This is a genomic window from Kitasatospora sp. NPDC057738, from assembly GCF_042798815.1.
GTDB lineage: Bacteria > Actinomycetota > Actinomycetes > Streptomycetales > Streptomycetaceae > Kitasatospora > Kitasatospora lactacystinica.
In genome coordinates this window covers 63,416-106,480 of record NZ_JBHVJT010000010.1, presented here as the reverse complement: position 1 = coordinate 106,480, position 43,065 = coordinate 63,416, and the positions used below count along the sequence as shown (strand labels likewise).

Genomic DNA, 43,065 nt, shown 5'->3' with positions numbered 1-43,065 from the left:
ACGGGCACCCCCAAGGGCGTCGTCGTCACCCACCGCGGGCTCGCGGCCTTCGCCGCCGCCGAGGCCGCGCACTACCGGGCCGCCCCGGGGGACCGGGTGCTCGCCTTCGCCACCCCCAGCTTCGACGCCTCGGTGCTCGAACTGTGCCTGGCCCTGCCGCACGGCGCCCGGCTGGTGGTGCCCGAGCCCGGCCCCCTGCTCGGCGACCGGCTGGCCGGGCTGCTGCGGGCGGAGCGGATCACCCACACCCTGCTGCCGCCCGCCGCCCTGGCCACCCTGCCGGCCGACACCCCCGGCAGCCTGCCCGACCTCAGGACGCTGATCGTCGGGGCCGAGGCCTGCGGCGCCGACCTGGTCGCCCGCTGGGCCCCGCACCACCGGATGGTCAACTCCTACGGCCCCACCGAGGCCACCGTGGTCGCCACCTGGTCCGCGCCGCTGACCGCGGACGGCGCCGCCCCGCCGATCGGCCGCCCGCTGCCCGCCACCGGCGCGTACGTCCTGGACGCCCGGCTGCGACCGGTGCCCGACGGCGTCCCCGGCGAACTGTGGCTCAGCGGACCGGCCCTCGCCCGCGGCTACCTCGGCCGCCCCGGCCTGACCGCCGCCCGCTTCACCGCCGACCCGTACGGCCCGCCCGGCGGCCGGATGTACCGCACCGGGGACCTGGTGCGCCGCGACCGCCACGGCGAACTGCACTACCTGGGCCGCACCGACCACCAGCTCAAACTGCGCGGCCACCGGATCGAGGCGGGCGAGGTGGAGGCCGTGCTGACGCGCCACCCGGCCGTACTGGACGCCGTGGTGAGCATCCGGGAGGACGAGCCCGGGCTGCCCCGGCTGGTCGCCCACCTGCTGGCCGCCCCCGGCGCCGAACCGCCCACCGGCGCCGAACTGCGCGCCCTGGCCGCCCGCTCGCTGCCCGGCCCCATGGTCCCCACCGCCTTCGCGGTGCTGGAGCGCTTCCCGCTCACCGCGAGCGGCAAGACCGACCGCGCCGCCCTGCCCGCCCCCGGGCCGGAGGAGACCGGCCCGGCCGAGCGGGTCGCACCCCGCACCCCCACCGAGGAGGCGGTGGCGGAGATCTGGGCCGAGACCCTGCACACCGATGTCGGCGCCACCGACGACTTCTTCCAGCTCGGCGGCGACTCCGTGCGCGCCCTGCTGATCGCCTCCCGGGCCAACGACGCCTTCGGCGTCACGCTCACCCCCCGCGACGTGCTGGTCTCCCGCACCGTGGCCGCCCTGGCGGACCTGGTCGAGGACCTGGTGCTCAGCGAACTCGAAGCCGCCGCCCTGGGCGGACCCGACGAAGCCGCCGCCTCCGGCCGCCCCGACGACGACGAACGGTGAGGAGCCGACCATGACGACTTCGAAGCGAGACCGCGCCGCCGCCCTGCCCGCCGACCTGCGCGAGGCCCTGCGCCGGCGGCTGGCCGGCCGGGCCGGCACCGCGCAGGCCGCCGCCGACCGGGCCATCCCGCGCGCCGACCGCAGCCGGCCGCTGCCGCCCTCCTTCGTCCAGCAGCGGCTCTGGTTCCTGGACCGGCTGCGCCCCGGCGACCCGCGCTACAACAGCGCCGTCGCCCTGCGGTTCACCGGCGCGCTGGACCGCGCGGCCCTCGCCGCGGCGCTGACCGCCGTGGTGGCGCGCCACGAGGCGCTGCGCACCACCTTCGCGGAGAGCGACGGCCGGCCGGTGCAGACCGTCCTGCCGGCCGGGCCGGTCGACCTGCCGGTCCGCACACCGGCCGACGGCGAGAGCCTGGACGCCGTCCTGCTCCAGGAGTACTCCCGGCCCTTCGACCTCGCCCGCGGGCCGCTGCTGCGCGCCCTGCTGGTGGCCGAGTCGCCGCACGCCCACGTGCTGCAGCTGACCGCCCACCACATCGTCACCGACGGCTGGTCCATGGGCGTCGTCCTGGACGAACTGTGCACCGCCTACGACGCCCTGGCCCGCGGCGCCGAACCCGGGCTGCCCGAGGTCGCCGCCCAGTACCCCGACTTCGCGGTGTGGCAGCGCGAGCAGCTCTCCGGCGACCGGCTGGAGAAGCAACTCGCCCACTGGAAGGAGAAGCTGGCCGGCGCGGTGCCGCCGGACCTGCCGCTGGACCACCCCCGGCGCGGCGAGGAGGCCGGCCCCGGCGCCCTGCACACCTTCACCGTCCCCGCGCCGCTCACCGCCCGGCTGCGCGAACTCGCCGCCGAACGGCAGGGCACCCTCAACACCGCGCTGGTGGCCGGCACCCAGGCGCTGCTGGCCCGCTGGTCCGGCCAGGAGGACGTCACCGTCGGCTCCCTGATGGCCGGCCGCACCCGCACCGAGCTGGAACGGGCCGTCGGCTGCTTCGTCAACACGGTGGTCCTGCGCACCCGGGTGGCGCCCGACGCCTCCTTCCGCGAGCTGCTCGCGGCCGCCACCGCCACCGGCAACGACGCCCTCGCCCACGGCGACACGCCGTTCGAGCGGATCGTCGAGGCGGTCGGCGCGCCCCGCGAGGCCGGCCGCAACCCGCTGTTCGACGTGCTGGTGCTGCTGCACCCCGCCCCGGCCGCGGCCGGTGACCCGCACGGACTCGCCACCGCCCCGGTCACCGTGCCCCGGCAGGCCGCCACCTTCGACCTCAGCGTCGAGTTCGTCCCCGACGGCGAGGCGCTCACCGGCGTCCTGGAGTACCGGGCCGACCTCTTCGACGCCCCCACCGCCCGCCGGACGGCCGACCAGCTGCTGCGGCTGCTGGAGGGCGCCGCCGCCGAACCGGACCGCCCGCTCGCCACCCTGCCGCTGCTCTCCGCGCGGGAGACCGAGCGGGTCACCCGGGACTGGAACGCCACCGCGCTGCCCGTCGAAGCCGTGAGCCACCCCGAACTGTTCCGCCGCCGGGCCGCCCTCACCCCGCACGCCCTCGCCCTGGTCGCCGGGGAGGAGCGGCTCGACTACGCGACCCTCGACGCCCGCGCCGAACGGCTCGCCCGCCACCTGATCGCCCGCGGCGCCGGCCCCGAACGGCTGGTCGCGCTGCGGCTGCCGCGCACCGCCGACCTGGTGGTGGCCGTCCTCGCGGTCTGGAAGTCCGGCGCCGGCTACCTGCCGCTGGACCCGGCGCTGCCCGAGGAGCGCGTCCAGTACCTGCTTCAGGACGCCCGCCCGGCCCTGCTGCTGGACGAGGAGACCCTGCGCGCCCTGGCGGACACCGACCCCGGTGACCCGGACACCGGCGACGACACCGGCGCCACCGGCCCGCTCGCCCCGCCGGACCTCTCGACCACCGCGTACGTGCTCTACACCTCCGGCTCCACCGGCCGCCCCAAGGGCGTCACCGTCCCGCACCGCGCCCTGGCCCACCTGCTCGCCGCCCACCGGGCCGGCTTCGTCGCCGACGCCGGCGGCGGGCCGCTGAACGTCGCGCTGACCGCCTCCCTCTCCTTCGACACCTCGCTGGAGGGCCTGCTGCTGCTGGCCGACGGCCACCCGCTGCACCTGGTCGACGAGACCACCCGGATGGACCCGGCCGCCCTGGTCGAGTACGTCGTGCGCCACCGGATCGACTTCCTCGACCTCACCCCCTCCTACCTGCGCCAACTGCTGCCCGCCGGGCTGCTCGACGACCCCCGCCACCGCCCCCGGGTACTGATGCTCGGCGGCGAGGCGGTCGCCCCCCGGCTCTGGCGCGAACTCGCCGCCCGCCCCGGGACGGCCGCCTACAACTACTACGGCCCCACCGAGTGCACCGTCGACGCGCTCGCCTGCCGGATCGACGGCGGGGACCGGCCGCTGGTGGGCCGCCCGCTGCCCAACGTCCGCGCCTACGTCCTGGACGGGCGGCTCCGGCCGGTGCCGCCCGGGGTGAGCGGCGAACTCCACCTGGCCGGCGAACAGGTCGCCCGCGGCTACGCCGGCCGCCCCGGCCTGACCGCCGCCCGCTTCACCGCCGACCCGTACGGGCCGCCCGGCAGCCGGATGTACCGCACCGGCGACCTGGCCCGCTGGACCGCCGACGGGCGCCTGGAGTACCTCGGGCGCGCCGACGACCAGGTCAAGGTGCGCGGCCACCGGATCGAACCCGGCGAGATCGAGGCCGCCCTGCTCGACCTGCCGGAGGTCGCCGCGGCCGCCGTGGTCGCCGTCCCCGACGCCCACGGACAGAACCGGCTGGCCGCCTACCTGGTGTTCGCCGACGGCGCCGTCCGCCCCTTCGCCGAACTGCGCGCCGCCCTGCGCCGGGTGCTGCCCGACCACCTGGTGCCGTCCTCCTTCACCGTGCTCGACGCGCTGCCGCTCGGCACCAGCGGCAAGCTCGACCGCCGCGCCCTGCCCGCCCCCGAGACCGAGGCCCGGGAAGGGGAGTTCGTCGCCCCGCGGACCCCGGAGGAGGAGACCCTCGCCGCCATCTGGGCCGAGGTGCTCGGCGTGCCCAGGGTCGGCGTCACCGACAACTTCTTCGAACTCGGCGGCGACTCGATCCTGAGCATCCAGGCCGTCTCCCGGGCCCGCGCCGAAGGCCTGCGGATCGGCTCCCAGGACGTCTTCCGCCACCAGACCGTCGCCGACCTGGCCGCCGCCGCCCGCACCGCCGGCGCCGGGGCCGCCGTCGAGCGGCACCGGGAGGAGGGGCCCGCCCCGCTCACCCCCGTCCAGGAGTGGTTCTTCGCCGCCCACGGTCCGCTGCGCCACTTCACCATGTCGATGCTGCTCGACCTGCCGCACGACCTGGACGAACCGGCCCTGGAACGGGCACTGACCGTCCTGGTGGCCGCCCACCCCGCGCTGCGCACCCGCTTCACCCGCACCGGGGCCGGCTGGCGCCAGGAACCGGTCGCCGACGCCGCGGGACCGCTGACCGCCCTCGACCCGGGCGCGGACCGGACCGCGGCCGCCGAGGCCGCCCGCGCCGAACTGGACCCGGCCACCGGCGCCCTGCTGCGCGCCGTCCTGTTCCGCCCCGCCGACGGGGAGCGGCCCCAGCTCTTCCTGACCGCCCACCACCTCGCCGTGGACAGCGTCTCCTGGCGGGTGCTGCTCGCCGAGCTGCCCGAGGCCTACCGGCGGGCCGCCGCGGGCGCCACCCCCGAGCCCGCGCCCGAGCCCACCGCGTTCACCGACTGGGCCCACCGGCTCGCCGCACTCGTCCGGGCCGGCGGCCTGGACGCCGACCTGCCGTACTGGAGCGCCGAGACCGCCGCCCCCGCCGAGCCGCTGCCCGTCGACCTGCCCGGCACCCCCACGGCCGGCTCGGTGCGCACCCTGCGCAGCCGGCTCGACCGGGCCACCACCGGGGCGCTGCTGCGCAAGGTCCCCGAGGTCTACCGCACCCAGGTCAACGACGTGCTGCTCAGCGCCCTGGGCCGGGCCCTCGCCGACTGGACCGGCACCGGGCGGGTCACCGTCGCCCTGGAGGGCCACGGCCGCGAGGACCTCTTCGACGACCTCGACCTGTCCCGCACCGTCGGCTGGTTCACCACCCAGTACCCCGTCACCCTCGCCCCGGCCGGCCCCGCCGACGCCCCCGACTGGGCCGCCACCCTCAAGCAGGTCAAGGAGCGGCTGCGGGCCGTGCCCCGCCGCGGCCTGGGCTACGAGGCCCTCGCCCGGCTCGGCTCGCCCGCCGAGGGCGCCGGGGCCCTGAGGGACGTCCCGCTGCCGCAGGTCTGCTTCAACTACCACGGCCAGTGGACCGCCCCCGAGGCCGGCGACTTCGCCCCCGCCGGGCCGGCCCCCGGCCCGGACCTCGCCCCGGACGAGCCGCCGGCCCACCTGCTCGACGTCTCCGCCGTGGTCGCCGACGGCGAACTCGAACTCACCTGGCACTACAGCGACGTGGTCCACGAGGCCGACACCGTCCGGCGGCTGGCCGAGGCCGTGACCACCGCCCTGGGCGCCATCGTCGAGCACTGCGCGAGCCCCGGCGCCGGCGGCCGCACCCCCTCCGACTTCCCGCTCGCCGGGCTCGACCAGGAGACGCTGGACCGGCTGGTCGGCGACGGCCGGGACGTGACGGACCTGCTGCCGCTCACCCCGCTCCAGGAGGGCATGCTCTTCCACCGCCTGGTCGGCGGCGAGGACGACGTCTACCTGGACCAGGCCGCCCTGCTGCTGGAGGGCGTCGCCGACCCGCACGCCCTCGCCCTGGCCTGGCAGCGGGTCGCCGACCGCACGCCCGCGCTGCGCACCTCGGTGGTCTGGGAGGGCGTCCCCGCCCCGCTCCAGGTGGTGCGCCGGGGCGTCCGGCTGCCGGTGACCCACCTGGACCTGCGGGCCGCCGACCCGGCCGAGCGCGCCGAACGGCTGGCCCGGCTGCGCGCCGAGGACCTCGCCCTCGGCCTGGACATCGCCACCGCCCCGCTCACCCGGCTCACCCTGGTCCGGCTGCCCGAGGCCCGGGTCCAGCTGCTGTGGACCTCCCACCACCTGATCCTGGACGGCTGGAGCCTCGCCCAGGTGCTCACCGACGTGTTCGCCGAGTACGCGGCGCTCACCACCGGCGCGGCGCCCGCCCCGGCGGTGCGCCGGCCTTTCGCCGACTACGTCCACTGGCTCGCCGGGCAGGACGCCGGGGCCGCCCGCGCCCACTGGCGGTCCGTCCTGGACGGCTTCGCCACCGCCACCCCGCTGCCCGCCGACCGGGTGCGGCACGAGGCCCACCGGGCCCGCTCGGCCGGCAGCCACAGCGCCGCCCTGTCCGAGGAGGTCTCCGAGCGGCTCGCCCGCACCGCCCGCCACGCCGGGCTGACCCTGGGCACCGTGGTCCAGGGCGCCTGGGCGCTGCTGCTCTCCCGCTGCAGCGGCGAACCGGACGTACTGTTCGGCACCACCGTCTCCGGCCGGCCCGAGGAACTGCCCGGCGTCGAGTCGATGATCGGCATGTTCATCAACACCCTGCCCACCCGGGTCCGGGTGGACGGCGCCCGCACCGCCGCCCACTGGCTGCGGGAACTCCAGGACGACCAGGCCGAGGCCCGCCGGCACTCGGCGGTCTCGCTCGCCGAACTCACCGGCTACAGCGACGTCCCGTCCGGCAGCGCGCTGTTCGACAGCATCGTCGCCTTCGAGAACTACCCCTTCGACGACGCCCGGGCCGCCGGCACCGGGGTGCGCCTGGCCGAGGTCTCCTCCCGGGACGCCACCAGCTTCCCGCTGGTGCTGCGCGCCTACCAGGGCGGGCAGGTCGGCTTCGACCTCGCCTACGACCCCGGCCTGTTCGACGCGGCGACCGTGCGCGCCCTCGCCGAGCGGCTCTGCCTGCTGCTCACCGAGCTGGCCGCCGGACTGGACCGCCCGCTGCGCGCGCTGGCCTGGACCACCGCCGAGGAGCGGCGCCGGCTGCTGGTCGACTGGAACGGCACCGCGCAGGGCCGACCCGGGCGCAGCCTGGTCGAGCTCTTCGAGGAGCAGGCCGCCCGCACCCCGGACGCCGAGGCCGTGACCTGCGGCGAGGAGCACCTCGACTACGCCGAACTGGACGCCCGGGCCGACCGGCTCGCCCACCGGCTGGCCGAGTTCGGCGCCGGCCCCGAGCGGTACGTCGCCCTCGCGCTGCCCCGCACCGCCGAGCTGGTGGTGGCCGTCCTCGCCGTCCTCAAGACCGGCGCGGCCTACCTGCCGCTCGACCCGGGCCTGCCCGCCGAACGCAGAGCCGAACTGCTGCGCGACGCCGCCCCGGTGGCCCTGGTGACCATGGAGGCCCCGGAGAGCCCGGAGACGCGGGAGACCCCGGAGACGCTGGAGGCCCCGGACGGGCCGACCGGCGTCGACGTGCCCGTCCTCGCCCTGGCCGACCCCGGAGTGCGCGCCGACCTGGCCCGGCGCCCGGCCGGCCCGCTCGGCCCGCGGGGAGGCTCCGGCCACCGCCCGCTGCCCGACAGCCCCGCCTACGCCATCTACACCTCCGGCTCCACCGGCCGTCCCAAGGGCGTCGTGGTGCCGCACGCCAACGTGGTACGGCTCTTCGAGCGGACCCGGGAGCTGTTCGGCTTCGGCGCCGAGGACGTCTGGACGCTCTTCCACTCCTACACCTTCGACTTCTCGGTCTGGGAGCTGTGGGGCCCGCTGCTGCACGGCGGCCGGCTGGTGGTGGTGCCCGAGGACACCGCCCGCTCCCCGGAGGACTTCCTGCGGCTGCTCGCCGACGAGCGGGTCACCGTCCTCAACCAGACCCCGTCCGCCTTCCACCAGCTGGCCCGCGCCGACGCCCGGCTCCCGGAGGTCTCCGCCCGGCTGGCGCTGCGCACGGTGGTCTTCGGCGGCGAGGCGCTGGACGTCACCCGGCTCGCCGACTGGTACCGGCGCCACCCCGAGGACGCGCCGCGCCTGGTGAACATGTACGGCATCACCGAGACCACCGTGCACGTCACCCACACCGCGCTGGACCTCGCCACCGCCACCGCCGGCGGCCCCGGCCCGATCGGCACCGGCATCGCCGACCTGCGGCTGTACGTGCTCGACGACGACCTGGCCCCGCTGCCCCCGGGCGCGGTCGGCGAACTGTACGTGGCGGGCGAGGGGTTGGCCCGCGGCTACCTCAACCGGCCCGGGCTGACCGCCGGCCGCTTCCTCGCCGACCCGTTCGGCGCCCCCGGCACCCGGATGTACCGCACCGGCGACCGGGCCCGCTGGCAGGCCGACGGCACCCTGCGCTACCTGGGCCGCGCCGACCAGCAGGTCAAGATCCGCGGCTACCGGATCGAACCCGGCGAGATCGAGGCCGCCCTCCAGACCCACCCCGGCGTGGGCCTGGCCACCGTCGGCGTCCACGAGGACGCCGCCGGCACCCGCCGGCTGGTCGCCCACGTCGTCGGCGCGGACCCGCTGCGGCCCCCGGGCGCCGCCGAGCTGCGCGCCCACCTGGAACGGCTGCTGCCCGCCTACCTGGTGCCCGCCGCCTACGTGCCGCTGACCGCCCTGCCGCTCACCCCCAACGGCAAGCTCGACCGGCGCGCCCTGCCGGCGCCCGGACCGGACGGCTACGCCGCCGGCCGCGAGCGCACCGCCCCCCGCACCCCCGCCGAGCGGCTGGTCGCCCGGGCCTGGACGGAGGTCCTGGACGCCGGCCCGATCGGCGCCGAGGACGACTTCTTCGCCCTCGGCGGCGACTCCATCCTCGCCGTGCGGGTCACCGCCCGGCTGCGCGCCGCCTTCGGCTCCGCCGACCTCTCGCCCCGGCTGCTGTTCACCCACCCCGTGCTCGCCGACCTCGCCGGGGCGCTCGGCGAGCCGGGCCCGGGCGCCGCGCGGACCGCCGTCCCGGCCGTCGTTCCCGCCGCCGACCCGGGCAGCGAACTGCCGCTCTCCTACGCCCAGCAGCGGCTCTGGTTCCTCGACCGCTTCGAGCCCGGCAGCACCGAGTACACCTCGCTGTCCGTCCTGCGGCTGCGCGGCGCCCTCGACCGGGCCGCGCTCGGCGGCGCCCTGGACGCCCTGGTCGAGCGGCACGAGGCACTGCGGACCACCTACGCCGAACGGGACGGCCGGGCCCGGCAGGTGGTGCGCCCGCCCCACCCCGTCGAACTGCCCCGCGAGGACGTCCCGCCGGCCGACCTGGACGCCCGCCTGGAGCGGATCGCCGCCACCCCCTTCGACCTCGAAGCCGGCCCGGTGCTGCGCGCCCGCCTGCTGCGCACCGCCGCCGACGAGCACGTCCTCGCCCTGGCGGTGCACCACATCGCCACCGACGGCTGGTCGATGGGCGTGCTCGGCCGCGACCTCGGCGAGCTGTACGCCGCCGCCCTCGAAGGCCGCCGCCCGCGGCTGCCCGAGCCGCCCGTCCGGTACACCGACTACGCGGCCTGGCAGCGCACCCGCACCGCCGCCGCCGAGGCCGACCTCGACCACTGGCGCCGGACCCTGGACGGCCTGGCCCCGCTGGAGCTGCCCACCGACCGGCCGCGCCCGGCGGTGCGCACCCGGGAGGGCGCGCTGGTCACCTTCACCCTGCCCGCCGAGCTGACCGCCCGGCTGCGCGAGCGCGGCCGGGCGGCCGACGGCACCCTCTACACCGTCCTGCTGGCCGCCTGCCAGGTGCTGCTGGCCCGCTGGACCGGGCAGACGGACATCGCCGTCGGCACCGTCACCTCCGGCCGCGAACAGGGCGAACTCCACGACGTGGTCGGCATGTTCGTCAACACCCTGGTGCTGCGCGGCGACATCCGCCCCGAGCTGTCCTTCCACGAGCTGCTGACCGCCGCGCAGGCCACCGTCCTGGACGCCATGGCCCACCAGGAGGTGCCCTTCGAACGGCTGGTGGACGTCCTCCAGCCGGAGCGCGACACCAGCCGCACCCCGCTGTTCCAGGTGATGGTGGCGCTGCACAACCTCGGCGCCGAGGCGCCCCGGCTGCCCGGCCTGACGGTGGAACCCCTCACCCCGCCCGTCCGCAACGCCACCTTCGACCTCTCCTTCGACTTCGCCGAGCACGACGGCGGCCTGACCGGCTACCTGGAGTACAGCACCGGGCTCTTCGACGCCCGCACCGCCCGGCAGCTCGCCGACCGGCTGACCACCCTGCTGGCGGCCGCCGCCGACGCGCCCGACACGGCCGTCGGGGCGCTGCCGCTGATGACCGGGCAGGAGCGGGAGCGGGTCCTGCGGCAGGGGCGCGGCGAGCCGCTGCCCGGGCCCGACACCACCTTCACCGCCCTGTTCGAGGAGCAGGCCGCCCGCACCCCGGACGCCACCGCGCTGGTCGCCCGCGACGCCACCCTGGACTTCGCCGCGCTCAACACCCGGGCCAACCGCCTCGCCCGCCACCTGGCCGCCCTCGGCGCCGGCCCGGAGCAGGTGGTCGCCGTCCGGCTGCCGCGCACCTCCGACCTGCTGGTGGCGCTGTTCGCGGTGCTCAAGGCCGGCGCCGTCCTCCAGTTCGTCGACCCGGACCTGCCCGAGGAGCGGGCCGCCCTGCTGCTCGACGACACCCGGCCGCGCACGGTGCTGACCGAGCACACCCTGCGCGAGGTGCCGTGGGAGGCCCTGCCCGGCCACGACCTCACCGACGCCGAACGGACCGCCCCGCTGCTGCCCGGGCACGCCGCCTACCTGATCCACACCTCCGGCTCCACCGGCCGCCCCAAGGGCGTGGTCGTCGAGCACCGCCAGCTGGTCAACCTCTGCCGCGACCACCGGGAGGGGATGCTCGCCCCGCACACCGCCGACGGCAGCCGGCTGAAGGTCGCCCTCAGCGCCTCCCTCTCCTTCGACACCAGCTGGGAGGGCCCGCTGCTGCTGGTCTCCGGCCAGGAACTCCACCTGATCGACGAGGACGTCCGGCTGGACCCGCAGGCCTTCCTCGCCCGGATCGTCGACCAGCGGCTCGACGTCGTCAACGTCACCCCCTCCCTGCTGCGCGAACTCACCACCGCCGGACTGTTCGCCCCCGCCCCCCACCACCCCCGGCTGCTGCAGCTCGGCGGCGAGGCGATCCCCGCCGCCACCTGGCGGGACCTGTGCGCGGCCCAGGCCGAGTACGGCATCAGCACCTACAACCTGTACGGGCCCACCGAGTGCACCGTCGACGCCGCCTACGCCCGCTGCGCGGACCACCCCGGGCGCCCGGTGATCGGCCGGCCGGGCCGCGGCGTCACCGCCCACGTGCTCGACGGCGCGCTGCGCCCGGTGCCGCCGGGGATGCCCGGGGAGCTGTACCTGGCCGGGGAACAGGTCGCCCGCGGCTACCTGAACCGGCCCGGGCTGACCGCCGGCCGCTTCCTCGCCGACCCGTTCGGCGCCCCCGGCACCCGGATGTACCGCACCGGCGACCTGGCCCGCTGGGACGCCGAAGGACAGCTGGAGTTCCTCGGCCGGGCCGACGAGCAGGTCAAGATCCGCGGCTTCCGGATCGAGCCCGGCGAGGTGGAGGCCGCCCTGCTGACCCACCCCGACCTCGCGGACTGCGCCGTCGCCGCCCGCGAACAGGGCGGCCGGACCCTGCTGGTCGGCTACCCGGTGCCGGCCGGCGACCGGGTGCCGCCCGCCGAGGAACTGCGGGCCTGGCTGCGCCGCACCCTGCCCGACCACCTGGTGCCCACCGCGTTCGTCCCGCTGGCCCGCGTCCCGCGCACCGTCAGCGGCAAGACCGACCGGCGGGCCCTGCCCGCCCCGCCCGCCCAGCCGGACCGCACCACCCCGTACGTCGCCCCGCGCCCCGGCACCGAGCAGCGGCTCGCCGCGATCTGGGCCGAGGTGCTGGGCGTGGAACGGGTCGGCGCCCGGGACAACTTCTTCGCCCTCGGCGGCGACTCCATCCTCAGCATCCAGATCGTCTCCCGGGCCCGCGCCGCCGGCCTCGCCCTCACCACCAAGGACGTCTTCCGCTACCAGAACGTCGCCGAACTCGCCCTGTGCGCCGGTGAGTCGTCGGTACGGGCGGAGGCGGACGAGGCCGAGCCCGCCGAGGCGCCGCTCACCCCGATCCAGCACTGGTACCTCGACGGCCGCCGGGAGGGCGAGGCGCTGCGCTTCACCATGACCCAGCGGCTGGCCCTGGCCCCGGGCACCGACCCGGCCGCCCTGCGGACCGCGGTGCTCGCCCTGGCGGAGCACCACCCGGCGCTGCGCACCCGCTTCCGCCGGGGCGGAACCGGCTGGCACCAGGAGGTCCTGGAGCAGGCACCGGACGGCGTCTTCACCCACCACCCGGCCACGGCGGAAGCGCAGGTGCAGCGCGCCGCCGACGAGGCGCAGCGCTCCCTCGACCCGGTCGAGGGCCGGATGCTGCGCGCCCTGTTCTTCGACGACGGCGCCGACCGGGCCGGCCAGCTCGTCCTGACGATCCACCACCTGGCCGTCGACGGCGTCTCCTGGCGCATCCTGCTCGCCGACCTCGAAGCGGCCTACCGCGCCGCCCGCACCGGCGCACCCGTCCGGCTGCCCGAGCCGGGCACCTCCTGCACCCGCTGGGCCGCCCGGCTGGAGCGGCACACCCGCTCCGGCGCCCTGGACGGCGACAGCGCGTACTGGACCCGCACCGGCGAGGCCCCGGCCGGGCTGCCCGAGGGGCGGCCCGGCCCCAACACCCACGGCACCGCCGCCACCGTCACCGTCACCCTGGACGAGCGGACCACCGAGGCGCTGCTGCGGCACGTCCCGGAGGTCTACCGCACCCAGGTCAACGACGTCCTGCTCAGCGCGCTGGGCCGCACCCTGGCCCGCTGGTGCGGCCGCGACTCGGTGCTGATCGGGGTGGAGGGCCACGGCCGCGAGGACCTCTTCGCCGACCAGGACCTCTCCCGGACGGTCGGCTGGTTCACCGCCGAGTTCCCGCTCGCCCTGCACGTCGACCCCGGGGCCGGCTGGCACGACACCCTGCGCTCGGTCAAGGAGCAGCTGCGCGCCGTCCCGCTGCGCGGACTCAGCCACGGCGCCCTGCGCCACCTGCACCCGTCCGCCCTGCCGGCCGACGCGGCCGCGCCGCTGATCGGCTTCAACTACCACGGCCAGTGGGACAGCCGCAGCGCCGCCGCCGACGGGCTGCTGCGCGGCTCGCTGCCCCCGGCCGGACGGGACACCGACCCCGACGAGCCCCGCCCCCACCTGCTGGACGTCATCGGGGCGGTCCAGGACGGCCGGCTCGAACTGGGCTGGACCTACCCCGCGGCCCGCTACGACGAGGCCACCGTCCGCGCCCTCGCCGAGCAGACCCTCCAGGCGCTGCGCGAGCTGGCCGAGCACTGCGCGAGCCCCGGCGCCGGCGGCCGCACCCCGTCCGACTTCCCGCTGGCCGGCCTCGACCAGGAGCGGCTGGACACCCTGGTCGGCGACGGCCGCGACACCGAGGACGTGCTGCCGCTCACCCCCCTGCAGTCCGGCATGCTCTTCCACGGCCTGGTCGACGAGGACGGCGCCTACGTGGACCGGATCGCCGTACGGCTGGCCGGCGTCGCCGACCCGGCGGCCTTCGCCGCGGCCTGGCAGCAGGTCGCCGACCGCACCCCGGCGCTGCGCACCTCCATGCACTGGCGCGGCCTGCCGCACCCCGTCCAACTGGTCGCGCGCCGAGCCGCCCTGCCCGTCCGCCACCTGGACTGGCGCGCGCTGACGGCCGAACAGCGCGCCCAGGGGACCGAACGGCTGCTCGCCGAGGAGCGGGCCGCCGGGCTGGACCTGGGCACCGCGCCGCTCAGCCGGCTGGCCCTGGCCGCGCTGCCCGGCGAGGAGGTGCTGCTGCTCTGGTCCACCCACCACGTGATCCTGGACGGCTGGAGCACCGGACAGCTGCTCACCGAGGTGTGCGAGGAGTACGCCGCGCTCACCGGTGGACCGCAGGCGCCCCGCCCGGTCCGGCGCCCGTTCGCGGACTTCCTGGCCTGGCTGCGCGAGCAGGACGAACAGGCCGCCGAGGAGCACTGGAGCGGCGCCCTGGCCGGGTTCACCGAACGGACCGCGCTGCCCTACGACCGCCGGCCCGCCGGAGCGCACCGGGCCCGGGCCACCGCCGCCGTCCACCGCGCCCTCGACGAGGCGCTCTCCGCCCGGCTGCGGGAGAACGCCGCCGCCGCCGGACTGACCGTCAACACCGTGGTCGAGGGGGCCTGGGCGCTGCTGCTGGCCCGCTACGGCGGCACCGCGGACGTCGTCTTCGGCACCACCGTCTCCGGGCGGCCGGCCGAACTGCCCGGCGTCGAGACGATGATCGGCCTGTTCATCAACACCGTGCCGGCCCGGGTCCGCCCGCCCGTGACCGGCGGCGTGCTGCCCTGGCTGCGGGACCTCCAGGACCGGCAGAGCGACGGCCGCCGCCACGACCACCTGGCGCTGCCCCGGATCCAGGCGCTGAGCGAACTGCCCGCCGGGGAACCGCTGTTCGACAGCATGCTGGTGTTCGAGAACTACCCCGTCGACGAGTCGGCCGCGGACCGCACCGGCGTGCGGGTGGTCGAGGTGCGCGCCGACGACGCCACCACCTTCCCCTGGTGCCTGCGCGCCCACCTCAGCGGGCAGCTCGCCTTCGACCTGGCCTACGACCCCGCCCTGTTCGACGACGGCACCGTCCGGGACGCCGCCGACCGCCTCGCCCTGCTGCTGACCGCCCTCGCCGACGGCCTGGACGGCGACCTCGCCGCGCTGGACCCGCTCACCGCGGCCGACCGCGAACTGCTGGCCGCCTGGCACGCCACCGCCCGCCCGCCGGTGCCGCGCAGCCCGCTGGGGATCTTCGCCGAGCAGGCCCGCCGCACCCCCGACGCCCCCGCCGTGCGCGACGGCGAGCGGGAACTGACGTACCGCGGGCTCGACGACTGGTCCGACCGGCTGGCCGCCCGGCTGCTCGCCGACGGCCTGGCCCCCGAGGACCGGGTGGCGCTGGCACTGGACCGCGGCACCGAACTCGTCGTCGCCCAACTGGCCGTCCTCAAGGCGGGCGGCGCCTACCTGCCCGTCGACCTTCGCGCCCCCGAGGAGCGCCGCCGCGCCCTGCTCGACCGGGCCGGCGCCGCCCACCGGCTGACCGCCGAACAGGTCGCCGCCGCACGGACCGGTGAGGCCGCCCCGCACCTTCCGCCCGCCGACCCCGACCGGCTGGCGTACGTGATGTACACCTCCGGCTCCACCGGCGAACCCAAGGCCGTCGCCGTCCGGCACCGCGACGTGGCCTCGCTCGCCACCGACAGCCGCTTCACCGACGGCAGCTGCGCCCGGGTGCTGCTGCACTCGCCGGTCGCCTTCGACGCCGCCACCTTCGAGGTGTGGGCGCCGCTGCTGAACGGCGGCTGCGTGCTCGTCGCCCCCGCCGGCCCGGTGGACGCCGCACTGCTGCGCCGCCTCGCCGGACCGGACGGACCGACGGCGCTGTGGCTCACCGCCGGACTGTTCCGGCTGCTCGCCCAGGACGCGCCGGACTGCTTCACCGGCCTGCGGGCCCTGTGGACCGGCGGCGACGTGGTGCCCGCCGCCGCCGTGCGCCGCGTCCTGGCGGCCTGCCCCGGACTGACCGTCACGGACGGCTACGGCCCCACCGAGACCACCACCTTCGCCACCGCCCACGCCCTCCCGGACGCCGCGGCCGTACCCGACACCGTCCCGATCGGCCGCCCGCTGGACGACCGGCGGGTGCACGTCCTGGACGGCCGGCTGCGGCCCGTCCCGCCGGGCTGCGCGGGCGAGCTCTACCTGGCCGGCGAGGGCCTGGCCCGCGGCTACCTCGGCCGCCCCGGCGCCACCGCCGCCCGTTTCCTCGCCGACCCCTCCGGCCCGCCCGGCGCCCGGATGTACCGCACCGGGGACCTCGCCCGGCGCCGCCCCGACGGCACCGTCGAGTTCCTCGGCCGCGCCGACGACCAGGTGAAGATCCGCGGCTTCCGGGTCGAGCCCGGCGAGGTGGAGGCCGCCCTCGCCGCCCACCCGAAGGTCACCGACGTCGCCGTGGTCGTCCGGGAGGACCGGCCCGGCGCCCGCCGGCTGGTCGCCTACCCGGTAGGCGCCGTCGACCCCGAGGAACTGCGGGCCTTCGCCGCCCGCACCCTGCCCGACTACCTCGTCCCGGCCGCCGTCGTCCCGCTCCCCGCCCTCCCGCTGAGCCGCAACGGCAAGGTCGACCGCGCCGCCCTCCCGGCGCCCGAGGAGCGGCCCGGCCACGGGCGCCGCGCCCGCGTCGAACCGCGCACCGCCGCCGAACACCGCACCGCCGAGGTCTTCGCCGAGGTCCTCGGCATCCGCCCGCCCGGCACGGACGAGGACTTCTTCGCACTGGGCGGCGACTCCATCCTCAGCATCCGGCTCGCCGCCCGCCTCGCCGAGGCCTTCGGCGCCGACCTCGGCCCCCGCGCGGTCTTCGACCACCCCACCCCGGCCGGCCTGGCCCGGCTGCTCACCGAGGCGTCCGGCACCCCGGCCCGCCCGCCCGTCGTCCCGGTGCCCCGCACGGGCGCGGCCCCGATGTCCCACGCCCAGCAACGCCTCTGGTTCCTGGAGGAGTTCACCCCCGGCGTCGCCGAGAACGTCGCGCTCGCGCTGCGGCTGCGCGGCACCCTCGACCCCGGCGCCCTCGGCGCGGCCCTGGACGCCCTGACGGCCCGGCACGAGTCGCTGCGCACCACCTTCGACAGCGTCGACGGCCACGGCGTCCAACTGGTCAACCCGCCGCACGTCGTCCCGCTGCCGCTGCACGACCTCTCCGGCCGGCCCGCCGACGAACGGCCGCAGGCCCTGCGCGACCTGCTCGCCGCCGAACGCGCCCGCCCCTTCGACCTGCGCCGCGGACCCCTGCTGCGCGCCACCCTGGCCCGGCTGGCCGACCACGAACACGTGCTGGCGCTGACCCTGCACCACATGGTCACCGACGGCTGGTCCACCGGCGTGCTGCTCACCGACCTCGCCCACCTCTACCGTGCCGAACTCGACTCCACGGAAGCCGAGTTGGCGCCACTGCCGGTGCAGTACGCCGACTACGCCCACTGGCAGCGCACCGAAGGGGCCCCCAGCGGGGAACAGCTCGCCTACTGGAAGCGCCAACTGACCGGCGTGGTACCGCCGCGGCTGCCCACCGACCGGCCCCGGCCCGCGGTGCGCACCGCCAACGCCGCCAACGCCGCCACCGTCCGCCTGGAGCTGCCCGCCGACACCGCCCGCCGGATGGCCGAGGTCGGCCGGGAGCGCGGCGCCACCCTGTTCACCACCCTGGTCGCCGCGTCCCAGGCCTACCTGGCCCGGCTCTGCGGGGACACCGACATCACCGTCGGCACCATCACCTCCGGCCGGCACCGGCCCGAGATCCAGCAGCTGGTCGGATTCTTCGTCAACACCCTGGTGCTGCGCTCCCGGGTGGAACCCGGCCAGTCCTTCGACGCCCTCCTCGGCGAGGTGCGGCAGACCGTCCTGGACGCCTTCGCCCACCAGGACGTGCCCTTCGAGAAGGTGGTCGACGAGGTCCAGCCGGTGCGCGACACCAGCCGCAGCCCGCTCTTCCAGGTCCACGTGGTGCTCCAGAACGCGCCGTCCGCCGAACCCGACCTGCCGGGCCTCGACGTGACCGGCATCGAGCCCGACGCCGTACGGACGGCCTTCGAACTGGTGCTGGAGTTCGTCGAGACCGGGAGCGGCGCGCTGCACGGCCTGCTCACCTACAACACCGACCTGTTCGACCCGGCCACCGTCGAGCGGATGGCCGGCCAGCTCGCCACCCTGCTGACCGCCGTCGCCCAGGACCCGGCCCGCGCCGTCGGCGCGCTGCCGCTGGCCGGACCGGACACGCCGCCCGCCGAGACCGGCGGCACCTTCCGCCCGGTGCCCGAAGCCACCCTGCCCGAGCTGTTCGAGCGCCGGGCCGCCGCCACCCCCGACGCACCCGCCCTGCTCGACGGCGAGCGCGAACTCGGCTACGCCGAACTGGACCGGGCCGCCAACCGGCTGGCCCACCACCTCATCCGGCGCGGCGTCGGGCCCGAGCGGCTGGTCGCCCTCGCACTGCCCCGCTCGGCGGCCATGGTGGTCGCCCAGCTCGCCGTCGCCAAGGCCGGCGGCGCCTTCCTCCCGGTCGACCCGGACTACCCGGCGCCCCGGCGCGCGTTCATGATCCGCGACGCCGCCGCCCACCTGGTGCTCGACGACCCGGACGGGGTCTGGACCGCCGAAGGCCCGGACACCGCACCCACCGACGCCGACCGCACCACCGCCCTCACCCCCGCCCACCCGGCCTACGTCATCTACACCTCCGGCTCCACCGGCACCCCCAAGGGCGTCCTGGTGACCCACGCCGGCCTCGCCGTCTTCGCGGCCGCCGCCGCCGAGCAGTACGCCGTCGGCCCCGGCGACCGGGTGCTCCAGTTCGCCTCGCCCAGCTTCGACGCCTCCGTGCTGGAACTGTGCATCTCCCTGCTCTCCGGGGCCGCCCTGGTCACCGGCGAGGAAGGACCGCTGGTCGGCGAACGGCTCGCCGAGGTCCTCGCCGCCCGCCGGATCAGCCACACCCTGATCCCCCCGGCGGCCCTGGCCACCGTGGAACCCGCGACCGCCGCCGCCCTGCCCGACCTGCGCACCCTGGTGGTCGGGGCCGAGGCCTGCCCGGCCGAACTGGTCGACCGCTGGGCGCCCGGCCGACGGATGATCAACTCCTACGGTCCGACCGAGGCCACCGTCGTCGCCAGCTGGACCGGCCCGCTCACCCCCGGCCCCGGCACCCCCGCGATCGGCCGGCCCAGCGGCGCCACCCGCGCGTACGTCCTGGACACCGCCCTGCGGCCGGTGCCGCCCGGCGTCACCGGGGAGCTCCACCTGGCCGGCCCCGGCCTCGCCCGCGGCTACCTCGGCCGCCCCGGCCTCACCGCCCAGCGCTTCCTGCCCGACCCGTACGGCGCCCCCGGCGACCGGATGTACCGCACCGGGGACCTCGCCCGCCGCGACGCCGACGGCCAACTCCGGTTCGCCGGCCGCGCCGACGAACAGATCAAGCTGCGCGGCTTCCGCATCGAACCCGGGGAGATCGAGAGCGCCCTGCGCCGCAGCCCCCTGGTGCGCGACGCCGTCGTCACCGTCCGCGCCGACGGCCCCGGCGGCGGACGGCTCGTCGGCTACGTCGTCCCGACCGACGCCACCGCGGGCGCGCCAGCCCTCGAACTCCGGCTCCACCTGGCCGAAACCCTGCCTCCCCACCTGGTCCCCGCGGCCTTCGTCCCGCTGGCCGCCCTGCCGCTCACCCCCAACGGCAAACTCGACCGCCGGGCCCTGCCCGACCCCGGGCCCGCCCACGCCACCGCCGGCCCGGGCCGGGCGCCGGAGACCGACCTCGAACGCCGGATCGCCCGGATCTGGGCCGACGTCCTCGGCCTCGACGAGGTCGGCGCCGACGACAACTTCTTCCTGCTCGGCGGCGACTCCATCCTCAGCATGCAGGTGGTGTCCCGGCTGCGCCGCGACGGCCTCCACCTGGCCACCCGGGACCTGTTCAGCCACCAGACCGTGGCCGAACTCGCCACCGTCGTGCGCACCGCCACCGAACGCGCGGACGACGGCCCGGTGACCGGCGGCCTGCCGCTCACCCCCATCCAGGAGTGGTTCCTGACCACCCCGCGCGCCGCCCACCACCACTTCAACCAGTCCACCCTGCTCGAACTCGGCGCCGACCCCGACCCGACGGCACTGCGCGCCGCCCTCGACGCCCTGCTGGAACACCACGACGCGCTGCGCATGCGCTTCACCCGCGACGAGGCCGGCTGGCACCAGTTCAACCCGCCGCCCGCCCCCGCCGAGGACCTCCTGATCCGCTACGACCTGACCGGGCAGAGCGCCGAGGCCGCCGACGCGGCCATGGCCAAGGCCGCCGACGAACTCCACGCCGGCTTCGACCTGGCCCACGGCCCGCTGCTGCGCGCCGCCCTGTTCACCGGCCACCCGGAGCACCCCGCCCTGCTGCTCCTGGTCGCCCACCACCTGGTCGTCGACGCCGTCTCCTGGCGGGTGCTGCGCGACGACCTGGAGAGCGCCCACCGGCAGGCCGTCCGCGGCGGGGCGATCACCCTGGGGGAGCGCGGCACCTCCTTCCGGGACTGGGCGCACCGGCTCGCCGGCCACGTCGCCGACGGCGGCCTGGACCACGAACTCCCGTACTGGGAGGAGGCGGTGAGCGCCCGGACGGCCCTGCCCGGCGGCCCGGCCGACCCGGGCGGCGCCGCGAGTGACGACACCGCCGACGACGATGTCGCGAGCGACGGCGCCGAGAGCGTCGCGGTCACCGTCGAACTCGACGAGGCGGACACCGAGTCACTGCTGCGCGCCGCCCCCGCCGCCTACCGCACCCGGGTCAACGACGTGCTGCTCGCCGCGCTCGCCCTCGCCCTGGCCCGCTGGAGCGGACAGCAGCGGATCGCCCTGGACCTGGAGGGACACGGCCGGGAGGACCTGCTGGAGGGCGTCGACCTGTCCCGCACGGTCGGCTGGTTCACCACCGTCCACCCCGTCGCCTTCCACGTCCCCGACCCCGACCGGCCCGATCCGGACCGCGACTGGCGCGCCCTGGTGAAGTCCGTGCGCCGGCAGCTGCGCGCGGTGCCCGGCAACGGCCTGGGCTTCGGCGCCCTGCGCACCTTCGGCACCCCCGAGGTCCGCGAGCGCCTCGCCGCCGGCGGGCACGGCCAGGTCGTCTTCAACTACCTCGGCCAGTGGGACGCCCGGCCCGAGACCGCCGGCGACGGCCTGGTCCGCGCCGAACTCGGCTCCTTCGGCCAGGACCACGACCCCCGGGACGGCGGCTCCCACCCGCTGGAGGTGGTCGGCGCGGCCCAGCACGGCCGCCTCGCCTTCACCTGGCACCACCGGCCCGCCGTGCACGACACCGGGGCCGTCCGCCGGGCGGCCGAGGACTTCGCCGCCGCCCTGCGGCAGATCGCCCGGCACGCCCGGGAAAGCCACTGACCGCACACCACCACCGACACCCGTTCGTCCGACGACAGAGGAGCCCGACATGGACGAGAACACCCGCTACCAGGTGCTGCGCAACGACGAGGAGCAGTACTCCCTCTGGCCCGCCGACCTCGACGTCCCGGCCGGCTGGCAGCCCGTCGGCACCGAGGGCACCGAGGCCGAGTGCACCGCCTACGTCGACGAGGTGTGGACCGACATGCGCCCGAAGAGCCTGCGCGATCGCATGGAGAACGCCGGAGCCTGACCGGCCGCACGGACGGGGCCGCCGGTCGCGCCGCGCCGACCGGCCCCGTCCCGGCCACCGCGCCACCCCACCACCGCGCCACTCGACCACTCCACCACTTCACCGCTGAACGACCGCACCACCGAGCCGCCGCACCACCACGACCCGAGGAGAGCACCATGACCCCTCCGCTGCGCACCGAGCACCTGGACTTCATCCCCTACCGGCCCGAGGACGAGGACGCCTTCGTCTCCCTGCTGCGCAACGCGGACGTGTGCCGCTGGATGGGCCAGGACCTCGTGCCCGAGCCGGACATCCGCACGCTGTTCCGCGCGATCCTGACCGACGTCTACCCGCAGAACCTCTTCGACATCTGGGGCCTCTGGCTGGACGGGGCGTACGCGGGCCACGCCGAGGTCAAGCGCACCGGGAACGTCGACGGCCACGAGCTGGTCACCGCGCTCGCCCCGGAGTTCTGGGGCCGCGGCCTGGGCGCCGAGGCGGTGCGCGGCCTGATCCGCTACGCCGGTGACGAGCTGGGCCTCAAGGAGGTCTACGGCATGGTCGGCGCCGAGAACACCCCGAGCCTGACGATGAGCCACCGGCTCGGCTTCCGGCACCTGCGCGACGTCGTCGGCGACGACGGCTCGGTGACGAAGCTGCTGGCCATCTCCACCACCGACGAGGCCTGACCCCGGCCGCCCCCGCCGGCTCGGTACCCGGGACCGCGGCAGGGACGGGATACCTCCGCCCGGGTGATGTTGCCGCCCCGCGTGTCCGGCCTTGCGGTGAAGTCCGTGCGCTGCTGGTTTGCTGTCCGGCGGGGTTCCGACGGTGCGGCTCTCGTTCCGGCGGCCCAGGCCGGGCGCGGTCGCCGTCTCTCCTCACAACGGGAGGCCGGTGAGCCCGCCCGTTCACGGACGGTTCCGGAGCTGGAGGTGACGGGTGGTCGGGGCCCGACAGGGGGGCGGACCGCCCGGGGAGGACCCCGCGCGGGGCCGGGGCGGCACAAGGGTGCGGGATCTGCCCGGGCGCGGTGCCAGGAGGCTGCGCGGGGCGGCCCGAACCGTCGGCCGGTCCCTCGCCTCGGCCGGCGCGGCCCTCGCCGCCCGGGCCGGTCGGATGCCCCCTCCACCCGGCCCGTTCCGCCGGGGGTTCTGGCGCAGCCCGATCCGCGGGCCGTGGCTCACCTCCGTGTTCGGGTTCGTGCTGCTCGCCGGGATCCCGGTGCTGTTCGTGACCGGGGCGCTGTCCTACGCCGCGTACAACCCCGGCCTCGGCCGGCTCAACGACCAGACGCCGGAGAAGGGGCTGCTGGGCTTCTACCTCTTCGACTGGCCCACCGATCCGTCCTGGCTGTACCGGCTCACCCAAGGCGTGCACGTGACGCTCGGCGTCGTGCTGGTTCCGGTGCTGCTGGCCAAGCTGTGGTCGGTGATCCCGAAGCTCTTCACCTGGCCGCCCGTCCGCAGCGCCGCGAACGCGCTGGAGCGGCTGTCGCTGCTGATGCTCGTCGGCGGCGCCGTGTTCGAGTTCGTGACCGGGATCCTCAACATCCAGCTGCACTACGTCTTTCCGGGATCCTTCTACCCGCTGCACTTCTACGGTGCGTGGGTGTTCATCGCGGCCTTCGCCGTCCACGTGGTCCTCAAGCTGGGCAGCGCGAGCCGTGCCCTGCGGTCGCGTCCGCTGCTGGCGGAGCTGCGGACCGGGCTCGCGGCGACCGGGCCGGAGCCCTCCGACGGCGGGGGCCTGGTGGCGGCCTCGCCGGCCGTGCCGACGACCTCCCGGCGCGGTGCGCTCGCCCTGGTGGGAGGCGGCTCGCTCGTCCTGTTCGCGGTGACGGCCGGGCAGAGCCTGGGCGGCAGCCTCCGCGCGACCGCGCTCCTGGCGCCGCACAACCGGGCCCCCGAGCAGGGCCCGAACGGCTTCCAGATCAACAAGACCGCCGCCGCCGTCGGGATCACCCCGCAGCTCGTCGGGCCCGAATGGCGCCTCGAACTGCACGGCGCCGCGCAGCCGTTGGTCCTCACCCGCGAGCAGCTGCTGGCCATGCCGCAGCGGTCGGCCCGGCTGCCGATCGCCTGCGTGGAGGGCTGGTCCACCGAGGACCAGCTGTGGAGCGGACTGCGGCTGGCCGACCTGGCGGCCCTGGCCGGCCTGCCCGGTGCGGCCGAGGTGCTGGTGGAGTCGGTCCAGCCACCCGGCCCCTTCACCTCGGTGCTGCTGCGGGGCAACCAGATCCGCGACCCCCGGTCCCTCCTGGCCCTGCACGTCAACGGAGTCGACCTGTCGCTCGACCACGGCTTCCCGGCCCGGATCATCGTCCCCGCCAACCCCGGTGTGAACAACACCAAGTGGGTCGGCCGACTCACCTTCAGGGCGTGACCGTGGCCCGACCCGCCCGCCTCACCCGCTGGTACGGCGCAGGGCCGATGCACCTGCTCGTGCTGCTCGCCTCGTTCGCGCTCACCGGTTACGCCGCCGAGCGGCTGGTGTCCGACCGGGCCCTCGCGGTGGTGGTCTGGTTCGTCGGCGGGGCCCTCGTCCACGACCTGGTCCTGCTGCCGCTCTACTCGCTCGCCGACCTCTCCGCCCGGTCCGTCCTGCGCCACCGCCACGAGCGGGCTCCGACCGTCGAGTGGATCAACTACCTGCGGGTACCGGTCGTCCTGTCCGGCCTCCTGCTGCTCGTCTGGTTCCCCCTCGTCCTGAACCTGTCCGAGCCGTACCCGGGGGCCACCGGGCTGTCGGAGGAGGTCTACCTCGGCCGGTGGCTCGCCGTCAGCGGAGTCCTGTTCGGCGCGGCGGCCGTCGCCCTCGCGCTCAAGCTCCGCCGCGTCGGCCGATCCCGACGGTCCGCGCCCGGGTGAGCGGCGGGCCGGCCCGTACCGGTGGTGCGGGGTTCGTGAACCGTAAGAACGGATGTCGAGACCCGAGGCCCGCTGGTTCCCGCAGTGGCCGGAACGGTCTCGCCGAGAGAGAGGTGGAACACATGACGCCACGTGGGGACGCGCCGCGGGCCGAGGTCGGTGTGATCGGCGGCTCGGGCTTGTACGCGCTGCTGGACGAGGTGACCGAGGTGCGGGTCGACACGCCGTACGGGCCGCCGAGCGACGCGCTGTTCCTGGGCGAGGTGGCCGGTCGCCGGGTCGCCTTCCTGCCCCGGCACGGGCGCGGGCACACGCTGCCGCCGCACCGGATCGACTACCGGGCCAACCTCTGGGCGCTGCACGCCCTGGGGGTGCGGCAGGTGTTCGGACCGTGCGCGGTGGGCGGGCTGCGGCCGGAGTACGGGCCCGGCACGCTGCTGGTGCCGGACCAGTTCGTGGACCGGACCTCGGGCCGGGTGCAGACCTTCTACGACGGGCGGCCGCTGCCGGACGGCTCCGTCCCCGAGGTGGTGCACGTGCCGATGGCCGACCCGTACTGCCCGGCGGGGCGGCGGGCGGCCCTGGACGCCGCCGCCGCGGCGGCCTGGGGGCCGGTGGACGGCGGCACCCTGGTGGTGATCGAGGGGCCGCGCTTCTCGACCCGCGCCGAGTCCCGCTGGTTCTCCGCGAACGGCTGGTCGGTGGTCGGCATGACCGGGCACCCGGAGGCCGCGCTGGCGCGTGAACTAGGCCTCTGCTACAGCACGTTGGCGCTCGTCACCGACCACGACGCCGGAGTCGTGGCAGGCGAGGGCGTCACCCAGGCCGAGGTGCTGAAGGTCTTCGCGGGCAACGTCGACCGGCTGCGCACGGTGCTGTTCAAGGCGATCGAGCTGCTGCCCGTCGACCGGGACTGCGTCTGCTCGCACGCCCTGGACGGTCTCACCACCGGCCTTCCGGGCGTCCCCGGAGCCTGACCGGACCGCGAACGGCGGCGCCGCCGGTCCTCGGTGACGGGCCACCGCGGTGGCAGGGTGGGCGCGTGCTCACCCGACGCCTCCTGCCCTGTGTCCTCGCCCTCGCCGCGCTGACGGCGGCCCTGGCACTGACCGTGACCGGCGGCGGGACGCTCGCCGACCGGGCGCCGCTGTACGGCTGGTACGCCCTCGACGCGGCGCTGTTCACCCTCGCGCTCGTCCTGCTCCGCGGGGTGGGCGACCGTCACGTGGTGCCGCTCGTCCTGGCCGGGAGCGTCGCCGTCGCCGCCGTGGGGCTGTTGGCGCCACCGCGCACCAGCGACGACGCCTACCGGTACGTGTGGGACGGCCGCGTCCAGGCGGCCGGCACCTCGCCCTACGCGCGCACCCCGGACGACCCGGCGCTGGCCCGGTTGCGCGATCCGGGCCTGTTCCCGGCGGGTGACGGCTGCGCGGGGTGGGACGAGCGGCGGACCGCGGACGGCGACTGCACCCGGATCAACCGGCCCGCCGTGCACACCATCTACCCGCCGGTCGCGGAGGCGTGGTTCCTCGCCGTGCACCCGTTCGGCGGCGGCGTCCGCGGTATGCAGGCCGCAGGGGCCGTGCTGGCCGTGGCCACCACCGGCGCACTGCTGGCGGCACGGCGGGGCGGCCGACGCGCCGCGCTGTGGGGCTGGTGCCCCGGAGTGACGGTGTGGGCGGTCAACGACGCGCACGCCGACACCCTCGGTGCGCTCCTGATGGTGGCCGGACTGGGCTTCTCCGCCCGTCGCCGGGCCGGTGCCGGCGGCGCCCTGCTCGGCGCGGCGGTCGCGACCAAGCTGCTGCCGGCGCTCGCCCTGCCCGGAGCGCTCTCCGGGCTGCTGGCCCGGCGTCCGACCAGGTCCGACGTGCTGCTGCTCGCAGTGGCCCTCGGGACGTTCGTGGCGGTCTATCTGCCCTACCTCGTCGCCTCCGGGCCCGGTGTGCTGGGGTACCTGCCCGGATACCTGCGCGAGGAGGGGTACGAGCAGGGGCACCTCGACCGGTTCGGCCTCCTGCGGATCGTCGTCGCCGACCGGTGGGCCCCGTGGGCGGCGGTGCTGGTGCTGGCGGTGGTGGCGCTGTGGGTGCTGCTGCGCGGCGATCCCGGCCGTCCGTGGCGCGGCGCCCTGCTGGTGACCGGAACGGCGCTGCTGGTCGTCGCGCCGAGCTACCCCTGGTACGGCCTGCTGGTGGTGGCCCTGGTCGCGCTCGACGGGCGGTGGGAGTGGCTGGCCGTTCCGGCGGCCGGACAGGCGCTCTACCTCGTCGGCGGGGCGGACGCCCAACGGTCCTCGTACGCGGTCGCGCTGGCCTGTGTGCTCGCGGTGCCGACGGCCCGTGGGCTGTCCCGCGCCGTACCGCCGCGGCCGGCGCGCGGCCCGGCGCCGGGGACGACGAAGGCCTGACCGGCCGCCGACGCTCCGAGGCGCGTGGCGCACCGCCGACCCGGAGGGGGCGGGTCGAAGCGCCCCGTCACACGAGTGTGCCGGCGGAGGACTTGCGGAGGGCGAGGAAGCGCCGTCCGTGGGAGGTCCAGCGTTCGGTCTCGACGAGCCCGGCCCGGCGGGCCCGCCGGGTGACCGCCCCGGCGCCGCACCGGGCCCAGGCGAACGCCGGACCGAGGCGGCCGTCGGAACCCTCGACCCGTACGGTGATCCGTTCGTCGAGCTCCCACGGCTCGACCTCGACCAGCAGGACGCCGTCCGGTGCCAGGAGTTCGGCGCCGCGGCGCAGCAGCACGGCCGGGTCGCCGCCGATGCCGAGGTTGCCGTCCGCGAGCAGCGCACCGCCCCAGCGGCCCTCGGCGGGCAGCCGGTCGAACACGGACCGGCACAGGGCGGGGCCTCCGAGGTGGCGGGTCCGTTCCACCGCCGCCCCGGTGACGTCGACTCCCAGGGCCGGGACGCCGAGGGCCAGCAGGGCGGCCACGAGCCGGCCGGGTCCGCAGCCCAGGTCCACCACCGGGGCGGCCAGGCCCACGCAGCGCCGCAGCAGGCTGTGGTCGCCTCCGGCGGCGGGGGCGCACCACCGTTCGACGTCGAGTGCGATGCGCGAGCCGTCCTCCTGACGCAGCCACAGGGGGCCGCGTCCGGCGCGCACGGCCTCGGCGAACGGGTCGTCGATCCAGGCGGCGGCCGGGGCGGTCATCCGGCGAACTCCGGGGCGGTGTCGATCGTGCGCAGGCGCACGGCGAACCCGGTGTGCGGCGCTTCGGCCGCGACGCGGCGGGCGTCCTGGATGGTGTCCACGTCGGTCATCACCGGGAGGTGGCGGACCGTCAGGCGCTCGGCCGCGAGGCGGTCGAGCAGGGCGGCGCCGGTGCGGGAGGTGGACATCGGCACCCCCCGGAGCAGGCGTCGGGCCAGCCGTTCGGTGGGGTGGGCCAGGCCGAGGGCCCAGAAGCCGCCGTCGGCCGCCGGGCCGTACCAGGCGTCCGCACCGGCGCGGTGGGCCGGGGAGAGCGACTCGGCGAGGACGGCCGGGTCCAGCTGCGGGGTGTCCATGCCGACCAGCAGGGCGGGTGATCCCGGTGCTTGCCGGGCAGCGTGGGCGAAGGCCGCCGCGAGCCGCTCGTCGAGCCCGCCGCCGCACTGCGGGACGACGTCCCACCCGGGCGGCAGCCACGGACCGGCGTCCCCGTCGAGGACGAGCAGCCGCCGGCCGGCCGGCATCCGGTCGAGAGCGGCGAGGGTGTCGACGAGGGCGGCCCGGGCCAGCGCCGCCGCCTGCCCCGGACTGCACGGCGGGGTGAGACGTGTCTTCACCCGGCCCGGAACCGGCGCCTTGGCGATGACCAGCAGGGTGGGCGGCGGTGCGGCCAGCACGGCCCGCATGTCGCGTACGGCCTGACGGGTGCCGCGCACGGTCCCGGTGACCTTGGAGCGGCCGGAGCGCGGCAGGTAGTCGACGTCGGTCTCGGTGATCCGCATCCCGGCCGCCGAGGCGGCGAGCACCATTTCGAGCGGATAGCCGGAGCGGCGGTCGCCCAGCCCGAGGGCGATCAGCCGCTCCCGCCGGGCGGCCCGCATCGGTCCGAGGTCGTGCAGCGGCGCCCCGGTGAGGGCGCGCAGCCGGCGGGCGAGGACGGTGTTGGCGAGCCGGGCGTGCACCGGCCAGGCGCCGGCGGTCGCGGGACGGCGGCGGCCGAGCACGAGGTCCGCCGTGCCGGCCGCCACGGGACCGGCGACGCGGGGCAGTTGGGCCGGATCGAGCGAACCGTCGCAGTCCATGAAGCAGACCAGTCCGGCGGTCGCGGCGAGCAGACCGGCGTGGCAGGCGGCGCCGAAACCGCGCCGGGGCTCCTCGACGACGGTGGCGCCCAGCGACCGGGCCAACTCCGCCGAGCCGTCGCGCGAACCGTTGTCGACGACGATCGCGCGCCAGCCGTCCGGGACACGGCCGAGCACCCACGGCAGGGCCGCGGACTCGTCCAGACAGGGGAGGACGACATCGGCGACGGGGACGGGATGGAGGGGAGAAGTCACGCCGGTCACGCTAACCGCAGCCCGGCCCGCCGAGGCCGAACCGCGCCTTGCGGAGGTGCCACGTCGGCGAGGCTCGACCCGTCCGGGGGAGCGGACGGGATCCGGCGGCACCCGCGCACGGCCGACGCCGCGCGCCGGTCTCACGCCCGCTGCGGCGCGGCGGCGAACTCCAGCATCCCGTCGGCGAAGGAGACCCGGGCCCGCCACGTGAGTTCCGTCCGGATCCGGGCCGAGTCCGCGGTGATGTGGCGGACGTCGCCGAGCCGGTACTCGCCGGTCACCACCGGCGTCGGCCCACCGTGGGCGGCGGCCAGCGCCCGTGCCATCTCCCCGACCGTACGGACCTCGCCGCTGCCCACGTTGTAGGCCCGGGTACTGCCCGGCGGGCGGTCGCCGAGCGCCGCCAGCGCGGAGAGGTTCGCGGCGGCGACGTCCGCCACGTGGACGAAGTCCCGGCGCTGCCCGCCGTCCTCGAACACCCTGGGCGATTCGCCCCGGGCCAGGGCCGAGCGGAAGAGCGACGCCACTCCGGCGTACGGAGTGTCCCGCGGCATCCCGGGGCCGTAGACGTTGTGGTAGCGCAGGGTCAGGGCACGGCCCGCACAGGCGCGGGTCCAGGCGGAGACCAGGTGCTCCTGGGCGAGCTTCGTCGCCGCGTACACGCTGCGCGGGTCCGTCGGTGCGTCCTCCGTCACCAGGCAGGGCTGGAGTTCGGCACCGCAGCGCGGGCACGGCGGCTCGAACCGGCCGGCGTCCAGTTCGTCCGGGCGCCGTGGACCGGGTGCGACGTCCCCGTGCAGCCGGCAGCGGTAGCGACCCTCGCCGTAGACCACCATGGACCCGGCGAGGACGAGGCCGCGCACGCCCGAGTGCGCCATCGCGGCGAGCAGCACCGCCGTTCCCAGATCGTTGCAGCCCGCGTAGGCGGGCGCGTCGTCGAGGTCCGTCCCCAAGCCGACCATGGCCGCCTGGTGGCAGACCGCGTCCACTCCGGCCAGCGCCCGCTCGACCGTCGCCCGGTCCCGTACGTCCCCGTGCCGGAAGTCCACCGCCGCGGGCAACTCGGGTGGCATCCCCGAGGGATGGACGGCGGGAAGCAGCGCGTCCAGGACACGGACCTCGTGGCCCGCCGCCACGAGGCCCCGGACGACCGCCGAACCGATGAACCCGGCGCCGCCGGTGACCAGAATCCTCATGACCGGTGACGCTACCGGGCCCCGACCGCGGAACGGCCGAAGGCGGCGGTCGCGTCATGCCTCGGTCAGGGGTTCGGCCGCGCCGCCGTTGTCGGGCGGCCGACCGGGGCCGGTGCGTCCGTGCGGGCTGCGACACCTCCGGGGGAGTGCCGTCGCCGCGCGCTCGCACCCGTCGGCCGTTCGGCGTCGCGGGCGGGTCGGCCGGGGCCGTCCCGTGTCGGTGCCGGTCGGGCCGCACGCCAGGCCGGTCAGGCCTCCGCGGCGCCGACCAGCGGGCGGTGGCAGGCCACCGTGCGGCCGGGCGCCACCTCCCGCGGGCGGGGCTCCTCGGTGGCGCAGCGGCTGTCCGCCAGCGGGCAGCGGGTGCGGAAGCGGCAGCCGCTGGGCGGGGCGAGGGGGGAGGGCGGGTCGGTGGGGAGCAGGCCGGTGTCGCGCAGCGGGCGGCCGGGTTCGGGGACGGCGGTGAGCAGGGCGGCGGTGTAGGGGTGGGCCGGGGCGGCGAGGACGGCCTCGGTGGGGCCGCGTTCGCAGATGCGGCCGAGCTGGAGCACGGCCACCTCGTCGCTCACCGCCCGGACCACGCCGAGGTCGTGGGAGATGAAGAGGCCGGCCAGTCCGCGCTCCTCGGTGAGGTCGCGCAGCAGGTTGAGCACGGTGGCCTGGGCCGAGACGTCGAGGGCGGAGACCGCCTCGTCGGCGATCAGGACGCGCGGTCCGGCGGCCAGGGCCCGGGCGATGGCGACCCGCTGGGCCTGTCCGCCGGAGAGCTGGTGGGGCCGGCGGTCGCCGAACAGGGCGGGCGGCAGTCCGACGGCCTCCAGCTGCCGGGTGACGATCTCCTCGCGGTCGCGGGCCGGGTCGGGGTGGGCGTCGAGGGGTTCGGCGACGAGGTCGCGGACCCGGCGGCGCGGGTTGAGGGAGGAGAGCGGGTCCTGGAAGACCATCTGGAGACGGGGCCGGACCGCCCGCAGGGCCCGCGGGGAGAGCGTGGCGAGGTCGGTGCCGTCGAGGATGACGGTGCCGGTGGTGGGCGGGGGCAGCCGCAGCAGGGCCTTGGCGATGCTGCTCTTGCCGGAGCCGGACTCGCCGACCAGGGCGAGGGTGCGGCGCGGATACAGGGCCAGGTCGACGCCGCTGACGGCGTGCAGCGGGCCGGAGCGGGTGCGGTGGACGACGCCGAGGCCGGTGGCCTCCAGGACGGCCGTACCGGCGTCGGCAGGTCCGGCGCCGGCGGTGTCGGGGGCGACGGTTTCGGGGGTGGTGGTCATGCCGCGGACTCCAGTTCCTCGGGAGCGGTGGGGTCGGCCGCGGTGAGCGGGAAGTGGCAGTCGACGGTGTGTCCGTCCGCCCCGTCCGCCGCCGTGCGGGTGGGCGGCGGGGTCGTCGTGCACAGCTCCGTCGCCCGCTCGCAGCGCGGCGCGAAGGGGCAGCCGGGGATGGGCCGGGTGAGGTCGGGCGGTGAGCCGGGGATGGCGGGCAGGGTGCGGCGCAGCGGGCCGGTGACCCGCGGGACGGAGCGCAGCAGCGCCGCCGTGTAGGGGTGCCGGGGGTGCCGGGTGACGGCCTCGGTGGGGCCGGTCTCGACGATCCGGCCGCCGTACATGACGGCGATGCGGCGGGCCCGCCCGTACAGCAGGCCGATGTCGTGGGTGATCAGCAGGGTGGCCAGGCCCCGGTCGACCCGGTGCTGGTCGAGCAGGTCGAGGACGGTGCGCTGGACGGTGACGTCGAGGGCGGTGGTGGGTTCGTCGGCGAGCAGCAGGGCGGGTTCGCCGGCCAGGGCGGCGGCGATGCCGACGCGCTGGCGCAGGCCGCCGGAGAGCTCGTGCGGGTGGGCGCGGGCCCGCCGGGCGGGGTCGGGGACGTCGACGGCGGCGAGCAACTCGGCGGCGGTGCGCAGCCGTTCGCGCCGGGACAGGCGGCGCCGGTTGGTGATCGACTCGGTGACCTGGTCGGCGATCCGGACGACCGGGTTGAGCGAGGTCATCGGATCCTGGTGGACCATGGCGATGCCGGTGCCGAGCAGTTCGGCGCGCCGGGCGGAGGTGGCGGCGAGCAGGTCCTCGCCGTTCAGCCGGATCTCGCCGGTGGCGACGGCCCTGGTGGTTCGCGACCCGACGCCGAGGACGGTGCGGGCGAGCACGGACTTGCCGGAGCCGGACTCGCCGACCACGCCGAGGCACTCGCCGGCCGCGATGGTGAGGCTGACGCCGTGCAGGACGTGCAGGCTCCGCCCGTCGGGGGTGTGCAGGACGGTGTCCAGCGAGCGGACGTCGAGGACGGGGGCGGAGGTCATCCGCGCGCTCCCTTCGTGGCGGTGGGCTTCGCAGCGGCGGACTTGGCTGCGGTGGGCCTGGCTGCGGCGGGAGCACCCGAACGCAGGTGCTCCCCGAGGTAGTTGAGGGCGAGGACGGTCAGGCAGAGCACCGCCGCGGGTGCCAGCGAGATCCACGGCGCGCTGCCGAGGGTGGTGCGGCCCTCGGCGATGATGCCGCCCCAGGAGGGCTCCGGCGGGCGCAGCCCGAAGCCGAGGAAGCTGAGCGAGCCCTCGGCGACGATGGCGACGGTGGTGGCGGTGAAGGCGAAGGTGAGCGCGATCGGCAGGACGTGCGGGACGATCTCGCGGCGCAGGATGCGCAGCGGGGCGGTGCCGATCATGCGGGCGGCCTGGACGAAGCCGCGCTCGGCGAGCGAGAGGACGACGGCGCGCACCACCCGGGTGAAGTGCGGGACGGTGAACAGCCCGATCAGGCCGCCGATGACGGTGAGGCCGGGGCCGCGCATCGAGACCACGATCATCACCAGGATCAGGCTGGGCACGGACATCAGCAGGTCTGTCGCGAAGCCGATGGCCTTGTCGACCGGGCCGCGGAACCAGCCGGCGGCGAGGCCGAGCGCGCCGCCGCCGAGCAGCCCGACCAGGACGGTCAGGGCGGCGACGGTGAAGGAGGCGCGGGCGCCGGCGACGGTGCGCTGCAGGATGTCCCGCCCGGAGCCGTCGGTGCCCAGCCAGTGGCCGGGGCCGGGGGCGGCGGAGGGGTGGGCGAAGTCGCCGTGCAGCGGGTCGAAGCCGGGCAGCAGGGGCAGCAGCAGGGCGGCGAGGGCGACCACGGCCAGCCAGGCCGCGGCGGCGAGCACGCCGGCCGGCGGGCGGCGGCGGGCGGTGGGGGTCCCGGCGCTCTCGGCCGTCCCGGTGGCGCTCTCGGCCGTCCCGGCGGCGCTCTCGGCGGTCACGGTGGTGGTCTCAGCGGTGCTCATGGGCGATCCTCGGGTCGATCGTGCGGTACAGCAGGTCGACCGCGAAGGTGGCCGCGACCACGGCGACGGCGCTGACCACCACCACGGCCTGGACGACCGGGAAGTCCCGGCCGGCGATGGCCCCGGAGACCAGGCTGCCGACGCCGGGCACCGCGAACAGCGACTCGACCAGCACCGAGCCGCCCAGCGAGGTCCCGATGCCGATCCCGATCAGCGTCACCAGCGGCAGGCTGGACGGCCGCAGGGCGCGGCGCAGCAGCAGCCGGGTGGTGCCCATGCCGCGGCTGCGGGCGGCGGCGATGTACGGCTGGTCGAGGGTGTCGAGCAGCTGCCCGCGCAGGGTGCGGGTGAACACGGCGGCCTCGGTGAGGCCGAGGGTGAGGGCGGGCAGCACCAGGTGGCGCAGGTTCTCGGCCGGGTTCTCGGTGAACGGGGTCCAGCCGGTGGCGGGCAGGACGCGCAGCTGGACGGCGGCGATCCAGATGAGCAGCAGGCCGAGGGCGAAGCCGGGGACGGCGAGCCAGCCGAAGGTGGCGGTGGTGGCGAGCCTGTCGAAGGTGCCGCCGGGCCGCCAGGCGGAGAGCAGGGCGACGGGCACGGCCAGGCAGAGCGCCACCAGCTGGGCGGCGAGGAAGAGTTCGAGGGTGACGGGGACGCGGTCGGCGAGTTCTCCGGTGACGGCCGCTCCGGTGGACAGCGAGTGGCCGAGGTCGCCGTGCAGGGCGTCGCCGATCCACTGCCAGGTGGCGGCGAGCACGTTGCGGTCCAGGCCGAGCCCGGCCTCGTAGGCGGAGATCTGCTCGGGGGTGGCGGTGGGGCCGAGGGCGGCGACGGCGGGGGAGCCGGGCATCAGGTGGGGCAGGGCGAGCGCGCCGACGGTGACCAGCAGCAGGACGGCCGCGGCGCGGCCGAGCTGCCCGCCGTACCGCAGGGCGGTCCGGGCGCCGGGGGTCACCGCTTCACCCACAGGGTGGCGGGGGAGACGTTGAGGACGGTGCGCCTGGACAGGTCGGGCAGTCCGCCGACCTTGGCGGTGCCGAGGAAGCCGACGGTGTTCTCGGTGAGGAAGACCATCGGCGCCTCGCCGACGACCCGTGCTGCAGCCTGGCCGTAGGCGGCCGAGCGCTTGGCCGGGTCGGTCGAGGCACGGCCCTCGGTGATCGCCTTCTGGGCCTCGGGGTCCGACCAACTCATGAAGTTGTACGGCGAGTTCGGCAGGTAGAGGCTGCTGAGCGCGGTGTCGGTGTCGCCGAACATGCTGGTGATGAAGTCCATCACCTGGAACTTGCGCTGGAGCATCGCGGTGCCCAGGCCCGCGTTGTCGAGCGGCTTGACGGTCATCCTGATCCCGGCCTCGCCGAGCATCTGCTGGAGCACGGTGGCGCGCTGCTGGGCCTCGGGGCGGCTGTCGACGAGGTACTCGAAGGCGAGGTCGGGGTGGCCGGCCTCGGCCAGCAGGGCACGGGACTTGGCCGGGTCGTGGGCCGGGTAGCCGGCGGCGGTGCGGTACGGGGAGCGGGAGCCGATCGGGCCGTCCGCGACGGAACCCTGACCGAGGAAGACGACCTTCTCCAGGGCCTCGCGGTCGATCGCGTACTGCACCGCCCGGCGGACCCGGACGTCGTCGAAGGGCGCGGCCTTGGTGTTGAACAGCACGGTGCTGGTGGAGCCGGGCCCGGTAGCGGTGCGCAGCCCGTCGGCGGCGGCCTGCTTGAGCTGGCTGGGCGTCTCGGTCCAGATCAGGTCGGTGTCGCCGGAGCGCAGCGACTGGTAGCGGCTGTCGGTGTCGGGCAGCACCCGGTAGACGAGCTTGTCGGCGTGGCCCTTGGCGCCCCAGTACGCGGGATTGCGGGTCAGGGTGACGGAGACTCCGGGCTGCACGCTCTCCACCGTGTACGGGCCGGAGCCGACGGCGGGGGAGTCGCCGGACGGGGCCTCGGAGACGTAGCCGAGCGAGCGGGTGAACAGGTTCGGGAAGGCGGCGTCGGGCGCCTTGAGGGTGAAGGCGACGGTGGTCGGGCCGGTGACGGCGGTGGAGCCGATGGCGGCCGCGTCGAGGGCGCAGGCGCACTTGCTCTCCGGCTTGGCGAGCCGGGTGACGTGGTCGGCGACGGCCTGGGCGTCGAGCGGCTTGCCGTCGCTGAACGTCACGCCCTCGCGCAGGTCGAGGGTCCAGACCGTGGCGTCCGCGTTGGGGGTGAAGGACTTGGCGAGGTACGGCTGGACGGTGCCGTTGTCGCCGTTGACCATCAGCGGGTCGTACAGGGCGTTGGCGAGGACCATCATCGGCATCTGGATCAGCGTTCCGTCGGCCGGGTCGAGCTTGGCGAACGGCCGGTCCAGGCCGATCTTGAGCGTGCCGCCGTCCACGGCCGGCCCGTCGGCCGCCGCTCCGGTGTTCCCGGCGGCGGCTCCGGTGCCGGACAGGGCGTCGTCGGAGGCGGAGCAGGCGGTGAGCGTGAGCGCGGCCGTGCAGGCCGCGGCTACCAGGAGGTGGGTGTGCCGCTTCATGGTTCCTCGGTTCGGGGGGTGCGGGGCGGCCAGGGGGAGTGCGGCCGCCGACGTCCACACCATTTCGGAAGTGGCAGTACTGCCAAAAGGCAGTTGTGCAAACTTCGGATGACGAAACCCGGAAGAGTCGGCTCCCGCCTTGAGCGAGCACGGCCGGACGTGATTCGGTACTGACAGCCGCCCCCTCGGCGGCCCCACCGACGCCCGGACCGGGCACTCGCCCGGGACCGGAACAGACCGACTCGGAACCGACTCGGGCCGGCTCGGACACCCAACTCACCGAACAGGAGCGGAAGAACGATGCAGGGGACGGACACCGCGGCGGAGCCGGGCATGCGCGACCGCAAGAAGGCGCGCACCCGCGACAGCATCCGCTCCGCGGCGCTCGACCTCTTCGAGGAGCAGGGCTACGAACGCACCACCGTGGACCAGATCTGCCGCCGCGCCGACGTCGCCCACCGCACCTTCTTCCGCTACTACCCGGCCAAGGAAGCCCTGCTGTTCGGCTGGGACTTCGGCCACGTCGTCCTCGACGCCTTCGCCGCCGCCCCCGCCGAACTCCCGCTCTGGGCCGCGCTCGAACACGCGCTGACCGTCACCGGCGGACAGCTGGAGGAGCCCGTCGAGCACACCGAGCGCCGCCGGCGGCTGCGCAGGGGCCTGCTCGAAGTGCACTCCGTCCACAACTACGCCCTGGTCGTCATCGACGCCTTCATCGAACACACCGTCACCATCGCCACCGAGCGGCTCGGCACCGACCCGGAGACCGATCTGCGCCCGACCGCGTTCGGCGCGATGTTCGGCGGCATGGTGCGGCGCCACATCCTGATCGGCCAGGAGAGCGGCACGCTGGCCGGCTGGGTCAAGGCCTACCGGGACGTGCTCGCCGCGGCGGGCTGACCCGAGCCCCGTCACCGCTTCCGTTCCCGTCCCCGGGCGTGCCGCCGGCCGCCCGGACGGCACCGCACGCCCAACTCCCCCCTCCGCACCCCCACGTCACTCCTCGCGCGGTGCTGCCGCGCGCCTTCGCCACACCCTTCGTCACGCCTCTCGCAAGACCCTTCGCACATCCCGAAAGGCCCCCGCATGTCCCTGGTCAACTTCCGCGACCCCGCCGTGCTCGCCGACCCCGCGAGCCGCTGGATCCGTCCCGGCACCCTGTTCCGCTCCGCCCAGCCCTTCCCCGCCGCCGACGCGGACGTCGTCGCCCAGCTGCGCGAGCACGGCGTCACCACCGTCGTCGACCTCCGGGGCGAGGCCGAGAGCAGCCCCGAGGACTGGGCCGCCGCCGAGGCCGCCGGCATCGCCGTCGTCGCCGCCCGGATCGAGCCCACCAACGACGAACTGGCCCAGGCCATGCGGACCATGACCACCGCCGCGGACCTCGGCGCCTTCTACCTGCTGATGGCCGAGTCCGCGCCGCAGGCCCTGGCCGCCGCCGTCGAGGCCACCGCCCGCCCCGGCGGGGTGCTGGTGCACTGCGCCGCAGGCAAGGACCGCACCGGGCTGCTCACCGCGCTGCTGCTGGAACTGCTCGGGGTGCCCGCCGAGGAGATCGTCGCCGACTACGCCCGCACCAACGAGGCGATCCAGCAGATCTGGGCCGGGCTCGCCGACCGCAACCGCGCCGCTCTCAACGAGGTCGAGGCCGGCCGACTGGTCGTCCCCGCCCCGCTGCTGGAGGCCCCCGCCGGAGCGATGAGCGCCTTCCTCGACCTGGTCCGCACCAAGCACGGCGGCGCCGCCGCCTTCCTGGCCGTCTGCGGGGTCACCGCGGAAACCCTGGACGCCTTCCACGCCAAGGCCACCGCGGGTACCGAGGCCGCCGCCGGTGCCGCGACCACGGCCCGCACCGCGACCGCCGTCCGTACCGCCGTGTCGAACGCCGCCGAGGTGACGGCATGACGACGACCCTGCTGCACCACACCGACGGCACGCCCTTCCGTGACCTCAACCACAACGGCACCATGGAGCCCTACGAGGACCCGCGGCTGCCCGTCGAGGAGCGGGTCGAGGACCTCCTCGGCCGGATGACCGTGGAGGAGAAGGCCGCGCTGATGCTGCACGGCCGGATGCTCCCCGGCGCGCACCCGCCGTTCCCCTCCGGCGCCGACCTGATCACCGAACGCGGCCTCACCCACTTCGCCATGATGGCCGTCCCCGACCCGCGCGCGATGGCCGCGTGGAACAACCACGTCCAGGACCTCGCCGCGGCCGCCCGGCTGGGCATCCCGGTCACCCTCTCCTCCGACCCCCGGCACGGCTTCACCGCCAACCCGGCCACCGCCCACACCGGCGGCGGCTTCAGCACCGGCCCCGAGCCGATCGGCCTCGCCGCCACCGACGACCCCGAACTGGTGCGCCGCTACGCCGACCTGATCCGCCGCGAGCTGTGCGCCGTCGGCATCCGGGTCGCCATCCACCCGATGGCCGACCTCGCCACCGAGCCCCGCTGGGCCCGGATCAGCGGCACCTTCGGGGAGGACCCGGAGCGCGCCTCGCGCATGATCACCGCCTACATCGAGGGCCTCCAGGGCGAGCGGATCGGCCCGGACAGCGTCGCCTGCATGACCAAGCACTTCCCCGGCGGCGGCCCGCAGGCCGGCGGCGAGGACTCGCACTTCGCCGCGGGGCGCCGACTGGTCTACCCCGGTGGCGAGTTGGAGACCCACCTGCGCCCCTTCGAGGCGGCCTTCGCCGCGGGCACCGCGCAGATCATGCCCGCCTACGCGATCCCCTCCGGCAGCGGCCTCGCCGAGGTCGGCGCCAACTTCAACCGGGACGTCATCACCGGCCTGCTGCGCGGGCGTTACGGCTTCGACGGCGTGGTCTGCACCGACTTCAACGCCATCACCGGCATGAGCGTCCCCGGCGTGGTCACCCTGCCGCCGCGGCACTGGGGCGTCGAGGAGCTGTGCGTCGCCGAGCAGGTCGTGCTCACCCTCGACGCGGGCGCCGACCAGCTCGGCGGCGAGACCGACCCGGAGCTGATCCTGGCCGCCGTCCGCTCCGGCGCCGTCACCGAGGCCCGGCTCGACGAGTCGGCCCGCCGCATCCTGCGCGACAAGTTCCGCCTCGGCCTCTTCGACGACCCGTACGTCGACGTGGAGGCCGCCGCCGAACTGGTCGGCACCCCGGAGGGCCGGGCGCTCGGCCGCGAGGTCCAGCGCCGCTCCGTGGTCCACCTGGCCGGCGAGCCGCGTACGGCCACCGCCGCCACCCGGCTCTACGTCGAGGGCGTCGACCCGCAGGTCGCCGCCGGGTACGGCACCCTCGTCGAGCAACCCGAGCAGGCCGACCTGGCCGTCGTCCGCCTCGCCACCCCGTACGAGCGGCGCGAGGGCATGCTCGAACAGCACTTCCACAGCGGTTCGCTGGAGTTCGAGGCGGCCGAGGCCGAGCGGCTCACCGCCCTGGCCGCCGCCGTCCCCACGGTCTTCGCCGCCCAGCTGGAACGGCCCGCCGTCCTCACCCCGCTGGCCCCGCACGCGGCCCTGCTGATCGGGGAGTTCGGCGCCGCGGACGCGGTCGTCCTGGACGCCGCCCTCGGCCGCGTCCCGATGACCGCGACCCTCCCGTTCGACCTGCCCGCCTCCGACGCCGCCGTCGCCGCCTCCCGCGAGGACGTCCCCTTCGACACCCGCGCCCCGCTCTTCCGCCACGGCCACCGCGCCCCCGCCGGAAGCTGACCCACCCCGCCCCGGGGAGCGCCCCCGGGGCGGGCCCTCGTATGCCGGCGCTCGGTCAGCAGCGTCGAGTCCCTTCCGATCCCGGCCGACGCCGAGGTTCACCTCGGCCGGATGCGAACATGGCACGGAGCCGGGTGAGCGACCGGCGACCATCATTGGGCCGGGCCTGCCCGGTCACGCTTGTACGGGGTGCGGTGTCATGGCGAAGGACTGGCGGGGCGACAGGATCGGCAGTGCGCTGAAAGGCACGAACCCCACGGTGCTCCGGCGGCTCGACGCCGGCTTCGCGGTGATCGGCGACGTGCAGTTCCTGCCCGGCTACTCGGTCCTGCTGGTGGACGAGCCCGGTGTGCAGCGGCTGTCCGATCTCCCGCGCGGCAAACGAACGGCTTTCCTGGCGGACATGGACCGGCTGGGTGAGGCCGTGGAGCGGGTCTGCCGGCGGCTGGACCCGGAGTTCCGGCGCGTGAACCTGGAGATCCTCGGCAACACCGACAGCTTCCTGCACGCGCACGTGTGGCCGCGGTTCGAATGGGAGAGCCCGGAGCTCGTCCGCCGCCCGGTGTGGCTGTATCCCGCGGAGAACTGGCGCGATCCCGCGAGCGCGCTCGGACCGGAGCACGACGGACTGCGGGAGGCGATCGGGCGCGAGCTCGACGGCTTGTCCGCGCCGGCGGGACGTCCGGAGGACAGGGGACGAGCGTGAGATCCAACCCTGGGACCGACGGCATGCCGCTGGGCGACGAGCGGTGGCCGTGAGTCGCCGACACGGCAGAGCGCACCGCAGCACGCTTCGACCCGCCGGCCCGGCCGCCGCCGGCCCTCGTCGCTCCGGCCCGCGTCGCCGGCCCCGGCCACTTCTCCGCGGCGGGCGAGAGTGAGTGCCGCGGCTGTCCGTTCGGGGGTCGCGAAGTCCGGATCGTGGCAGAGGGTACGCTCCGCGAGCTGCGCGTTCCCCTTGGTGGGGCGCAGAAGCAGCCGCCAGAGCAGCGGCGGGTCGAGGATGCGCAGCGCCCGGGTGACCTCGCGGCCGAAGCCGGCGCTATTGAGCTTCGGGGTGTCCCTGCGCGGACGGTAGCCGCGCCGGCGGCGGTCACAGGCAGCGGAGCAGCGCCGGACGGTCCCTGGTGCGGACGGCGGGGAGCCAGGCGGTGGTGGGTCCCGGCAGGCGGATGCGGTACCAGAGGGTGGAGACGAGGTCCTCCTCGTTGATGACGGGGAGGCCGGTCGGGAGTTGGCAGTCGGCGTCGAGGGTGTCGTTGTGCCAGACCCGCACGGGGACGACGTTGTCGGCGGTGTAGGGGCGCAGGGGGTCGACGGCGAGGCCGAGGCTGCACTGGGGGTCGCGGTCGGTGCGGTCCTGACAGCCGCGTTCGGTGTTGAAGACCCGGATGTGGGCGGGCTGTCCGGACGGTCCCGGGTGCGGCCAGAGGGCAGTGCCGGTGACGGCGACCGTGGCGCAGGAGGCCAGGGCCAGCAGAGCGGTGCGAGGGCGAGGGGTCGGGCGGCGCGCGCGCCGCCCGGGGCGGTGGGCGCGGATGCGGGCGAGCAGGCTCTCGGCGGTGTGCGGGGCGCGGGCGGCGTGGGTGGGGGCGAGACAGTCGGCGGCCAGGGCGCGCCAGAACGGGGGGACGGCGGCGGCCAGCCGCAGGGCGGCGCGGCCTTCCGCGTACTGCTGGGTGGCGGCGCAGCGGGCGGCGGAGGTGGCGCCGGGGAACGGCCGGCCGCCAGCGGCGAAGACCTCGTGGATCACGATGCCGAGCGCCCAGATGTCAGCGGTGGTACGGACTTTGACGCCGTGTTCGCCGAGTGGTTCCTTCCAGCGTTCCGGCGGGAGGTAGTCGGGGGTGCCCATCGGGGAGCCGTGGCCGTGGGTGCCGGTGAGTTCGATGGCGAGGCCGAAGTCGGAGAGGCGGACCTCTCCGTCCGCGCCGATGAGGACGTTCTCCGGCTTGAGGTCGGTGTGGACCCAGCCGGAGCGGTGCAGGTGGGCCAGGCCCTCGCAGATGCCGGTGACGATCCTGGCGCCGTCGGCCTCGTCGATGCCGATGGCGAGCAGGTCGCGCAGGGTGCACCGGGCGCGTTCCATGACCAGGACGATCGCGCCGTCGAGCGAGGGCTGGTCAGGGGCGGCCAGGACGATGGCATCGAGCAGCCGCACCAGCCGGGGGTGCGGGGCGGTACGGCCCAACTCGGCTTCGCGCCGGGCGGCTTCGGCGACCTGGCGGGCCTGGCGGGGCGCGAGTCCGGCGGTCAGCAGCACCTTGAGGGCGACCGTGTCATCCGCCCCGCCCCCGCCGTCGGCCCGGTGGGCGGCGTATACCGTCGCCCAGCCGCCCTCACCGATCAGCCCGGTGACGGTCCACTCTCCGACCCGGTGGCCGGTCGGCAGCAGTTCCTCGCCGTCCCCGGGGAAGGCCGGGTTCTGCGGCATGGCCGGCCCTCCCTACCGTCCGGACCGGCCGGGTCCGGGGTCCGGCAGGAGCACGAGGTGCTCCTCGCGGACGATGCCGAACTTCAGGGCGAGCCCCACCACGGCCTCGCGTTTGCCGCCGCGGCGGTCCGCGCGGTCGCCGTCGGGCAGGTCGATGCGGAGCTTCTCGGCGGCGAGATAGTCGAGGTGCGAGCTGACCGCGCGGGCGGTGAGGCGGGCGCAGGAGGGGTGGCCGTGCAACCGCGCGACCACCTGCGGGGTGGTGGGCACGGTGGCGAGGGAGTGGTCGCGCAGCCATGGTTCGCAGAGCGCGACCAGGACCAGGAAGTAGGTGGCGGTCTCGTCCAGCGAGTACGCCGTCATGGTGCGGCTCTCCCAGGAGCCGCCGCGGGCGTCCAGGTCCAGGTAGACGTGGTCGGGCGCGAACACCTGGAAGGACAGCGGGGTTTCCCGCCGAGAGGGCAGCACCACCCGGGAGAACTCGAAGGGGATCGGCGCGCCGACCCGCCGTGGCGGCACCCGCAGGTATTCGCCGGCGCCCTCCGGGTTCTCCACCAGGTAGGCGTGGGAGTTGCTGAGGTTGCTCAACTGCCAGTGGTCGTCGGTCGCGTGGATCTCACCGGCCAGCCGGGAGACCGACTCGTCGCCGAGGCGCAGTTCCACCGGCCTGTGAGCGGAGCCGCGGCCGAAGCGCGCCCGCTCTCCCGGACCGAGTCGTAAGGTCACCGTGTCGCCGCCGTTCCCCGCCGGCAGGTGGACGACAATCCCGCGCACTGCTCCTCCGTCCCGCGCACCGCTCCCCGTGTCGCGCGCCGACTCTTGCCGGACGGACGAACGGTACCTCTTCGCGTACGACAATAAACCGGAGCGGCAGGCTACTTGACAAGGTGGAAGCGGAGTGCACGGGTGTTCGGTCAGAGCATCGGCGCCCCCGGACGCAGCGGTGCCACCGGGCGGTCGCCGAAGGCGGCCCACGGTCGCCAGCCGCCGCCGGGACGGTCCTGAACGCGGGTGCGCAGCCGGCCGTCCTCGGTCACCGCGAAGACGTGCAG

The 43,065-nt window shown here is 76.1% G+C and carries 22 protein-coding genes and 1 pseudogene (1 of these 23 running past the window's edge); 12 read left to right on the top strand and 11 right to left on the bottom strand.

What is annotated here, in order from left to right; genetic code table 11:
* The 8 genes from ACFVGO_RS08010 to ACFVGO_RS07975 form a co-directional block, all read left to right on the top strand.
* Positions 1-1,353, top strand: partial view of a non-ribosomal peptide synthase/polyketide synthase gene (locus ACFVGO_RS08010; protein ID WP_380631101.1) — the end only. 16,362 nt of this gene lie to the left of the window's left edge; only the last 1,353 of its 17,715 coding nucleotides appear in the window; its start codon lies beyond the left edge, outside the window; it ends in the stop codon at positions 1,351-1,353.
* Between the two features lie 10 nt (positions 1,354-1,363).
* Entirely contained in the window at positions 1,364-21,331 is a 19,968-nt protein-coding gene (locus tag ACFVGO_RS08005; RefSeq protein WP_380631100.1) for a non-ribosomal peptide synthase/polyketide synthase, read from the top strand.
* A gap of 49 nt (positions 21,332-21,380) precedes the next feature.
* Entirely contained in the window at positions 21,381-21,584 is a 204-nt protein-coding gene (locus ACFVGO_RS08000) for an MbtH family NRPS accessory protein (protein ID WP_359903885.1), read from the top strand.
* Positions 21,585-21,742: 158 nt separating this feature from the next.
* Complete coding sequence (locus ACFVGO_RS07995; protein WP_359903882.1) at positions 21,743-22,255, top strand: GNAT family N-acetyltransferase; 513 nt, start codon at positions 21,743-21,745, stop codon at positions 22,253-22,255.
* A 430-nt stretch (positions 22,256-22,685) separates the two neighbouring features.
* A complete protein-coding gene (locus ACFVGO_RS07990; RefSeq protein ID WP_380631099.1) occupies positions 22,686-23,951 on the top strand; it encodes a molybdopterin-dependent oxidoreductase in 1,266 nt (421 codons plus the stop codon).
* 47 nt (positions 23,952-23,998) lie between these two features.
* The gene (locus ACFVGO_RS07985) at positions 23,999-24,436 is read left to right on the top strand and encodes a hypothetical protein (protein ID WP_380351073.1); all 438 of its coding nucleotides are present in this window, start codon (positions 23,999-24,001) and stop codon (positions 24,434-24,436) included.
* 122 nt (positions 24,437-24,558) lie between these two features.
* The gene (locus ACFVGO_RS07980; protein WP_380631098.1) at positions 24,559-25,413 is read left to right on the top strand and encodes an S-methyl-5'-thioadenosine phosphorylase; all 855 of its coding nucleotides are present in this window, start codon (positions 24,559-24,561) and stop codon (positions 25,411-25,413) included.
* 65 nt (positions 25,414-25,478) lie between these two features.
* Entirely contained in the window at positions 25,479-26,846 is a 1,368-nt protein-coding gene (locus ACFVGO_RS07975) for a hypothetical protein (protein WP_380631097.1), read from the top strand.
* 67 nt (positions 26,847-26,913) lie between these two features.
* On the opposite strand, the gene ACFVGO_RS07970 is transcribed toward ACFVGO_RS07975, so the two are convergent.
* The 9 genes and pseudogenes from ACFVGO_RS07970 to ACFVGO_RS07930 all read right to left on the bottom strand — a co-directional run bounded on the left by ACFVGO_RS07970 (position 26,914) and on the right by ACFVGO_RS07930 (position 35,890).
* Positions 26,914-27,588, bottom strand: coding sequence for an SAM-dependent methyltransferase (locus tag ACFVGO_RS07970; protein ID WP_359903868.1), 675 nt, complete (start codon positions 27,586-27,588; stop codon positions 26,914-26,916).
* On the bottom strand, positions 27,585-28,112 hold the full coding sequence (locus ACFVGO_RS07965) for a DUF2064 domain-containing protein (protein WP_380351071.1): 528 nt from the start codon (positions 28,110-28,112) through the stop codon (positions 27,585-27,587). The genes ACFVGO_RS07970 and ACFVGO_RS07965 overlap by 4 nt, the downstream gene beginning before the upstream one ends.
* A gap of 99 nt (positions 28,113-28,211) precedes the next feature.
* Positions 28,212-28,934 (bottom strand): annotated as a pseudogene (locus ACFVGO_RS07960) (glycosyltransferase family 2 protein); the annotation flags it as partial.
* A gap of 131 nt (positions 28,935-29,065) precedes the next feature.
* A complete protein-coding gene (locus ACFVGO_RS07955) occupies positions 29,066-30,121 on the bottom strand; it encodes an NAD-dependent epimerase/dehydratase family protein (RefSeq protein WP_359903865.1) in 1,056 nt (351 codons plus the stop codon).
* A 248-nt stretch (positions 30,122-30,369) separates the two neighbouring features.
* The gene (locus tag ACFVGO_RS07950) at positions 30,370-31,389 is read right to left on the bottom strand and encodes an oligopeptide/dipeptide ABC transporter ATP-binding protein (protein ID WP_380631096.1); all 1,020 of its coding nucleotides are present in this window, start codon (positions 31,387-31,389) and stop codon (positions 30,370-30,372) included.
* Complete coding sequence (locus tag ACFVGO_RS07945) at positions 31,386-32,417, bottom strand: ABC transporter ATP-binding protein (RefSeq protein ID WP_380631095.1); 1,032 nt, start codon at positions 32,415-32,417, stop codon at positions 31,386-31,388. The genes ACFVGO_RS07950 and ACFVGO_RS07945 overlap by 4 nt, the downstream gene beginning before the upstream one ends.
* Positions 32,414-33,379, bottom strand: coding sequence for an ABC transporter permease (locus tag ACFVGO_RS07940; RefSeq protein WP_380631094.1), 966 nt, complete (start codon positions 33,377-33,379; stop codon positions 32,414-32,416). The genes ACFVGO_RS07945 and ACFVGO_RS07940 overlap by 4 nt, the downstream gene beginning before the upstream one ends.
* The gene (locus tag ACFVGO_RS07935; protein ID WP_359903854.1) at positions 33,366-34,334 is read right to left on the bottom strand and encodes an ABC transporter permease; all 969 of its coding nucleotides are present in this window, start codon (positions 34,332-34,334) and stop codon (positions 33,366-33,368) included. Before ACFVGO_RS07935 ends, ACFVGO_RS07940 begins: the two co-directional genes overlap by 14 nt.
* On the bottom strand, positions 34,331-35,890 hold the full coding sequence (locus ACFVGO_RS07930) for an ABC transporter substrate-binding protein (protein ID WP_359903851.1): 1,560 nt from the start codon (positions 35,888-35,890) through the stop codon (positions 34,331-34,333). The genes ACFVGO_RS07935 and ACFVGO_RS07930 overlap by 4 nt, the downstream gene beginning before the upstream one ends.
* Before the next feature lie 300 nt (positions 35,891-36,190).
* Between ACFVGO_RS07930 and ACFVGO_RS07925 the strand changes: the two genes are divergently transcribed.
* From ACFVGO_RS07925 to ACFVGO_RS07910, 4 genes are all read left to right on the top strand, one after another.
* Entirely contained in the window at positions 36,191-36,790 is a 600-nt protein-coding gene (locus ACFVGO_RS07925) for a TetR family transcriptional regulator (protein WP_380631093.1), read from the top strand.
* A 186-nt stretch (positions 36,791-36,976) separates the two neighbouring features.
* Positions 36,977-37,795: a tyrosine-protein phosphatase gene (locus ACFVGO_RS07920; protein WP_380631092.1), complete on the top strand. Its 819-nt coding sequence runs from the start codon at positions 36,977-36,979 to the stop codon at positions 37,793-37,795.
* Positions 37,792-39,579, top strand: coding sequence for a glycoside hydrolase family 3 protein (locus tag ACFVGO_RS07915; RefSeq protein WP_380631091.1), 1,788 nt, complete (start codon positions 37,792-37,794; stop codon positions 39,577-39,579). The genes ACFVGO_RS07920 and ACFVGO_RS07915 overlap by 4 nt, the downstream gene beginning before the upstream one ends.
* 199 nt (positions 39,580-39,778) lie before the next feature.
* Positions 39,779-40,285: a diadenosine tetraphosphate hydrolase gene (locus ACFVGO_RS07910; protein ID WP_359903839.1), complete on the top strand. Its 507-nt coding sequence runs from the start codon at positions 39,779-39,781 to the stop codon at positions 40,283-40,285.
* Between the two features lie 387 nt (positions 40,286-40,672).
* Here ACFVGO_RS07910 and ACFVGO_RS07905 read toward each other — a convergent pair whose 3' ends face one another.
* Together ACFVGO_RS07905 and ACFVGO_RS07900 are read right to left on the bottom strand one after the other, a co-directional pair.
* Complete coding sequence (locus ACFVGO_RS07905) at positions 40,673-42,013, bottom strand: serine/threonine-protein kinase (protein WP_359903837.1); 1,341 nt, start codon at positions 42,011-42,013, stop codon at positions 40,673-40,675.
* Positions 42,014-42,025: 12 nt separating this feature from the next.
* Positions 42,026-42,787 carry a serine/threonine protein kinase gene (locus ACFVGO_RS07900; protein ID WP_359903834.1) on the bottom strand — a complete coding sequence of 254 codons (762 nt, stop codon included), beginning with the start codon at positions 42,785-42,787 and terminating at the stop codon, positions 42,026-42,028.
* Positions 42,788-43,065: the final 278 nt, after the last annotated feature.

Bases quoted from the DNA above. Each gene is read 5' to 3' on its own strand.
- ACFVGO_RS08005 (WP_380631100.1), top strand. From the start codon at position 1,364: ATGACGACTTCGAAGCGAGACCGCGCCGCCGCCCTGCCCGCCGACCTG.
- ACFVGO_RS08000 (WP_359903885.1), top strand. From the start codon at position 21,381: ATGGACGAGAACACCCGCTACCAGGTGCTGCGCAACGACGAGGAGCAG.
- ACFVGO_RS07995 (WP_359903882.1), top strand. From the start codon at position 21,743: ATGACCCCTCCGCTGCGCACCGAGCACCTGGACTTCATCCCCTACCGG.
- ACFVGO_RS07990 (WP_380631099.1), top strand. From the start codon at position 22,686: ATGCCCCCTCCACCCGGCCCGTTCCGCCGGGGGTTCTGGCGCAGCCCG.
- ACFVGO_RS07985 (WP_380351073.1), top strand. From the start codon at position 23,999: ATGCACCTGCTCGTGCTGCTCGCCTCGTTCGCGCTCACCGGTTACGCC.
- ACFVGO_RS07980 (WP_380631098.1), top strand. From the start codon at position 24,559: ATGACGCCACGTGGGGACGCGCCGCGGGCCGAGGTCGGTGTGATCGGC.
- ACFVGO_RS07970 (WP_359903868.1), bottom strand. From the start codon at position 27,588: ATGACCGCCCCGGCCGCCGCCTGGATCGACGACCCGTTCGCCGAGGCC.
- ACFVGO_RS07965 (WP_380351071.1), bottom strand. From the start codon at position 28,112: ATGCCGGCCGGCCGGCGGCTGCTCGTCCTCGACGGGGACGCCGGTCCG.
- ACFVGO_RS07955 (WP_359903865.1), bottom strand. From the start codon at position 30,121: ATGAGGATTCTGGTCACCGGCGGCGCCGGGTTCATCGGTTCGGCGGTC.
- ACFVGO_RS07950 (WP_380631096.1), bottom strand. From the start codon at position 31,389: ATGACCACCACCCCCGAAACCGTCGCCCCCGACACCGCCGGCGCCGGA.
- ACFVGO_RS07945 (WP_380631095.1), bottom strand. From the start codon at position 32,417: ATGACCTCCGCCCCCGTCCTCGACGTCCGCTCGCTGGACACCGTCCTG.
- ACFVGO_RS07940 (WP_380631094.1), bottom strand. From the start codon at position 33,379: ATGAGCACCGCTGAGACCACCACCGTGACCGCCGAGAGCGCCGCCGGG.
- ACFVGO_RS07930 (WP_359903851.1), bottom strand. From the start codon at position 35,890: ATGAAGCGGCACACCCACCTCCTGGTAGCCGCGGCCTGCACGGCCGCG.
- ACFVGO_RS07925 (WP_380631093.1), top strand. From the start codon at position 36,191: ATGCAGGGGACGGACACCGCGGCGGAGCCGGGCATGCGCGACCGCAAG.
- ACFVGO_RS07920 (WP_380631092.1), top strand. From the start codon at position 36,977: ATGTCCCTGGTCAACTTCCGCGACCCCGCCGTGCTCGCCGACCCCGCG.
- ACFVGO_RS07915 (WP_380631091.1), top strand. From the start codon at position 37,792: ATGACGACGACCCTGCTGCACCACACCGACGGCACGCCCTTCCGTGAC.
- ACFVGO_RS07910 (WP_359903839.1), top strand. From the start codon at position 39,779: ATGGCGAAGGACTGGCGGGGCGACAGGATCGGCAGTGCGCTGAAAGGC.
- ACFVGO_RS07905 (WP_359903837.1), bottom strand. From the start codon at position 42,013: ATGCCGCAGAACCCGGCCTTCCCCGGGGACGGCGAGGAACTGCTGCCG.